General features: G+C 40.4%; 57 protein-coding genes and 1 other annotated feature. Of the genes, 34 read left to right on the forward strand and 23 right to left on the reverse strand.

Features of this window, described 5'->3' with window-relative positions; genetic code table 11:
- Positions 1 to 299: 299 nt before the first annotated feature.
- Positions 300 to 515 (reverse strand) — a binding site (T-box leader).
- A gap of 42 nt (positions 516 to 557) precedes the next feature.
- On the reverse strand, positions 558 to 935 hold the full coding sequence (locus HF078_RS02110; RefSeq protein WP_169289657.1) for a DUF3899 domain-containing protein: 378 nt from the start codon (positions 933 to 935) through the stop codon (positions 558 to 560).
- A gap of 341 nt (positions 936 to 1,276) precedes the next feature.
- Between HF078_RS02110 and HF078_RS02115 the strand changes: the two genes are divergently transcribed.
- The 6 genes from HF078_RS02115 (at position 1,277) to HF078_RS02140 (ending at position 9,042) form a co-directional block, all read left to right on the forward strand.
- Positions 1,277 to 2,965, forward strand: coding sequence for a peptide ABC transporter substrate-binding protein (locus HF078_RS02115; RefSeq protein ID WP_169289658.1), 1,689 nt, complete (start codon positions 1,277 to 1,279; stop codon positions 2,963 to 2,965).
- 148 nt (positions 2,966 to 3,113) lie between these two features.
- A complete protein-coding gene (gene opp3b, locus HF078_RS02120; protein ID WP_169289659.1) occupies positions 3,114 to 4,043 on the forward strand; it encodes an oligopeptide ABC transporter permease in 930 nt (309 codons plus the stop codon).
- A complete protein-coding gene (gene opp3C / locus HF078_RS02125; RefSeq protein ID WP_169289660.1) occupies positions 4,043 to 5,053 on the forward strand; it encodes an oligopeptide ABC transporter permease in 1,011 nt (336 codons plus the stop codon). Before opp3b ends, opp3C begins: the two co-directional genes overlap by 1 nt.
- Before the next feature lie 22 nt (positions 5,054 to 5,075).
- Positions 5,076 to 6,155: an ABC transporter ATP-binding protein gene (locus tag HF078_RS02130; protein ID WP_169289661.1), complete on the forward strand. Its 1,080-nt coding sequence runs from the start codon at positions 5,076 to 5,078 to the stop codon at positions 6,153 to 6,155.
- Entirely contained in the window at positions 6,145 to 7,089 is a 945-nt protein-coding gene (locus HF078_RS02135; protein WP_169289662.1) for an ABC transporter ATP-binding protein, read from the forward strand. Before HF078_RS02130 ends, HF078_RS02135 begins: the two co-directional genes overlap by 11 nt.
- Positions 7,090 to 7,830: 741 nt before the next feature.
- A complete protein-coding gene (locus tag HF078_RS02140; RefSeq protein WP_481747993.1) occupies positions 7,831 to 9,042 on the forward strand; it encodes a putative glycoside hydrolase in 1,212 nt (403 codons plus the stop codon).
- Positions 9,043 to 9,087: 45 nt separating this feature from the next.
- Here the strand turns inward: HF078_RS02140 and HF078_RS02145 are convergent, their stop codons facing one another.
- On the reverse strand, positions 9,088 to 9,282 hold the full coding sequence (locus HF078_RS02145; protein ID WP_481747992.1) for a hypothetical protein: 195 nt from the start codon (positions 9,280 to 9,282) through the stop codon (positions 9,088 to 9,090).
- Positions 9,283 to 9,447: 165 nt separating this feature from the next.
- Here HF078_RS02145 and HF078_RS02150 point away from each other — a divergent pair, with 165 nt between their 5' ends.
- Positions 9,448 to 10,023: a GNAT family N-acetyltransferase gene (locus HF078_RS02150; RefSeq protein WP_168863924.1), complete on the forward strand. Its 576-nt coding sequence runs from the start codon at positions 9,448 to 9,450 to the stop codon at positions 10,021 to 10,023.
- Between the two features lie 61 nt (positions 10,024 to 10,084).
- Here HF078_RS02150 and HF078_RS02155 read toward each other — a convergent pair whose 3' ends face one another.
- From HF078_RS02155 to HF078_RS02165, 3 genes are read right to left on the reverse strand one after another with little or no spacing between them, the layout of a single operon-like run.
- On the reverse strand, positions 10,085 to 10,816 hold the full coding sequence (locus tag HF078_RS02155; protein ID WP_169289665.1) for an SGNH/GDSL hydrolase family protein: 732 nt from the start codon (positions 10,814 to 10,816) through the stop codon (positions 10,085 to 10,087).
- A 25-nt stretch (positions 10,817 to 10,841) separates the two neighbouring features.
- Positions 10,842 to 13,910: an efflux RND transporter permease subunit gene (locus HF078_RS02160; RefSeq protein ID WP_169289666.1), complete on the reverse strand. Its 3,069-nt coding sequence runs from the start codon at positions 13,908 to 13,910 to the stop codon at positions 10,842 to 10,844.
- 9 nt (positions 13,911 to 13,919) lie between these two features.
- Complete coding sequence (locus tag HF078_RS02165; protein ID WP_169289667.1) at positions 13,920 to 15,140, reverse strand: efflux RND transporter periplasmic adaptor subunit; 1,221 nt, start codon at positions 15,138 to 15,140, stop codon at positions 13,920 to 13,922.
- A gap of 557 nt (positions 15,141 to 15,697) precedes the next feature.
- On the opposite strand from HF078_RS02165, the gene spxA reads away from it, so the two are divergent.
- Positions 15,698 to 16,096: a transcriptional regulator SpxA gene (spxA, locus tag HF078_RS02170; RefSeq protein WP_060666637.1), complete on the forward strand. Its 399-nt coding sequence runs from the start codon at positions 15,698 to 15,700 to the stop codon at positions 16,094 to 16,096.
- Between the two features lie 465 nt (positions 16,097 to 16,561).
- Here the strand turns inward: spxA and HF078_RS02175 are convergent, their stop codons facing one another.
- Positions 16,562 to 17,224, reverse strand: a complete 663-nt coding sequence (locus HF078_RS02175) for a TerC family protein (RefSeq protein ID WP_169289668.1) — start codon at positions 17,222 to 17,224, stop codon at positions 16,562 to 16,564.
- 544 nt (positions 17,225 to 17,768) lie between these two features.
- Between HF078_RS02175 and mecA the strand changes: the two genes are divergently transcribed.
- From mecA to pepF, 4 genes are all read left to right on the forward strand, one after another.
- Positions 17,769 to 18,461 (forward strand): adaptor protein MecA, encoded by a 693-nt coding sequence (mecA, locus tag HF078_RS02180; RefSeq protein ID WP_169289669.1) that lies wholly within the window; start codon positions 17,769 to 17,771, stop codon positions 18,459 to 18,461.
- A gap of 107 nt (positions 18,462 to 18,568) precedes the next feature.
- Positions 18,569 to 20,086, forward strand: a complete 1,518-nt coding sequence (cls, locus tag HF078_RS02185; protein WP_169289670.1) for a cardiolipin synthase — start codon at positions 18,569 to 18,571, stop codon at positions 20,084 to 20,086.
- Between the two features lie 417 nt (positions 20,087 to 20,503).
- The gene (locus tag HF078_RS02190) at positions 20,504 to 21,682 is read left to right on the forward strand and encodes a competence protein CoiA (protein WP_169289671.1); all 1,179 of its coding nucleotides are present in this window, start codon (positions 20,504 to 20,506) and stop codon (positions 21,680 to 21,682) included.
- Between the two features lie 84 nt (positions 21,683 to 21,766).
- Positions 21,767 to 23,581: an oligoendopeptidase F gene (gene pepF / locus HF078_RS02195; protein WP_169289703.1), complete on the forward strand. Its 1,815-nt coding sequence runs from the start codon at positions 21,767 to 21,769 to the stop codon at positions 23,579 to 23,581.
- Between the two features lie 57 nt (positions 23,582 to 23,638).
- Here pepF and HF078_RS02200 read toward each other — a convergent pair whose 3' ends face one another.
- The 6 genes from HF078_RS02200 to HF078_RS02225 all read right to left on the reverse strand — a co-directional run bounded on the left by HF078_RS02200 (position 23,639) and on the right by HF078_RS02225 (position 28,930).
- Entirely contained in the window at positions 23,639 to 23,815 is a 177-nt protein-coding gene (locus HF078_RS02200; protein WP_169289672.1) for a hypothetical protein, read from the reverse strand.
- A 604-nt stretch (positions 23,816 to 24,419) separates the two neighbouring features.
- The gene (locus HF078_RS02205; protein WP_169289673.1) at positions 24,420 to 25,631 is read right to left on the reverse strand and encodes an IS4 family transposase; all 1,212 of its coding nucleotides are present in this window, start codon (positions 25,629 to 25,631) and stop codon (positions 24,420 to 24,422) included.
- A 399-nt stretch (positions 25,632 to 26,030) separates the two neighbouring features.
- Positions 26,031 to 26,903, reverse strand: a complete 873-nt coding sequence (locus HF078_RS02210) for a DsbA family protein (RefSeq protein ID WP_169289674.1) — start codon at positions 26,901 to 26,903, stop codon at positions 26,031 to 26,033.
- A complete protein-coding gene (locus tag HF078_RS02215; protein ID WP_169289675.1) occupies positions 26,893 to 27,309 on the reverse strand; it encodes a globin domain-containing protein in 417 nt (138 codons plus the stop codon). Before HF078_RS02215 ends, HF078_RS02210 begins: the two co-directional genes overlap by 11 nt.
- A 341-nt stretch (positions 27,310 to 27,650) precedes the next feature.
- Positions 27,651 to 28,322 (reverse strand): lytic transglycosylase domain-containing protein, encoded by a 672-nt coding sequence (locus tag HF078_RS02220; protein WP_240951660.1) that lies wholly within the window; start codon positions 28,320 to 28,322, stop codon positions 27,651 to 27,653.
- Positions 28,319 to 28,930: a CYTH domain-containing protein gene (locus tag HF078_RS02225; RefSeq protein WP_169289676.1), complete on the reverse strand. Its 612-nt coding sequence runs from the start codon at positions 28,928 to 28,930 to the stop codon at positions 28,319 to 28,321. The genes HF078_RS02220 and HF078_RS02225 overlap by 4 nt, the downstream gene beginning before the upstream one ends.
- A gap of 186 nt (positions 28,931 to 29,116) precedes the next feature.
- Here HF078_RS02225 and HF078_RS02230 point away from each other — a divergent pair, with 186 nt between their 5' ends.
- The 4 genes from HF078_RS02230 to HF078_RS02245 are packed head-to-tail and all read left to right on the forward strand — an operon-like array spanning position 29,117 to position 31,871.
- Positions 29,117 to 29,485 (forward strand): UPF0738 family protein, encoded by a 369-nt coding sequence (locus HF078_RS02230; RefSeq protein ID WP_169289677.1) that lies wholly within the window; start codon positions 29,117 to 29,119, stop codon positions 29,483 to 29,485.
- Between the two features lie 15 nt (positions 29,486 to 29,500).
- Positions 29,501 to 30,133, forward strand: coding sequence for a GTP diphosphokinase (yjbM, locus tag HF078_RS02235; RefSeq protein ID WP_060666648.1), 633 nt, complete (start codon positions 29,501 to 29,503; stop codon positions 30,131 to 30,133).
- Positions 30,134 to 30,149: 16 nt separating this feature from the next.
- A complete protein-coding gene (locus HF078_RS02240) occupies positions 30,150 to 30,947 on the forward strand; it encodes an NAD kinase (protein WP_060666649.1) in 798 nt (265 codons plus the stop codon).
- A 15-nt stretch (positions 30,948 to 30,962) separates the two neighbouring features.
- Positions 30,963 to 31,871 (forward strand): RluA family pseudouridine synthase, encoded by a 909-nt coding sequence (locus tag HF078_RS02245; RefSeq protein WP_169289678.1) that lies wholly within the window; start codon positions 30,963 to 30,965, stop codon positions 31,869 to 31,871.
- A 391-nt stretch (positions 31,872 to 32,262) separates the two neighbouring features.
- On the opposite strand, the gene prpE is transcribed toward HF078_RS02245, so the two are convergent.
- Positions 32,263 to 33,003, reverse strand: a complete 741-nt coding sequence (gene prpE, locus HF078_RS02250; RefSeq protein WP_169289679.1) for a bis(5'-nucleosyl)-tetraphosphatase PrpE — start codon at positions 33,001 to 33,003, stop codon at positions 32,263 to 32,265.
- A 212-nt stretch (positions 33,004 to 33,215) separates the two neighbouring features.
- Between prpE and HF078_RS02255 the strand changes: the two genes are divergently transcribed.
- The 4 genes from HF078_RS02255 (at position 33,216) to HF078_RS02270 (ending at position 38,584) form a co-directional block, all read left to right on the forward strand.
- On the forward strand, positions 33,216 to 35,279 hold the full coding sequence (locus HF078_RS02255; RefSeq protein ID WP_169289680.1) for a cation:proton antiporter domain-containing protein: 2,064 nt from the start codon (positions 33,216 to 33,218) through the stop codon (positions 35,277 to 35,279).
- A 651-nt stretch (positions 35,280 to 35,930) separates the two neighbouring features.
- Positions 35,931 to 36,701: an enoyl-ACP reductase FabI gene (gene fabI, locus HF078_RS02260; RefSeq protein WP_169289681.1), complete on the forward strand. Its 771-nt coding sequence runs from the start codon at positions 35,931 to 35,933 to the stop codon at positions 36,699 to 36,701.
- Positions 36,702 to 36,851: 150 nt separating this feature from the next.
- Positions 36,852 to 38,282: an N-acetylmuramoyl-L-alanine amidase gene (locus HF078_RS02265; protein WP_169289682.1), complete on the forward strand. Its 1,431-nt coding sequence runs from the start codon at positions 36,852 to 36,854 to the stop codon at positions 38,280 to 38,282.
- A gap of 125 nt (positions 38,283 to 38,407) precedes the next feature.
- Complete coding sequence (locus tag HF078_RS02270; RefSeq protein ID WP_156317832.1) at positions 38,408 to 38,584, forward strand: hypothetical protein; 177 nt, start codon at positions 38,408 to 38,410, stop codon at positions 38,582 to 38,584.
- 132 nt (positions 38,585 to 38,716) lie between these two features.
- On the opposite strand, the gene HF078_RS02275 is transcribed toward HF078_RS02270, so the two are convergent.
- From HF078_RS02275 to HF078_RS02300, 6 genes are all read right to left on the reverse strand, one after another.
- Positions 38,717 to 39,721: a polysaccharide pyruvyl transferase family protein gene (locus HF078_RS02275; protein WP_169289683.1), complete on the reverse strand. Its 1,005-nt coding sequence runs from the start codon at positions 39,719 to 39,721 to the stop codon at positions 38,717 to 38,719.
- A complete protein-coding gene (locus HF078_RS02280; protein WP_169289684.1) occupies positions 39,718 to 41,232 on the reverse strand; it encodes a glycosyltransferase in 1,515 nt (504 codons plus the stop codon). Before HF078_RS02280 ends, HF078_RS02275 begins: the two co-directional genes overlap by 4 nt.
- 92 nt (positions 41,233 to 41,324) lie before the next feature.
- A complete protein-coding gene (locus tag HF078_RS21150) occupies positions 41,325 to 42,317 on the reverse strand; it encodes a glycosyltransferase (RefSeq protein WP_169289685.1) in 993 nt (330 codons plus the stop codon).
- On the reverse strand, positions 42,286 to 42,459 hold the full coding sequence (locus HF078_RS02290; protein ID WP_169289686.1) for a hypothetical protein: 174 nt from the start codon (positions 42,457 to 42,459) through the stop codon (positions 42,286 to 42,288). The genes HF078_RS21150 and HF078_RS02290 overlap by 32 nt, the downstream gene beginning before the upstream one ends.
- Positions 42,456 to 43,544 carry a non-hydrolyzing UDP-N-acetylglucosamine 2-epimerase gene (gene wecB, locus HF078_RS02295; protein ID WP_169289687.1) on the reverse strand — a complete coding sequence of 363 codons (1,089 nt, stop codon included), beginning with the start codon at positions 43,542 to 43,544 and terminating at the stop codon, positions 42,456 to 42,458. The genes HF078_RS02290 and wecB overlap by 4 nt, the downstream gene beginning before the upstream one ends.
- 24 nt (positions 43,545 to 43,568) lie before the next feature.
- Positions 43,569 to 44,567, reverse strand: coding sequence for a glycosyltransferase family protein (locus HF078_RS02300; protein WP_169289688.1), 999 nt, complete (start codon positions 44,565 to 44,567; stop codon positions 43,569 to 43,571).
- Between the two features lie 84 nt (positions 44,568 to 44,651).
- On the opposite strand from HF078_RS02300, the gene HF078_RS02305 reads away from it, so the two are divergent.
- Complete coding sequence (locus tag HF078_RS02305) at positions 44,652 to 45,401, forward strand: glycosyltransferase family 2 protein (protein ID WP_169289689.1); 750 nt, start codon at positions 44,652 to 44,654, stop codon at positions 45,399 to 45,401.
- Between the two features lie 61 nt (positions 45,402 to 45,462).
- On the opposite strand, the gene HF078_RS02310 is transcribed toward HF078_RS02305, so the two are convergent.
- Positions 45,463 to 45,672 carry a hypothetical protein gene (locus HF078_RS02310; RefSeq protein ID WP_169289690.1) on the reverse strand — a complete coding sequence of 70 codons (210 nt, stop codon included), beginning with the start codon at positions 45,670 to 45,672 and terminating at the stop codon, positions 45,463 to 45,465.
- A gap of 21 nt (positions 45,673 to 45,693) precedes the next feature.
- Positions 45,694 to 46,221, reverse strand: coding sequence for a hypothetical protein (locus tag HF078_RS02315; RefSeq protein ID WP_169289691.1), 528 nt, complete (start codon positions 46,219 to 46,221; stop codon positions 45,694 to 45,696).
- 551 nt (positions 46,222 to 46,772) lie between these two features.
- Between HF078_RS02315 and HF078_RS02320 the strand changes: the two genes are divergently transcribed.
- On the forward strand, positions 46,773 to 47,312 hold the full coding sequence (locus HF078_RS02320; RefSeq protein WP_169289692.1) for a hypothetical protein: 540 nt from the start codon (positions 46,773 to 46,775) through the stop codon (positions 47,310 to 47,312).
- 152 nt (positions 47,313 to 47,464) lie between these two features.
- On the opposite strand, the gene HF078_RS02325 is transcribed toward HF078_RS02320, so the two are convergent.
- Complete coding sequence (locus HF078_RS02325; RefSeq protein ID WP_169289693.1) at positions 47,465 to 48,214, reverse strand: hypothetical protein; 750 nt, start codon at positions 48,212 to 48,214, stop codon at positions 47,465 to 47,467.
- 146 nt (positions 48,215 to 48,360) lie between these two features.
- Entirely contained in the window at positions 48,361 to 49,101 is a 741-nt protein-coding gene (locus HF078_RS02330) for a BMQ_0737 family morphogenetic spore coat protein (RefSeq protein WP_169289694.1), read from the reverse strand.
- Between the two features lie 177 nt (positions 49,102 to 49,278).
- On the opposite strand from HF078_RS02330, the gene HF078_RS02335 reads away from it, so the two are divergent.
- The 12 genes from HF078_RS02335 to spoVIF all read left to right on the forward strand — a co-directional run bounded on the left by HF078_RS02335 (position 49,279) and on the right by spoVIF (position 55,449).
- Positions 49,279 to 50,100 (forward strand): coiled-coil domain-containing protein, encoded by an 822-nt coding sequence (locus tag HF078_RS02335; RefSeq protein ID WP_169289695.1) that lies wholly within the window; start codon positions 49,279 to 49,281, stop codon positions 50,098 to 50,100.
- A gap of 92 nt (positions 50,101 to 50,192) precedes the next feature.
- Positions 50,193 to 50,345: a hypothetical protein gene (locus HF078_RS02340; RefSeq protein WP_169289696.1), complete on the forward strand. Its 153-nt coding sequence runs from the start codon at positions 50,193 to 50,195 to the stop codon at positions 50,343 to 50,345.
- A gap of 59 nt (positions 50,346 to 50,404) precedes the next feature.
- Positions 50,405 to 50,758, forward strand: a complete 354-nt coding sequence (locus HF078_RS02345) for a DUF1360 domain-containing protein (RefSeq protein ID WP_277350500.1) — start codon at positions 50,405 to 50,407, stop codon at positions 50,756 to 50,758.
- Positions 50,759 to 50,868: 110 nt separating this feature from the next.
- Complete coding sequence (locus HF078_RS02350) at positions 50,869 to 51,321, forward strand: YhcN/YlaJ family sporulation lipoprotein (RefSeq protein ID WP_169289698.1); 453 nt, start codon at positions 50,869 to 50,871, stop codon at positions 51,319 to 51,321.
- 13 nt (positions 51,322 to 51,334) lie between these two features.
- Positions 51,335 to 51,811: a stage V sporulation protein AC gene (gene spoVAC, locus HF078_RS02355; RefSeq protein WP_148989524.1), complete on the forward strand. Its 477-nt coding sequence runs from the start codon at positions 51,335 to 51,337 to the stop codon at positions 51,809 to 51,811.
- The gene (spoVAD, locus tag HF078_RS02360; protein WP_169289699.1) at positions 51,811 to 52,830 is read left to right on the forward strand and encodes a stage V sporulation protein AD; all 1,020 of its coding nucleotides are present in this window, start codon (positions 51,811 to 51,813) and stop codon (positions 52,828 to 52,830) included. The genes spoVAC and spoVAD overlap by 1 nt, the downstream gene beginning before the upstream one ends.
- The gene (gene spoVAE / locus HF078_RS02365) at positions 52,830 to 53,186 is read left to right on the forward strand and encodes a stage V sporulation protein AE (RefSeq protein WP_169289700.1); all 357 of its coding nucleotides are present in this window, start codon (positions 52,830 to 52,832) and stop codon (positions 53,184 to 53,186) included. Before spoVAD ends, spoVAE begins: the two co-directional genes overlap by 1 nt.
- 16 nt (positions 53,187 to 53,202) lie before the next feature.
- Positions 53,203 to 53,379: a hypothetical protein gene (locus tag HF078_RS02370; RefSeq protein WP_169289701.1), complete on the forward strand. Its 177-nt coding sequence runs from the start codon at positions 53,203 to 53,205 to the stop codon at positions 53,377 to 53,379.
- A 34-nt stretch (positions 53,380 to 53,413) separates the two neighbouring features.
- Positions 53,414 to 54,274 carry a YetF domain-containing protein gene (locus HF078_RS02375; protein ID WP_169289702.1) on the forward strand — a complete coding sequence of 287 codons (861 nt, stop codon included), beginning with the start codon at positions 53,414 to 53,416 and terminating at the stop codon, positions 54,272 to 54,274.
- Between the two features lie 47 nt (positions 54,275 to 54,321).
- The gene (locus HF078_RS02380; protein WP_060666676.1) at positions 54,322 to 54,561 is read left to right on the forward strand and encodes a hypothetical protein; all 240 of its coding nucleotides are present in this window, start codon (positions 54,322 to 54,324) and stop codon (positions 54,559 to 54,561) included.
- A 336-nt stretch (positions 54,562 to 54,897) separates the two neighbouring features.
- Positions 54,898 to 55,038 (forward strand): YjcZ family sporulation protein, encoded by a 141-nt coding sequence (locus tag HF078_RS02385; RefSeq protein ID WP_010192910.1) that lies wholly within the window; start codon positions 54,898 to 54,900, stop codon positions 55,036 to 55,038.
- Between the two features lie 150 nt (positions 55,039 to 55,188).
- Positions 55,189 to 55,449 (forward strand): sporulation-specific transcription regulator SpoVIF, encoded by a 261-nt coding sequence (gene spoVIF, locus HF078_RS02390; protein ID WP_010192912.1) that lies wholly within the window; start codon positions 55,189 to 55,191, stop codon positions 55,447 to 55,449.
- The last annotated feature ends 462 nt before the right edge of the window (positions 55,450 to 55,911 follow it).

Genomic DNA, 55,911 nt, shown 5'->3' on the forward strand with positions numbered 1-55,911 from the left:
GGGGTCTCCACCTAGCGCTATCTCCCTCAGGACAAGGAAGGCTTCGGCAGCGAAACATCGCACGAAGAAAATGCGTAGCATTTTCGAGGAGTCTTCGCCTTTTGCTCCAATCACCAGCTAGGAATTAATAAAAACTTTACGTTATCAGTTTTTCAGTGGCCACCTTTGTTGAGGGGTCTCAAGCTACCGCTATCTCCCTCAGGAGTCTTACGCCTTGCACTCCAAACTACCAGGTGGTACCCAAGCTAGAATAAAATTAAGTTTGATGAAAATACAAAAAGGCCCATTCATCCCCTAGAAGAAGGGACGAATGGACCGTGGTACCACCCTTATTATTTCACACAAAAAGTTGCAGAAATCACTTGCCTTGTAACGTAAGGATACGTCATAGCCTACTAATTGGTTCAGCCATGAAGCTCAGAAGTCCATTCCTAAACGTTAGCTGTTTGTTCACACCAACCACAAACTCTCTAAAAACTAAGCTATTTAGTACTACTCTTCCTCATTGCTTATATTAATTAAATGTTCTCTTATTATAACTATTTAGATGGTATATATCAACTGTTGTAATACATAAATAGTGAAATCAACATACATATTAACAACAATAAGGAAGCTAATAATATTTGTTGGGTCGATACAGGTTGTAATAGTTCTGATGGTGGTCTCATTTCATTTCTAATATCTTCTTCCAATTCTTTGTCTGGTTGTGAAGAAGCAAAGATTCTCCTGAAACTATAGGTAATTCCATCAAAAAAACCTTTTTGGACCACTAATGTGAATAATGAAATAAAAATAAAAACACTAGATATGATAAAAGATGTATTGATAAACGAGAGCAGGGTAATCTCTCCATAATAAATCCAGCTTGTGCCGAATGTAGCTAAAAGCAAAATAGAGAAAATGATTAATGAAGTTCGAATGGAAATATTCATGCTTCCTCCTATAAGACGTTTAAAGTTAGTTATCTAAATTGTATTGTAATGAAATGAATAGAATAAGACAAATTTAAAGAAACTATAAAAGGATTTACTTGTAAAGGTTAGAGGAAAGATATGTGTAATATTTGTAAATGAATTGTAATAAATGGAACGTTCTTGTTGGATTGTTTATAGGACTTTAGAACTATTTTTGTAAAGAACATGCTTGAAATATCAGTATTTTGTAAAGTTGACGTTAAATTTATGAATGCACAATGTTTAGAAAACTTGTATAATAGAAATCGTTACCTCGAAACACAACAAATTTCGACATAATTTTCTAGGGGGTTAAGTAAATGAAAAAGTCAAAATATTTACTTCTTTTAGCGCTTACACTTGTACTTAGTGCTTTCTTAGCTGCATGTGGCGGCGGAAATTCAGCGCAAAACAATGGAGGACAAGGGGACACTCCACCATCTGGTGAAGGAGAACCAACAGGTCCACAAGTACTTAACGTCGTTGATTCTGCAGAAATTCCAACTATGGATACAGTACAAGGTACTGACGCAGTAGCATTTAACGTAATGAATAACGTTTTTGAGGGTCTTTACAGACTTGGAGAAAATGATGAAGTAGTAGAAGGTGTTGCGAAAAGTCATGAAGTATCCGAAGACGGTCTTACTTATACTTTCACATTACGTGAAGATTCCGTATGGTCCAATGGCGAACCTGTAACAGCAAACGATTTCGTTTTTGCTTGGCAGCGTGCAGTAGATCCTAATACAGGTTCTGAGTATGGTCCATATATGATGAATGGGAAAATTAAAAATGCTACACAAGTTTCTGCTGGGGAATTACCACTTGAAGAACTTGGTGTAAAGGCACTTGATGAATTTACTCTTGAGGTAACACTTGAGCAACCAGTTGCTTATTTCGAATCTTTAATGACATTCCCTACGTTCTTCCCACAAAACCAAAAGTTCTTGGAAGAACAAGGTGACAAATATGCATTAGAAGCTGACACTCTAATCTACAACGGTCCATTTACATTAGACAGCTGGGAGCATGAAGTTGGCTGGACAATGAAGAAAAATGCTGACTATTGGGATGCTGAAACAGTAAAACTTGATGAAGTCAATGTAAAAGTTGTTAAAGAGGTTTCAACTGGTGTAAACTTATACACTGCACAACAAATCGATATCTCTCCTGGTTTAACTTCTGACTTTGTAACTCAGTACAAAGAAGATCCAGACTTGATTTCTTACCTGGAGCCAACTATTTTCTGGTTTAAATTTAACCAAACAAAGAACGAAGCATTAGCGAATGTTAACATCCGTAAAGCAATTTCTATGGGCTTCAATAAGCAAGACATGGCTGATTATGTATTAAACAACGGTTCTATTCCTGCAAACTATTCTGTACCGGTTGAATTTGTTCAACATCCTGAAACGGGTGAAGACTTCCGTGAGAAAAACGGCGATTTCAATGAATTTGATGCAGAAAAAGCAAAAGAGTATTGGGAAAAAGGTCTTGAAGAGTTAGGAACAGATGCTTTAACAATTGAAATCCTTGGTGGAGACACTGAAACTGCAAAAACTATGCAAGAATACCTTCAAAACCAGATGCAAGAAAATCTTCCTGGTTTAACAATCAAGTTGAAAGAAGTACCATTTGCTCAACGTCTAGACCTAGATGCTGCAATGGACTACGATATGCAACTTGCTGGATGGGGTCCTGACTATCTTGATGCAATCTCCTTCTCTAACCTTTGGATTACAGATGGAGGAAACAATAAGATGGGTTATTCTAACCCAGAGTACGATAAGTTGTTGAACGACGTTATGACTACGTATGCTAATGATCCTGCTAAACGTTTTGAAGCGATGCAAGAAGCAGAAAGAATTCTTCTTGAAGAAGATGCTGCGATTGCACCGATCTACCAACGTGGTACGACAAGACTTTGGAAACCATACGTACAAAACGTTTACCGTCACAATTTCGGTCCTGACTTTAGTTACAAATGGGCTTATATCAGCGGTAAATAATGTTATACTGATATAAAAAATTCTTTTAAAATAGAGAGAAAGAGAGTATATTTGAAACATATACTCTCTTTTTCCCTGTAAGGAAATTGTCGAATTTTAGGGAAAATTATAAACAATTCGACGCATTATTTTTTTAGGAGGTGCAAAGATGACAAAGTATTTGTTGCAACGTATCTTATACATGTTTATCACCTTATTCTTAATTGCCTCATTTACATTCTTCCTGATGAAGATGATGCCAGGTTCCCCATTTACGATGCAAGATAAACTGTCAGAAGCACAGAAGTTAATTTTAAATGAAAAGTATGGACTTAACGATCCGGTTCCAGTTCAATACGGGAAATATATATTAAGCCTTGCGCAAGGTGATCTTGGTATATCTTTCCAGTATGATAACCGTAGTGTTACCAGTTTGATTATGCAACGTATTGGTCCATCTGCACAATTAGGTTTCCAAGCTATGTTCTTCGGAACAATTATTGGAATCTTCTTAGGTGTCATTGCCGCTTTAAGACAAAATACATGGGTGGACTATGGTTCCACAATACTTGCAGTACTTGGTAAGTCCATTCCTTCTTTTGTATTCGCAGGATTATTACAATATTGGATTGGTGTAAAACTTGGATGGTTCCCAGTTGCCTTCTGGTCAGGATGGGAGTTTACAGTATTGCCAACGATTGCACTAGCAATGTTCCCAATCGCTATTGCTGCACGTTTCATGCGTACAGAAATGATTGAGGTATTAGGCTCAGACTATATTACTTTGGCACGTGCCAAAGGTGCCTCAAACTTTGATATTGCAGTAAAACACGCATTAAGAAATGCCCTAATTCCAGTAGTCACGGTTCTTGGTCCGTTGGCTGTAAGTTTGATGACAGGAACACTTGTAATCGAGAAAATCTTCTCGATCCCAGGCCTTGGAGAACAGTTTGTGCGTTCCATTACAACAAACGACTATCCAGTAATCATGGGAACGACATTGTTCTTTGCGGCTTTATTCATTGTCATCGTTCTTGTAGTTGATATTCTTTATGGAATTATCGACCCGCGTATTCGCTTGGCAGGAGGTAAGAAATAATGAATAACAACAATTATGATAAATTGCCAAAGGAATTATTCCAACCGGCAGTACAAGACCCAAGTAAAAGTGAAAAAATTGCAAAGCCAAGTTTGACTTATTGGCAAACAGCTTGGTTGCGTATTAAGAAAAATAAAGCTGCTATAGCAGGTTCCGTTGTGTTAATTGTTATTGCATTCCTTGCAATCTTTGGACCATTTATGAATGACCATGGGTTTAACACACAAAATGTTACTCAAGGAAATCTGCCTCCAAAAGTACCTGGAATTGAAAATCTGGGAATTCTTGATGGAACAAGAAATGGAGTAGACGTATACGAGCAACGTGGTATCACTGATTATTATTGGTTTGGTACAGACAGTCTTGGACGTGACTTATGGACACGTGTTTGGACAGGTACACGTATTTCCTTGTACATTGCTTTATTAGCAGCATTCATTGATATGGTAATTGGTGTTGCTTATGGTGGGATTTCAGGCTTTTACGGTGGACGTACAGATAACATCATGCAACGTATCATCGAAGTTTTAGTTGGTATTCCAAACCTTGTAATCGTTATATTAATGATTCTTGTACTTGAACCGGGGATTATTGCCATTACCATTGCCTTGACCATAACAGGTTGGGTCGGAATGGCCAGGGTTGTCCGGGGGCAGGTTCTGAAGCTTAAGAGTCAAGAATATGTCCTTGCATCCAAGACGCTTGGTTCAACCAATAATCGAATTATTACGAAACACTTACTGCCAAACGTGGTAGGAGTAGTCATCATTAATACAATGTTCACAATTCCAAGTGCTATCTTCTTCGAGGCATTCCTAAGCTTCATCGGGTTAGGTTTGAAGCCTCCTATGGCATCACTTGGTACGCTAATAGACGATGGATTTAAATCCTTGCAAATCTTCCCGCATATCATGGTGTTCCCTGCAATTATCATCAGTTTGTTGATGATCGCATTTAACCTTGTTGCGGATGGATTCCGTGATGCATTAGATCCTAAAATGAAAGATTAGTTATAAAGGCAGGTGAATGACAATGGAAAAAATACTTGAAGTGAAAAACTTACATGTTTCTTTTGATACATTCGGAGGAGAAGTTAAGGCCATCCGCGGTGTGGACTTTGATCTAAAAAAAGGTGAAACATTGGCGATTGTAGGAGAATCAGGATCCGGGAAATCCGTAACTACAAAAACCGTAATGCGTTTATTGCCTAAGAATAATTCCAACATCAAAAATGGGGAAATCTTATTTGACGGAAAAGACTTGGCGAAACTCTCTGAAAAAGAAATGCAAGACATCCGTGGAAAAGACATCGCAATGATTTTCCAGGATCCGATGACTTCCCTTAATCCAACAATGCCTGTTGGAAAACAAATTATGGAAGGAATCATCAAACACCAGAAATTGAGCAAAAGCGCAGCTGCAGAAAAAGCAATGGACTTGCTTCGTCTTGTAGGTATTCCAATGCCGGAAGAACGATTTAAGCAGTACCCTCACCAATTCTCTGGAGGGATGAGACAAAGGGTTGTTATTGCGATTTCTCTTGCATGTAACCCTAAAGTCTTAATTGCAGATGAACCTACTACTGCATTGGACGTTACCATTCAAGCGCAGATTCTAGATTTGATGAAAGACCTTCAGAAAAAAATTGATACTTCCATCATTTTTATTACACATGATCTTGGTGTAGTGGCAAATGTCGCTGATCGTGTAGCAGTTATGTATGGTGGACAGATCATCGAAACAGGTACAGTGGATGAGATTTTCTATGACCCACGTCACCCATATACTTGGGGATTATTAAGCTCCATGCCTGACCTTGATCTTGGTGATGAGGATGAGCTTTATGCAATTCCTGGTTCACCACCGGATTTATCAGATCCTCCAAAGGGAGATGCATTTGCTCCTCGTAATGAATATGCGATGCAAATTGATTTGGAAATGGAGCCGCCAATGTTCCAAATTTCCAAAACGCACTTTGCGAAAACGTGGCTATTACATGAAGATGCTCCAGTAGTGGAACCACCATTGGCTGTTCAGAAGCGTCGTCGTCTCATGCCACAAAACTTCGAAAAGCCTGTTTTGGTAAAGGACGGTGGAAACAATGGCAACTAATGAAAAATTAGTGGAAATTCGAAACTTGAAGCAATATTTTAACGAAGGAAAGCCGAATATGGTTAAAGCAGTAGACGGCTTGAATTTCGACATTTACCGCGGAGAAACGCTCGGGCTAGTTGGAGAATCTGGTTGTGGGAAATCTACTACCGGGCGTACCATCATCCGCCTTTATGATGCAACAGACGGTGAAGTACTCTTCGAGGGCGAAAACGTACACGGTAAAAAGTCTAAGAAAGACTTGCTGAAGTTTAACCGTAAGATGCAAATGATCTTCCAAGATCCTTCCGCATCATTGAACCCTCGTATGACAGTTGCTGATTGTATTGCTGAAGGCATTGATATTCATGGATTGGCTAAGTCAAAGAAAGATCGACTAGCTCGCGTTCATGAACTGCTTGAGACAGTTGGTTTAAATAAAGAGCACGCCAACCGCTATCCTCACGAATTCAGTGGCGGACAGCGTCAACGTATTGGTATCGCCCGTGCACTAGCTGTGGAACCAGATTTCATCATTGCAGATGAGCCAATTTCGGCGTTGGATGTGTCCATACAGGCACAGGTTGTAAACTTAATGAAAAAGCTACAAAAGGAAAAAGGGCTAACGTATCTATTCATCGCCCATGACCTTTCGATGGTAAAATATATCTCCGACCGTATCGGAGTAATGTATTTCGGGAAAATTGTGGAGCTTGCAGATAGTGATGAGCTGTATAACAACCCAATCCATCCATATACGAAATCCTTGCTATCCGCGATCCCTCAACCGGACCCGGATTCCGAGCGCAGCCGTAAACGTTTCGCTTACGACCCAGCTTCCCATGGCTATGCCAAGGATGAGGAGTTAGAGTTGCGTGAAGTAAGACCAGGACACTTTGTCTTATGTTCAGAAGCTGAGTTTAAGAAATATCAAGCTGAGTATGCAGGTAAATAAGAACTGGTAAGTTTGTTAGGACCGATCCTCGATTGTGAGGGTCGGTTTTTTTGTTGGCGAGGACGGAGGACGGGCGGTTCTAAACGACCGAAGGACATTCAGAGGGGGTGGATGTCTAATAGAACGGTTCTATGTGACCGAAGCTCCGGAAGAAGAGGAGGAAATGTCTAATAGAACGGTTCTATATGACCGAAGCTTGGGAAAAAGAGGAGAAAATGTCTAATAGAACGGTTCTATGTGACCGAAGCTCCGGAAGAAGAGGAGGAAATGTCTAATAGAACTGTTCTATATGACCGATGCTTGGGAAGAAGAGGGGAAAATGTCTAATAGAACGGTTCTATGTGACAGAAGCTCCGGCAAAAGAAGTGAAAAGTGAAATAGAATGGTTCTATGTGCCTCAAACTCCTCCACAAAAGCAAAAACGGTAAGAGAGAACTGGTCTCTCCCCCCGAAATCCTTCCGCAAAAGCAAAAACGGTAAGAGAGAACCGGTCTCTCCGCCCTAAATCCTTCCACAAAAGCAAAAACGGTAAGAGAGAAGCCGTCTCTCCCCCCTAAATTCCCTCACAAAACCTAAAATGGTAACAGAGTCCCCTAAATGTAATCTCACAGTAAATTCATCACCCCACCACACTAGTTCTCTAGAATTATTTTGAAGTAAATTGTTGAAAAAGGTAAAAAAACAACGATTTTCCAGTATAATAGAGATAGCATATAAGAGAAGGGATTTTGAAATGAAATGATGAAAAAAATGATTAGTGGTCTGGTGGCTGCAGTCGGAATTTTCGTGTTGGGTGGAACACTTGTTCAAGCAGAAGGAGAAGAGGTACTACAAACTGCGCAACATGCAACAAAAAAGGTAGAAATAGAGACTCGCGAGCTACCTATTTCAATTGCTAGATTTGCATTTGACTCTGGTTATACATTCACCTATCCAGATGCAGTTAGAGGGATCTATGTAACAGGTCACTCTGCAGGTGGAGAAAGATTTCCACGTTTACTCGACCTTCTAAACAAGACAGATCTAAACGCAATGGTTATTGATATTAAAGATGATCATGGGTACCTGACTTACATACCGGAGGAAAAAGATTCACCATTCATGGATATTGCACAACCTTATATTAAGGATCCGAAAAAAATGATGGAAACCTTGGAGGAAAATGAAGTATATCCAATTGGTAGAATCGTAGTTTTCAAGGATACTGTGCTAGCGAAGAAACGTCCTGATTTATCTTTTCAGGAAAACGGCAAAGTATGGGTGAACGGCCGTGAAGAGGCGTTCGTTAGTCCTTTCCTAAAAGAAGTGTGGGATTACAATATTGATATTGCGATTGAAGCGGCAAAAATGGGATTTCAGGAAATACAGTTTGACTATGTCAGGTTCCCGGAAGGTTTTGAAAAGAGAGATACAACTCTTGAATATACTTATGGCGAGTACAAGGACTTGGAATTGGACAATGTGCAAAAGCGGGTTGAAGCGGTGACAGATTTCGTAGCGTATGCACGTGAGAGATTAGAACCTTACAATGTTCAAGTGTCCGTGGATATCTTTGGTTATACGGCGACGTTGCCGGAAGCACCTGGAATCGGTCAGAATTTCAGTCGGATTTCAGAACATGTGGATGTGATCTCATCCATGATTTATCCAAGTCACTGGACAGCGTATTTTGGAATTGCAAAACCAGATACAGAACCTTACAAGCTGATTGATGCGTATTCGAAGCTTGAAAATGACAAGCTGGATAAACTGGAAAACAGACCTGTTTCAAGACCATGGATTCAGGACTTTACCGCAACTTGGCTTGGGGCAGGAAATTATATTCCATATGGCCCAAAAGAAGTAGAAGATCAAATACGGGCTTTAAACGAAAATGGAATTAAAGAGTATTTGATTTGGAATGCAGGTAACAGCTATACAGAAGGTCTTGATTTTACCCCGTTAAATGACTAAGAAAAATGACTAAGAAAAAAGCTGCCAATCATCTGGCAGCTTTTTTTATTTCTTTTTCCCTCCACCAACACTTTTCCAACCAGCCTGCATGCTAGTAGACTTATCAAAGCTTTCAGAGCCCTTTTTACCGCCAAAAAGCTTTTCCCCGATACCATTTGTAAGCACGCCCATAACAGCGGTAATACCGATCACCAATATAGCCACGATGGTAAAATCCATGAAATATTCAATCAATACCATACATCCCCTTTGTCTTATGTAATCGTATACAAAAAACAACCTTACTCTTATTGTATGTTATGTTTAAGAGAAAAGGAAGAGGGTATATTAACACTGAAGTCTGTTCAAGTTTGTTATACTTAAAGTGTACATAGAGAAATAACGAAAGGGGAGTCTTTTTACAGAATGAATTGGTATGAGAAATTAAATCAGTATTTTCCAGTAGAAGAAATGAAATCGAGGGAACATATGGAGCTTCTTTTAAAAGAGAGAGGGGACATATATCATAAAGATGAGGGAGAGCATCATGTACTGATGTATGTGGAGCTTGATAACTTCCTCTTCATTGACTACTTGTTTGTTTCAAAAGATGCCAGAGGAATGGGTCTTGGGCATAAGCTCTTAGATAAAATGAAGGAAAAAGGGAAGCCGATTATTTTAGAAGTCGAGCCTGTTGATTACGAAGATACAGATACAGAGAAAAGACTTCGTTTCTATAAAAGAGAAGGCTTTGAACACGCTTCATCTATCGGCTATAGACGTCGTTCTCTTGCAACAAATGAAGTGAATGCGATGGAAATCCTGTATTGGTCACCTACGGATGCAAGCGAAGAAGTCATCTACGAGGGAATGAAAGCTACATACGAGCAAATTCATACGTATAAAGATAAAGAATTGTACGGTCAATCTTATGATAAAGTTGACAATGTACTTACTTATGATGAAGATGATGATAATGAAGATATTTTGTCAAAATTATAATGAATAAGAAAATCCCCTGGAAATAATAAGCTGCAAGCTTTATTTTCGGGGGATTTTTATATCACTCTATATTTTTCTCATATGCATTCTTCATCAAGCCTACAATCTTGGAATATCCCTTATCATTAGGATGTATATCGTCCTCCGAGATGTGCGTCCATTCCAATGCTTTTCCCTCAAAAGCTTCATAAGGGTCAATCACCAGTGTTTTAGGCTCATCTCCATACTCCTTTATAAAGGCATTAAATAATGGGGCATACTTCGCTCCAAGGTCCGTCCATTCATGACTTTCTGGATAGGGATTATAGAGTCCTAAAAGAATGATAATAGCATCAGGATTCAGTTCACGCAACAACTTATAGGTCTCCTGATATGTTCTCTTCAAAATCTCCAAACGAATATTAAGTGCTGACTCATCTTCGCCCTCTGGTACGGAGCGAATGGTTTGCAAGAAATCGTTGCCTCCGATGGAAACAGAAATAACTCCAGCTGTCTTTAAGCGATTTTGCAAAGCCTCATCTGCAGTCAGCAATGCCAACAAGCCAGAGGAGGAAAGACCTGGTATACCATAATTCTCTACCATAACATTGTTTTCTTGACGTAAATACTTCGTAAATTGAGGTACAAAGCCGTAAATGCGTAAATAGTTTTCTTCAGACGATCCCAGGCCTGCAGTTAATGAATCTCCAATGGCTATATAGGTAATGTCACCTGGAGATTCAGCAGTTGCAGGAGGATAAATAACAAAACTTGAAACAACCAGTATTACAACGAAAACCCATTTTTTCAGCATGTTAATCATCCTCCCGCAAATTTTTTCAAACATCTAGTTTCTCTAATTTTTTCAGCTTTCTTTTTTCCTTAAACTTATCAAACAAATAGTAAACAACCGGTATTAAAATTAGCGTTATGATGGTTGCAAAACTTAGACCGAACACAATTACGATTGCCATCGGCTGCTGGATTTCCATCCCTTCTCCAAAGCCCAAGGTTAATGGAATCAAGCCTAAAATGGTCGTAAGAGCCGTCATGAAAATTGGACGCAAACGAGTTGGACCTGCTATAAGAATAGCTTCCCAGGTTGTTTTGCCTTCGCGTTTCATCATATTTACATAGTCGACAAACACGATGGCGTTATTGACTACTATCCCTGTCAGTATCAGCATTCCTACAAGGGAACCGACGCCTAGTGGTTGCCCGGTGACGAGCAGGCCAGTGATGATTCCAATGATTGTCAGAGGCACGCTGAACATAATGATAAATGGATAAAAATAAGACTCAAACTGTCCGGCCATGACCATGTAGACAAGTACAACAGCAAGTGCCAGAGCTCCACCAAGCTTGAAAAAGGCGTCATTCATCTGTTCATCCTGTCCACCAATTGTTATTTTATATTGATTATTTGGAATGTAGATGTTTTCTTTGAGTGTTTGTTCCACATCATCAATGACGCTTCCAAGATCGCGGTTCACAATGTCAGCATTAACTGTAATTTCACGGTTTCTGTCTGTACGGGTAATCTGGCTTGGGCCTTGCCCTCTCTCAACGCTTGCTACCGCTTGAAGCGGAATATTTTCACCTGTTGGTGTATTAATCAATAATTTCTCCAAGTCTTGAATGGAAGCGGTATACGTATCCTCAATGGTTAAACGTATATCAAGTTCAGCACCGTCACGTGCCATTCTGGATGCGACAAGTCCTTTTGTCGCATTAGAAACGGCAGAAGCAATCTGTGCACTGCCAATCCCAAACTGGCTTGCCTTGACTCTATCGATATCTACCACAATTTCCGGATTTCCTTCTGTATAGTTAGAGGACGGTTCCCTGATTCCATCAATCTCTGAAAGAAGTTCAACTGTCTCATCCGCCATTGCTTTCAGCGTGGTCAAGTCAGGCCCTGTTATACTTAAGGATACAGGATTTTGAGAGAACCCTGAATCTCCTGAAGAAAGGGAGATCTCAGCACCAGGAATATTCTCAAGTTTTTGCCTTATTTCGTCACCAACGAGTTTGTCCGACCGGCTCCGTTCCGTAACTGGTGTCAAAAGGATGCTGTAGTTTGCCCGGTTGGTCTGGGTACCAGCTGAAACTGAGAAGTTGTCTGTGCCTCCGACTGTAACAAACGCCAAGTCAATTTCATTAACATCAGCCAAACGTGCGTCTATATCTTCCATCACGTCATATGTAGCGTCGAGTGAGCTCCCGTCAGGTAAGCGTACCGTCATGGAAATGAAACTTTGGTCTTGCTGAGGCAAAAACTCCTTCCCAATAAAAGGGATTCCAATTAATGAAATTAAAAACAGGATAACGATGGAGGTAACGGTCTTTTTGGGGTTTCTCAACACTTTTTCCAAGATAGAACGGTACCAATTAGTGAATCCAATAAACCTCTCTTCAAAGCGAGATGTGTTTGTATTCACTTTTAAAAGTAGAGACGAGAATAACGGCACAATGATTAACGCTGTAAACAAAGAAGCTAGTAACGAGAAAGATACGACAAGTGCGAGTGGCTTAAATAATTGCGCAGCCAGTCCGTCCACAAATACAATAGGTAAGAAAACAATGACGGTGGTCAAAGTAGAAGCGATGATGGCAGGGCCGACCTCGCTAGTTCCTTCTATGGCCGCATCTTTCATGGAATATCCTTTTTGTCTTAAACGATAAATATTTTCCAAAATAACAATGGCGTTGTCGACCATCATCCCAATTCCAAGCGCAAGTCCCCCTAGTGTCAGTAGGTTCAACGTTTGGCCGCTAAAGTACATAAAAATAAAGGTGGCCACAATGGAAACGGGAATGGAAAATAAAATGATTAAGGTACTGCGTATATTTCGTAAAAAGAAGAACAGTACAAGTGCAGCTAACAAACTACCAGCAATCATGTTGGTTGTCACGGCTCTAATAGATTGTTCAATAAATTGACTTTGGTCGAATATCGGTTTTATTTCTACCCCTTCAGGCAGGTTGCTTCTAATTTCCTCTAGCTTTTCTTCAATATTGTTGGCAACGGTAACCGTATTGCTGCCAGACTGCTTCAATATGGACATTCCTACTGCAGGTTCTCCATTCAAGTAGCTGAGCTGCGTTGTCGGTTGAAGAGTTTCTTTCACTTCACCGAGCTGATCTAACTGAATGACTCCTTTTGGAGTAGGGATGGGGAGCGTCTGTATGTCATAAATGGACGCATATTCTCCAGTAATCCTTATTGGCAGGTTTTGATTTTGATCTGTCAGAGAGCCGCCAGGAAGGTTTAAATTTTCGGCTGCAATAATCTGTTGTAATTGATCAATTGATACATCAAAGGAAGAAAGCGCATTAGGATCCAATGTTATTCTTACTTCGTTTTCAGCTCCGCCCTCCACTGAAATGGACGCGATTCCGTCTACACTACTTAATTGAGGTTCAATATCTTGTTCCGCCAACTGCTTTGCCTTGGTCATTTCTCCAGAAGGATCTGTAATGGCTAGTTGAACGATGGGAAGATCACTTGGGTTAAAGCGGAGAACCCTCGGTAGATTAGCACCAGAAGGGAGAAAGTCTCGTACCGAATCAATACGCTCCCTCATATCCAAGGAGGCAAAATCCATATTCGTTCCCCAGGTGAAAGACACGAGAACCAGCGAGCCTCCTGTTCGTGAAATGGAGGTCACTGACTCCACATTCGGCAATGTGCTCATTGCATCCTCAAGCGGAGAAGATATCAGGTTCTCTATCTCTTCAGGACCTGCGCCCTCATAGGTGGTGGTTACCGCTACGATTGGAAAAGTTAATTCAGGAAACAAGTCCACCGGCATTCCGCGCATACTGACGGCACCTAGTATTAACATAAGTATGATCACCATTGACATCGCAATGGGACGTAAGACAGAAAGCTTAGCAATTTTCATCTAATAGGTTCACTCACTTTGTTCTGTTATTTCTGCACCGTCTTTTAATCTTTCTTTTCCGTTTACGGCTACTTTCTGGCCTTTAGTAACTCCTTTAAGAATCTGGATAAATTCATTGTCACGGAACCCGGTTTCAACATCCTGTCTCACCGCTTTATTCTCTTCAATGACATAAACATAAGGATTTTCTTCTTCATATAATATAGCGTCCATAGGTACAACAGTTTGGGCTTCCAGGTTATCCACAGCGACATATGCAGTTGCTCTCATACCGCCTTTAATGACTAACTCTGAATTGCTTACTGGAATGGTGACAGAAAACATATTTGTCTGCTGGTTAACTGTAGGGGACACGGTTTCTATTTTGGATTCGAATGAATCTGACAATCCTTCAAAGGAAATCGTAGCATCTTGCCCAGCTTTTAGTTTACTTACTTGATAACTGTTCACTTGGAAAGTTGCTGCTATGTTATCTAATTGAATGATCGTTCCGATTGGAACATTGGGTGTCGCGATTCCATCATTTACAACATTCAATTCAGAAACAATACCGTCAATCGGGCTAGTAATCGAAGTGGCATCAGCCATTTGCTGTGCTTGCTTCAGCCCCTGTCTAGCCTGATTTAATTGAGCTTCCATTTCCATGGTATTGAAGGTAGGCATCTGTTGGATTTGGCTGGCAGCTGTAGCAAGCTGGGCCTGTTTAACCATTACATCTACCGTGCTTTGTACCAAATCAAGCGAAGTAACAGCCCCTGTGTCAACGCCATCCAAAAGAGCTTGAGATTTTTCTAAACTTTGGTTTAATTCTTCCTGTAACTTGGGTATATCAGAAAGAGAGGCCTGACTTTCAGCTGCCTCTTGCATTTCTTTCATTTTTGAAAGGGCATTTTCTAGCTCGGTAACTGCACTCTGAGCTTGAACTACCTGCTCGGTTGCAGCTTCAGAATCCAAAGAAACAATTAAATCGCCCTTTTTCACTATATCACCAATTTTTACATGAACAGATTCAACGGTTAGGGGGGAGGTAGTTAGGAGTGGTACTTGTGTTTCAGGTACAGCCAGTCCGACCAATTCAATCGTGTTGCTGATATTTTTCTCTGCAACTGCAGCGACGGTTACTGGGATCTTATTGGACTCTGTATTCTGACTTGTAATCTCTTTTTGACTGCAAGCGGTTGAAATTAATAGTACGAACATGGCAGGAAGCAGCCAATATTTTTTCAACATATATCACCTCATACTTATCTTGTCTAATTATAAAACTAACATGTATTACAAACCCTTACAAATCCTAACTATCGAAGGGCTATGGAATCCATATATTTGTTACTACTTTGTGAACAAATGAAAAATAATGAGAACTAATTTCAATAATATGAAACCTTCTAGGACAACCAAACGTCTGAATAAATGTAAGCCAAAACTAAAGTAAACAATTGGTCCTTCAAATTCCCCCTTTAGATTGGAGTGCAAGGTGTGAGACTCCTGAGGGAGATAGCGGTAGCATGAGACCCCGCAGGCGAAGCCGAGGAGGCTCAAGCACCGCCCCTAGGCAAGCGAACACCTGGAACGGAAATCTAAAGGGAGTAAATGCGAGTAAAATTTGAACATGCTGTGACAACTTGTCCGACTTTAAAAATACTATACCTTTTTAGTCGGAAATCGTGTATAATAATCAATAGAGATTACTTATTTAGAGTAATTTCAAATTGAGAGCGATTCACAATTAGAAACGTTCAGCATGTTCTTTCGAATAATACTAGATAAAAAGGAGAGGAAAGTTCATGGTAACCCTATATACATCTCCAAGTTGTACTTCTTGTCGTAAAGCAAAACATTGGTTAGAAGAACATAACATTCCATATACAGAAAGAAATATTTTCTCTGAGTCTTTATCCATTGATGAGATCAAAGAAATTTTAAGAATGACGGAAGACGGAACAGATGAAATCATCTCAACCAGATCAAAAATCTTCCAAAAACTGAATATAAATGTAGAAGCAATGCCGCTTCAAGAATTATATTCCGTTATTAAAGAACACCCTGGTCTGTTAAGAAGACCTATTATCATAGACGAAAAACGACTACAAGTAGGGTACAACGAAGATGAGATTCGCCGTTTCTTACCAAGAAAAGTAAGAACCTTCCAATTAAGAGAAGCACAAAGATTAGTTAACGGCTAATAATAATAAAAACTTCTACATGCATCATCGCATGTAGAAGTTTTTTTATTCCTATTAGTTCCCTTGGACACCTTATTGATTGTAGTACCAGGTGTGAGACTCTGTAAGCGGAGCGAGGCCAATGATATTGAAATAATACTATGTAATTTCGAGCTGTGGATTGGAGCAAAAGGCGAAGACTCCTCGAAAATGCTACGCATTTTCTTCGTGCGATGTTTCGCTGCCGAAGCCTTCCTTGTCCTGAGGGAGATAGCGCTAGGTGGAGACCCCGCAGGCAAAGCCGAGGAGGCTCTCGTCAGCCCCTAGGAAAGCGCAGCCATTTGCGGAAATCCACAGCGGTGTCTAAATAATATCTTAATTCAAATACTTTATCAGTGGCCTTGGCTAAGCCGAGGAGGCTCAAGCCCTGTCCAATGGATAAGCGAACACCTGAAACGGAAATCAATAAGTGTTAATGGAGCAACTTTAGCGTATTTTAAAAAACTGCTTTTTATACAGCCCTGTAAAAACTAACATACCTAGAATTAGCACATAAGGAAAAAACGTCTGCCACTCACCCTCAGGTAGCATAACAGCAACCCTAGGTTCAAAAATAATCATCTTTCCGGCCGTATAACACAATATGCTTGCTCCAAAATAGATAATTATAGGATATTTCTCCATTGCTACTAATATAATCTTACTCCCCCATATAATTATTGGTATAGAAAAAACCAGACCAATGATCACCAAATAAAAATTACCATGTGCAGCACCTGCAACAGCCATTACATTATCTATTCCCATAACGATATCGGCAATCACTATAGTTTTAATAGCAGCGCCAAGGGAGTGCCTGCCCTCAACAATCGTTTCATTTCCTTGATCAAGAATTAATTGTGCTGCTATATAAACCAGTAACACTCCACCTACAAATTGCAGGAATGGAATGGCTAAGAGGTAGACGGCACATATGGTAAGCAATATTCTACAAACAATAGCTAGAAGTGTACCAATTATGATTGCTTTGTTGCGGTGACGCTCAGGAAGATTGCGGCATGCCAGCGCTATTACTATAGCATTATCTCCGCCAAGCACTATATCAATGCCAATGATGAGTAGTATGGAAGTTATCAATTCCAGCTCCACTTTATCGCCCCTTCTTGTCCCAGTCCTATATAAATATAGTGGTCAAGAAGAGAGATTATGCCATAAAAGTTGGGTGAAATCTTGGCCATGGGGTTTTCCAAAACGTAAGGTAGGCATTTTAACGATTTTTAAAAATGTGAGCATTTTTGTTTCCATTCTTCCTTTTTTTATCATAAAATAAAAGTACAAGTATCACTCTTGATAGTACAATGTTCTTTTTATATGCTGCGGTCATGGTCTAGCTTTAAGGCTAGGTACTTGAGGTCACTACTCATCTCTTAACGGGGATGTACCACAATCTATGTTTTGCTTAAATGGACCGGAACCAACCGCATTTGCTAATCTTTGCATAGATTTTAGGTTTACTCGCTATGCTAAATGGATAAATTGAAACAATAAGGTATAAGAAATTTGTGGAGGGTCCCTTCCAAGGAAAGACGGAGGAAAATGAGAAGCGGACAATAAGAGACTGGCATTTCTCACAGAGAATTGTTTGCAAGAGAGCACGCTTATCATTTACCGAATCAGAAGGGAGTTGTTAAGAATGGAAATCGAACGTATTAATGATCATACGGTAAAGTTTTACATTTCATATGGTGATATAGAGGAACGTGGATTTGACCGCGAAGAAATCTGGTATAACCGCGAGCGTAGTGAAGAATTATTCTGGGAAATGATGGATGAAGCTCATGATGAGGAAGATTTCATGGTGGAAGGACCGCTGTGGATACAAGTTCAGGCCCTTGATAAAGGATTGGAAGTCATCGTTACCCGTGCTCAGTTATCTAAAGATGGAAAGAACTTCGAGGTTCCTGTGTCAGAGGACAAGCGAATTGACATCCCAGTTGATGAACGCATAGAAGCGTTGCTTGACCAGCACTTTAATTCATCAACGAAAACAGATGAAGCAAAAGACGACAAGCTGGAAGAGGAAAAAGACCTTCTGCAATTTATGGTCCGGTTCAGAGATCTTGAGTATATTATTTCAGCCAGTCACCGATTGCAGCACTTAGAAAACTTAAGCAACCATCTGTACTTCTACGAAAAAAGCTACTACTTATATGTTGATTTTTCAAGTGAGCATTATACAGATGAAGAAATCGACAATGTACTAAGTGTGTTACTAGAATACGGGGAAGAATCAGCCATCTCCATTCACCGTCTTCAAGAATATGGTTCGGAAGTTGCCAAGGACGATGCAATGAAGGAAATGACGAAACATTTTCCTCTAAAATAATGGAAGGCCGATTTCACAAGTTGAAATCGGTTTTTTCAGATTTAAATGACGATTAATAACAGATAGATTTGGCGTGTGCGCTCTAGGATAGAGGAGAAGTGAGTCAGTTGAAAAATACCATTCGTGTTATCGTATTTATATTAGTAATCGGTGCCGTTTTATTTGCAACCCAAGGCCTGTGGGAAGGATGGTTATTAGGATCCATTTCCATATTTTTTACTATTTCTGTCGTCTTTATTGCTTTTTTAATCTCCCTAGAAAATAGACATCCGACTAGAACGCTAACTTGGCTGGTTGTCTTAGGGAGTTTTCCGGTACTCGGATTTTTCTTTTATTTGATCTTTGGGCGTAATGTCAGAAAGAGAAGGCTCTTTCAAAGGAAAGCCCTTCTGGACAAGGAGGTACTGGAGGAAGTCGAAGGAACCAGAGAATATACCGAACATGATATGCGACTCCTGGATGAGAGTAAGAAAGGGATTTTTCAACTATCACAAAATATTGGAAGGAGTCCCATCTCCTTCGATACAGAAACAGTAGTTTTGACTAACGGAAATCAGACCTTCACTAGGATTTTAGAAGAAATAAGCAAAGCTAAACACCATATCCATTTTGAATATTACATTGTTAGAGATGATGAAATTGGTACGCAAATTAAAAATCTATTAATTGAAAAGGCAAAGAGCGGGGTACAGGTACGATTTCTGTTTGATGCAGTCGGAAGCTTTCAACTAGGCGGTAAATACATAAAAGAGCTCCGTGCCGCAGGAGTTGAAATTGTATCGTTCTCACCTGTAAGGGTACCTGTATTTAATAATAAAATTAATTTCCGTAACCATCGGAAAATCATTGTCGTGGATGGGGATGTAGGTTTTGTTGGTGGCCTGAATATTGGGGATGAGTATCTCGGTCGTGATGAATATTTTGGTTTCTGGAGGGATACTCATCTTTATGTAAGAGGAGAAGCTGTTAGGACGCTTCAGTTAATATTTCTCCAGGACTGGTATTACGCAACAGACGAATCTCTGCTTACCCCGAGCTATCTGACTCCGGCCTTGGCAAACGGAGAAGGGAAGAAATATGGTGGAGTTCAAATGATTGCAGGAGGTCCCGATCAAGAGTGGGAAGTGATCAAAAGTTTATACTTCTCCATGATCACCTCCGCTCGCAGCTCCATTTGGATTGCCTCTCCATACTTTGTTCCTGATGACGATATTTTCACTGCGCTGAAGGTTGCAGCACTAAGCGGTTTGGATGTCCGGTTATTGGTGCCCAAAAGGCCAGATAAGCGCATAGTTTACTATGCTTCAAGATCCTATTTTCCAGAAATGATGGAAGCAGGGGTGAAGATTTTTCAATATGAAAAAGGCTTTCTGCATAGTAAGGTGGTGGTGGTCGATGAACAGGTTGCATCGATTGGAACAGCGAATATGGACATGCGAAGCTTCCATCTCAATTTTGAAGTAAATGCTTTTTTATATAATACCGATAGTGTGAAGACACTTGTTGAAGATTACGAGCAAGATTTACATGATGCGAAACCGATAGCAAAAGAGGTTTTTGCCACCCGTCCTTTTTATCAAAAGGTGTTTGAATCGTTGGCAAGACTGGCCTCACCACTTCTATAAAGCCGGAAAAATTTTTCCGGCTTTTTTTGTATGAATTACAAAACAGGTTATTTTCCGTTCCAGGGGCTTCGCTTGCCTGCGGGCGTCTGCGCGCCTTCCACTTCAATCAACTTGATAACTTCATTCATTTAAGGTTAATGAAAGGCTGTCTAATCGAGTTATCTGTCTTTACTTAAATTCTAGCTGTGGATTGGAGCAAATGGCGGAGACTCCTGAGGGAGATAGCGCTAGGTGGAGACCCCGCAGGCGTTGCCGAGGAGGCTCCAGCAGCGCCCCTAGGAAAGCGAAGCCATTTGCGGAAAGGAACAGCCGCGATTAAACAATCAAATAAAGTTTTTTGTTATTTTTTGAAGGGAATTGTCTTTATGAGTCGAATGGTATAGTGGTGTAAAAATATCTACCGAAAGGTGTGTTGGAATGTTTGTTGCAAAAAGAAAGGACGGATCTTTCTTTTCTTTATTAGATTGGAAGAACCGAGAAGATGTTGAGCGCCTTACAAAAGGGGAGTTGTTTTTCTGTCCAGCTTGTCATCGAACTCTTCAACTAAAACTTGGTCAGGTAAGAAAAGTACATTTTGCCCACATGAATGACTCCTGCAACGCCTCCTCAGAATCAGAAACTCTTTACCATCTTGAAGGTAAGGCCAAGCTATACGAAAGTCTTCTCCACTCCCATAATACACCAACACTTGAACATTATATCCCGAGCACCAATCAAAGAGCAGATGTTTACTTGGAAACAGAAAATCGAAAGTATGCATTCGAGTTTCAATGCTCTACTATTTCTAAATCAGAGTTCAATCTGAGGACCAAGCTTTATGAAAGCTCTCACATCAAGCCAGTATGGATACTTGGAAAAGAAAAACTAGGAAACATACAACCACAAATGAAGTTTTCACCTTTTCAATGGCAATTTCTTCAGAGGCACAACACGCACAGTCCTCCGTATATCCTAGCATTTTGCCCCAATTCTACACTCTATTATTATCTCTATCCTTCCTTTTCCTTTAATACTTCTACCACCTATATTTCGTCCGTGACAAGCAAGAATTGGAGCGAGTTTCCTATCATGCAGAATATTCAAGGTCCATCATGGAAAGAACATTTTCTCCATTATAAAAAGAAATGGAGGTATGTCTATTCCCTATATAAACCCCATAATCACTTAAGAAAATATTGCTATGCTAAAATGAACATCCCTCTTTCGTTGTTTCCTGCTGAAATCGGTCTCCCTGTTCCTTCTTTTTACAGATTGCATACTCCTGTCATTGAATGGCAGGCATGGCTCTACTTTGATTCTATTTTCCATACTCCATTACATTCTATTTTGCATGTCCCTACAGTATTGCAAAATTTTAAGCGCCGCATTAAAGGTTCTCAAATTACTGTACGAGAATTTCCTCTAGTTAAGGTCGGGTCCTATGAGGATGCGGTAGTGGAATACTTGGACACTCTTGTCACAATTGGGGCTTTAAAGCGGGAAACCCCTGTTATTTATCGGAAAATCAAAAAGGAGCTGTCTTTTACCTCCATGGAAGATGTGTGTAAACAAGATCGTATCGTAATGGAATACTTATTGCATCTTAAACAATCTTAAGATTAATAAAACAAAAAAGGGAATAATAAGGACGTGTCGAATAGTTAAAAGGATGCATTTTTTATTTTTAAAGGGGGTTTAATGATGGCGGAACAAACTGCTGTTAAGAAATTACAAGAACGTAAAGACATCTCTGTGGAGGATACATGGAGATTAGAGGATATTTTCCCAAGTGATGAGGCATGGGAAAAAGAGTTTCAAGAAGTAAAGGGAATGATCGGCAAAATTAAGGATTATGAGGGGAAGCTGTCCCAATCTGCTGATGCATTGTTTGAAGCATTACAGTACCAAGATTCTATCTCCAGTCGTTTAGGCAAGCTTTATACATATGCACATATGCGTTACGATCAAGATACTACCAACTCCTTCTACCAAGGGTTGAATGACCGTGCAACAAATCTTTATACACAAGTGGCGAGCGCGCTTTCCTTTGTGGTCCCAGAAATCTTGACCATGAAAGAAGAAGACATCGCCAAGTTCCTTCAAGAGAATAAAGAACTTGCATTATATGAACACTCTTTAGACGAAATCAATCGCCAACGTCCGCATGTGTTGTCCGCAAAAGAGGAAGCGTTGTTGGCAGAAGCTTCTGAAGTGTTATCCGCATCCTCGAACACATTCGGAATGTTGAACAATGCTGACATTACTTTCCCATCTGTAAAAGATGAAAACGGCGAAGAAATAGAAATCACGCACGGCCGTTACATTCGCTTCCTAGAAAGCGAAGATCAAGAAGTGAGAAAAAATGCATTTAAAGCAGTATATGAAACATACGGTAAATATCGCAACACATTTTCCAGTACATTAGGTGGAGCGGTGAAAAAGGACAACTTCCAAGCGAAGGTCCGCAACTATGATTCTGCCCGTCAATCTGCTTTAAGCAATAACAATATCCCAGAGACAGTGTATGATAATCTGGTCAACACAATCAATAAGAACTTGCACCTATTGCACCGTTATGTAGATCTTCGTAAAAAAGTTCTTGGTGTCGAAGAGTTGCATATGTATGATCTTTATACTCCTCTAATCAAAGAGGCTAACATGGAGGTTTCATACGAGGAAGCGAAGGACTATTTACTTAAAGGGCTTGCACCGTTAGGTCAGGAGTATCTGGATATTGTAAAAGAAGGATTCGACAACAGATGGGTAGATGTTCAAGAGAACAAAGGCAAGCGTTCTGGTGCCTATTCTTCCGGGACATATGGCACTAACCCTTACATCTTAATGAACTGGCAGGACAATGTGAATAACCTGTTCACGCTTGCACATGAGTTCGGTCATTCCGTACACAGTTACTATACGAGAAAAACTCAGCCATATCCGTACGGTAATTACTCCATTTTCGTGGCAGAAGTAGCATCTACATGCAACGAAGCACTTTTAAATGACTATCTCTTAAAAACAGTGGATGATGACAAAAAACGTCTATACTTGTTGAACCACTATTTAGAAGGTTTCCGTGGTACAGTGTTCCGTCAAACAATGTTTGCTGAATTTGAGCACAAGATTCATGAACTTGCACAAAATGGGGAAGCATTGACAGCAGACCTGTTAACAGAAACTTACTATGAATTAAACAAGAAATACTTTGGCGAGAACATCACGATTGATGAAGAAATCGGCTTAGAGTGGGCGAGAATCCCTCACTTCTATTACAACTACTATGTATACCAATATGCAACAGGTTATAGTGCAGCAACAGCACTAAGCAAGCAGATCCTAGAAGAAGGACAGCCTGCTGTGGACCGTTACCTTGAATTTTTGAAAGCTGGAAGCTCGGATTATCCAATCGAAGTGTTGAAAAAGGCTGGGGTGGATATGACTCAATCCAATCCAATTGAAGAAGCTTGCAAGGTATTTGAAGAGAAGTTAAAAGAGATGGAAGAATTACTTTCTTAATAATGCAAATGAGGACCACCTTGTCATGAGGTGGTTTTTCTTTGTGGGGATATGGAGTTATTTGAATCCTTTAAACCGGCGCTGATTGTTTAATAGCGCGATTAATAGGAATAAAGAAAAGAATAATAAAGGAGAGGTCAAATAGATTGGGTAAAGCTTCATAAGTCCAAGAATATTAATGAAAAGGCTAAACAGAATAAATACGATGCAGATGATAAACGGTATTTTTGACATAGATGCTGCTCCTTCCAATTATACTTGTACCTCTATTAGTTATATGTACGTAAAAGAAGGTAATTCCATTACAATAAAAATTCGATTGTGACAAAGTTGTGAAATAGAGGTCTAACCTCTTGTCAAAAGTCTGAGGCATCTGATATATTATAACTGTGAAACGATTCACAAACAAACATATACCCCTTTGTTTGACCGTGAAAAATTTCTCCCATCCCCTTTGTTGTCTTTTATGACAATAGATTAGCCCTGGTCCCGTTGACCAGGGCTTTTCCTATTTTATAAAAAAAAGAGGTGCTAAAGACATTAGAGCGCTCAGCAGTCCCCACGCAGAAGGGAATTTCAACGGCTGCGCAGCAGAAAAATGGAATCGGGCGATTTTTAGAAAATACGGGCGATTTTTTGAATTTACGGGCGAAAATGTACCGCTATCGGGCGATAATTTGAGTTTACGGGCGATTTTCAAAGGTTTACGCACTAGTCTTGCAATCAAAAGGTTAAAAATGGTAATTTGCATAAACTAGCTTTCATTAGCTTGTTTTTTTCAAAAATACAGGCATGCCAAAAAAGACATGACGGTCGCATTTTTTTAAAATTTTCCTTCTTAATTTACGTGGATAATTTGCACAGTCTTCATTTTTTTAGGATATTTCCTTGGTCTGCCTGGCTTTCCTTTTTTCCTTCTTCCTTTTGATGGTCTGGTAGGTTTTCGATTCAGAGCCTGGATAAACTGGTCCCAGCTATCATGCCAATAGAACCGAAGAAGTTTAAGCACCTGCCATGTTGACCGCTTAGTACCTGTCTCGATTTTAATCAGTTCGCTTATGCCATAAGCAATCATTGCTAGCCATAGCTGATTCCAAACAGCTGCGGGCTTATGGTTATAAAGCTTGACGAGTTTAAGATGCTGTTTCACCCACTTGAAAAAGAGCTCGATTTTCCATCGCATCCTATAAATTTCAGCCACTTGTTCAGCGGAAAGATCCCTTCGTGTGGTCAGGATTCGAAACTTATTGTCCTTTTCGTCCAGGAATTCCACCAGCCTGAGAGGAAATTTTCGGTCATTCTTGATATCGTTGATTTCAACTTCCGCATCCCGAACGATTCGGCTGTTGGAAGGAACCGAGTGCTCCGTGAGGAGTTGGGTCCGTGAATTTCCTTTAACACGAACGACAAAATTGATCTTCCTCTCAATCCAATTATGGAAATGGCTGTAGTTGATATACCCGCGATCCATTACGTAAGTGGCATGTCTATCAACTACTAAATCAATGGATACTTCCTTGTCCGCAACACCTGTTGTGGAAAGTATGGCTTCTTCCGGATAATAAGTTTTTTCATCCAGAACAGCCAATTTCAAATGGATTTTAACGCCATTTTTGGTTTTGGAGGAATACGCCCATTCGCCTGCCTTTTCCGGTAGAGAGATTTCAGTCGAGTCAATAACCGAAAGCCTCCCGGCTTCCAGGGTGCTTACCTTTTGTGTGTAATGGCAATCAATCTGGGAGAATAATTTTATGGCTGTATCCTGCAGAAGTGAGGTTGGAAGTTTTTCAAGTTTCCGGTACAGAGTGGAGGAATGGATTCCCTCAAGTTCTGTCAGTTCCTGCAGATTATCCTTAGCCTTAAGGTTTTCCTCCAAATCCCAAAGGGAACCCCTTTGGTGAAGGAAAGCTTCTACGAATAAAAGGATAGCTTTACCTGATAACAATTTCTTGGCTCCATGGTCAAGGTAAGGATCTCGAAAATTTTCAAGTTTTAAAAGGCACAAACACTTTTCAACGACGGTAGAATTGGGTAAATGATTAATGAGCATTTTACCATCTCCTAATTGTTGAAGTGTATTAAGGTGTTGCGACCGCCTTAATTGCCTTACTTCTTCAATTAGGAGATTTTTTATTATTTAAACCTTTAAAGATCAGGAAAAATATACCACACATTTGCAAGGCTAGTGAGGTTTACGGGCGAAAATAAAAAAATACGGGCGATTCTCTAAATCTAACTCATTGCATGAATCGGAACGGAAGACATGATAACTCCAGCGCGGATTCCCGTCCCCTCTTCATGCAAACTAAGATCTCTAAAATCAAAAAACAACTTCTTCGACCTTGGTAGCCAAAGAAGTTGTTCCCAACCTTTATTCTCCGGAAAACCAGAAGGCAAACATCATGATTTGCCTCTCCAGTTTACACGTTCTCGGTCTTGTACATCTAAGTCAATTCGCAATATATCTCCAAAACGTCCCATACTTCACGGGAACCTTCTCCACGCGCTGTGCCAGCTGAAGCTTCTTTAACTCATGCTCCACTTCTACGATCGGCAGGTTATAGACTACCGATATTTCCTTTGTTGCTACAAAGGAAAACTGCGATAAGAAATCCTCTAATGGTGGCAGCATCTTAGGAAAAGGCTGTTCTCCGAGCATGTCTTGCAGAATGTGCACATACACTTCATAGGAATGATAGCCTGAAACCTTAATGCCTTCCTCTTCGATATTTTCGTTAAAGAATACAAGAGTAGGGATCTCAGAAACGTCCATCTCATTGGTGATTTTGAAATCGCAATTCAAGGCCTTTGACGCACAATCCCCGTTCATATCTTTTTTGAACTCTTCCATGTCCAGTCCAACAGACTCCGCACATTCCATTAATACAGAGAGTTCAGAGATATTCTGTTTCTCTAAGAACAATACCTCTTGTAACTTACGCAAGTATTTAATGCCTGCCTTACGTCCTTGAAGCTCGGCAGCCTTAATTGCAATAGATGCAACATAGGGCGATTCAATCGGATTCTCAAGCCACAAGGACCCATCACAGGACATGCCAGAGCGGGTTGCGGTGCGTTCCCAAACTTGGGCCATGGACGCAGCATAATGCTTTTTCGCAAGATTAAGGGATGTCAATTGTCCGGTTACAATATGCTTGATCGTAAAATACTGTCCATACTGCACATATAACTTTTTTAACATAGGTTCCAATGCCCAACACTCCGGGCAGAGCGGATCGATGAAAAAGTAAATCTCTATTGGTTTATTGGTAGTATGCTGTATGTTTTGTAAATAAAATAATTTCTTATCATTACAGGTCACATGAATCTTCCTTTTCTTCAGGTTTGTCTGGGGTATTTATCATATGTTGAGCCGTTAGTACTAAACGCTGAAAAAATTCTTTTCGATATGAACCCTCAAGTTCCACTTCATCCATTGCCTCTTCCATGCATGCAAGCCATGCTTTCGCACGCTTTGGTGTAATTTCAAAAGGCATATGACGTGCACGAAGCATTGGGTGCCCATGCTCACTCGTATAAAGAGGTGGTCCTCCTAAGTACTGGGTAAGAAATTGCTTTTGCTTCCTTGCTGTTTCCGTCAAATCATTCGGGAAAATAGGAGCTAAACTGGGATGGCGACCTACACGATCGTAAAATGCGTCTACAAGTTCTTCAATAACTTGCTCACCGCCAACGGCTTCAAAAGGTGATTGTATGTTATCCATCATTTTAAACTCCTTATATCTAAAGTAACGATTGTATGTATATTTTAGCAATGTGGTTATTATATCTCAAACAATTCGATTCCACCCTTGCAAAAAATAGGGAAAAAAGGGAATGGATTGGTTAAACACCGCTGTTGATTTCCGCAAACGGCTTCGCTTTCCGCGGGACGGTGCTTGAGCCTCCTCACAACGCTTCAGGGGTCTCAATCTACCGTTACTTCCCCGCAGGAGTCTTCGCCTTTTGCTCCAATCAACAGCTATAGACTACAATTCATCTTCATAGGCAAAATAAAAAACACCGCGCATGAAATTTTCTTTTGCATGCGTGGTGTTTCTTATAAGATTTAAGCCTGATAATTCCCAGTAACCTTTCGGACGTAGTTCATGGTTTCTTTGAAAGGAGGGACCCCGTTGTATTTGTCTACGTTGCCTGGACCAGCATTGTAGGCAGCAAGTGCGAGGGTTAGGTTGCCGTCGTACTTATCGAGCATCTGACGGATGTATTTAGTGCCGCCCATTATATTTTGGCGAGGGTCAAGTGCATTAGAAACTCCCAGACCCTTTGCTGTTAAAGGCATGAGCTGCATTAAACCGGTTGCCCCTGCATGGCTTATGGCAGTTGGATTAAAATTTGATTCTTGTTGGATGATTGCTTTAATTAGTTTTGGGTCGACTCCATATTTTACAGAAGCTTCCTCAATAATTTCTTCAAAATCTGTCCGTTCTGCTACACTTTTATACTTTCCTAATGTTCCAGTAGCATGGATTGGCGCATTACTTTTACCAATCTCCGCTTCCAAAAAGCTTGCATTCATAGAAAGCAAAGCTGTATTCAATGGATGGGAAAAAGAAGAGTCCTGTCCTGGCAGTGGGGTATTCCCTGTATTAGTAGCCATCATCCCTGACAACACAGTAGAAAATGGTAGTGAGGAACCAGATCGGGTGGAATGCTTGTTATCTTGTAATCCTTGCAGACCTTGAAGTTGCATTATGGACCTGAATTGTTCTACGTTCATATTTGCTCCTCCTCTCCTGTAAGCGCACAAGCTTTAGCCTCGTAAAATCTTACAATTTTATTTTTCGTTTCCCGGAGAGGGATTCCATACGCATCAAGAAGTTCGTGGAATAATTTTTCGCCTTCTGCGTAATTTTCCACTTCATATTCTAGCTCAAAATCGCTAGTATCCAAATAAGTGCTTTCATCCAATACTAATAATCCTTCTTTGTAAGGAAGCTCGGCGCGGTTTGTTTTCAAAGAGCCAAAATAGATTACTTCAGAAGGAGAGATATTAAGATCCTCTCTTAAAATAGTGGAGATAATTCCGCTGACCAAGCCGTTTTTTTCAGTTTTCATCGTTTGAAATTCATGTTCAGACACAACCTGATGTGTTTCTAAAAGACCTTCTTTAGCGGGTTGTTTTAAGGTAAGCGTGAATGTGTCTCCTTTTTTTCGAATGCGAAGGGCACAGCCTTTTTCCTTTAGAGCAAACGCAGGCGTGTCAAAATAATGATTCTCCTGCGTGAAAAAGTCATCTGATTTCACTTTGAATGCCGAACAGAGAGATGTAAATTCATCAAAGGTCAATAAGTTTTTAAATTCAATTTCGATTTCTTGGTTAGTCATAGTTTTACCTCTCCTAATTGATATACTTCTATTATTACTTGCTTTTTGAGGGAAGGCAATGTTTAAGTGACATTCTTATAGGAATCATGAAACACAATAATTTGGTAAAAAGTTAGGTTTCCATTTCGTTGAAGGAAGGGAATTATGATAATATATGAGTAGGATTTAGGTTGGAAGGAGATTATTATGCAAAAAAGAATTGAAATTAAGAAAACATCATGGAGTGAACAACAACTTTTGCTAGAGGCGGATTCAGTATCTTTTCCGCTAGATCAAGTGTCTGCGAGCAATCAAATGCTGGTGGATTCAGACAATCTCGCATTTATTTATAAGCTGGAAACAGCGACGGAATTTATCTATGTAAGTATCAAGGATGATTTTTGGAATGATGTGAAAAAAGCATTACTAGATAAAAAGGCGATAGTCCTTGTAGTGGACAAGACGGCATTACTGCTGACAAACATAGAAGAAGAACTAGGGTACTTAATAGAAAATATAAAAGACAACGCCAATTATGGGGAAGAGATGGAGAGAAGAGTAAACGAGATTTTTTAAGGGGTTTGGCCAATTATGATACAACACTGGGATATGTTTTTAGCGCCTTATAAACAGGCAATAGATGAAATGAAAGTGAAACTAAAGGGGATGCGCGGGCAATTTAAAATGCAATCAGAGCATTCGCCAATTGAATTTGTCACAGGAAGGGTAAAGCCGATCGCAAGTATCTTGGATAAAGCTACTCGCAAGGGCATATCGCTTGAAAAGCTGGAAGATGAAATGCAAGACATTGCAGGTGTCCGCATGATGTGTCAGTTTGTCGATGATATACATAGAGTAGTGGAAATTCTCCGGATTCGCAATGATTTTGAAATTGTAGAAGAACGAGATTATATTTCCTCTCGAAAAAATAGCGGCTATCGCTCCTATCATGTAGTTGTACGTTATCCCGTACAAACGATTGAAGGGGAAAAGAAAATCCTAGTTGAGATTCAGATCAGGACACTTGCCATGAATTTCTGGGCAACCATTGAGCACTCTCTGAACTACAAATATAGCGGCCAATTTCCTCAAGATATAAAGGAAAGACTGGTACGTGCAGCGGAAGCAGCGTATTTACTTGATGCAGAAATGTCGCAGATCCGAGGAGAAATCCAAGAAGCACAAGCGATCTTTTCTCGTAAAAAAGAGCTAGATTCGAACTAATAAAAGGGGTGGGAGTATGAAATTTGCCATAACCTCCAAAGGGGACTCGGTGTCAAATACTTTGATGCACAAAATGAGGACCTACTTGCAGGATTTTGATTTGATTTACGATGAAGATCAACCTGATTTGGTTGTTTCTGTTGGTGGAGACGGGACACTTCTATACGCGTTTCATCGCTACCGCAGCCGCCTGGATAAGACTGCTTTCATCGGTGTCCATACAGGTCACCTAGGTTTTTATGCCGACTGGGTACCAGAAGAGATTGAAAAACTGGTCATTGCAATAGCCAAGACTCCTTATCAAATTGTGGAATATCCTCTATTAGAAGTGATAATCCGCTACAATGATGGGGGAAGAGAAGCACGTTACCTTGCATTAAATGAATGTACGGTTAAAAGTGTGGAAGGCACATTGGTTATGGATGTAGAGATTAAGGGACAGTTATTCGAGACCTTCCGTGGTGATGGACTGTGCATTTCTACTCCTTCCGGCAGTACCGCCTATAATAAAGCGTTAGGTGGGGCTATCTTGCATCCATCCCTACCTGCCATTCAGCTGGCAGAGATGGCTTCCATTAACAACAGGGTATTCCGTACCATCGGATCGCCACTTGTATTGCCCCAGCACCATACCTGTCTATTAAAACCGGTCAATGATGTCGACTATCAAATCACCATTGACCATTTGACGCTGCTACATAAGGATGTTAAATCTATTCAAAGCCGTGTAGCAAAAGAAAAAATTCGCTTTGCACGCTTCCGTCCTTTCCCTTTCTGGAAACGAGTTAGCGATTCATTCATTACGGATAAATAAGAGGACTGGTTTTGTATGGAACAATTTTGTCTCAGTTTTCAAGTTGGTCAGCAAGATGAAGGCAAGCTTCTAAGGGATTTTTTGAAAGATAAACAGATTTCCAAAGGAGCATTGATCGATATAAAATTCAACGGTGGGGCGCTGCATGTCAATGGCAGCGCCGTTACTGTGCGATACGTTCTGCATGTAGGCGATATGGTTGAGGTGTTTTTTCCAAAAGAAGAGCCGAGTGAAGATCTTGTGGCTGAGGACATTCCTTTGGATATCGTTTATGAGGATGAGTATGTGCTCGTTGTGAACAAGCCTGCTGGGATGGCATCCATACCGTCACGGGAGCATCGTTTTGGTACACTTGCCAATGGTGTGCTTGGTTACTATGAGTCTAAGGGAATATCCGCAACTATACATATTGTTACTAGGCTGGACCTTGATACGTCAGGGTTGATGCTCATTGCCAAGCACCGACATGCGCATCATCTATTTTCCTTGCAACAGCGGGATTTTGGCGTCAAGCGGCGGTATGAGGCATTGATTCATGGGCAGATGAATGCTGAAGAGGTTAGCTTAAGTAGGACGGTAGATGCGCCAATTGGTCGGAAGGATTCCAGCATCATTGAGCGAGAGGTCCGTGATGACGGACAGCGGGCGGTAACTCATTATGAGGTGCTTCGTATTGGAGCGGGGTGGAGTCATGTGACGTTGCGCTTGGAGACAGGGCGAACTCATCAGATCCGTGTGCATATGGCACATATAGGACATCCGTTACTTGGCGACAGTTTATACGGAGGTTCTGTGTTAGCTGGAATGTCACGCCAGGCGTTGCACAGCTGTGAGTTGAGCTTCTTTCATCCGGTGGAAGAGCGGGAAATGACGTTTCAATGCGAGTTGCCAGACGATATAAAAAGAGTGTTAGGGGAAAGCTGACGATCCGAGGAGATGTCGGCTTTCTTTTTTTATGGGACAGGCTTGCTGACTGCGATTTACTCGCTAAGAGGGAAGGGCGACTGGGCTACTGGTGGAAAATGAGAATCGCCCGTAAACGTTTAATTTTCGCCCATAAACTCGGAAAAATCGCCCGTAAATCTCAAATATCACCCGTTTTTCCAGAAAATCGCCCGTATTTTCTGATTTTCGCCAGTAAACTAACATTATCGCTCGATTGAATGAAACGCTGATTTTTGACGCGAGGCCGCCGAAGCTGACCTAGTGCCTCGCTCGCCCGTCGCCTGAGACCCGCAGCCGCTGTGGAATTTCCCGCTTCTCCCGCCACCGTAGTTTGAACCAAGTCCACACCACTCGCCCATCCACGGTCTTCTCAGTCCCACAACTCCCGGAATTTCTCCTTCACAAACGGCATCCCCGAATCCACAGAAACCGTCTCCAGCTCAGGGTAGCGCAAGGCGGAGAGCATCCCACCAAAAACCGCGCCTGTATCAATATTGGCAGTATTATTGACAATTCTCACTTCACGAACCGGCGTGTGACCGTAGACTATCCATGCATCTCCGTCATATTCTTGTGCCCAATCCCGGCGGACTGGCATGCCGTTCTCATGAAATTCGCCGGTAATATCACCGTAAAGAACAAAGGTTTTCACTTTTTTACCTTGCTTGCCTATGTAGTCCTTTTTAATGCCCGCATGAGCGACGATTAGTTTGCCATCATCCAACACCTGATAGAGAGGCGAATCCTCATAAAGTTTAATAAACATCTGTCGAAAGCGTTCCTGTTCGGCTCCAGAAAGCGCCTCAAATTCCGCCACGGTCGTTTCCAATCCATGTGTATGCTGAACTTTGTTTCCTAAAAGAAAACGGTACAGTTTATTGCAGTGATTTCCGGGAACATAATATCCAAGTCCCGCTTCGACCAAAGCATAAACGATCTTCGCCACGCCAATGGAGTCAGAACCTCGGTCTGTAAGATCCCCCACAAAGGCAAGTTTTCTTTCATCAGGATGTTTATATAAACCATCAATCTTTGCATAGCCCAATTTCTTAAGCAAGGCCTTAAATTCCTCAATACACCCATGTATATCACCGATTACATCAATTTTCATAAAGCCAGAACACTCCTTTTATGGACATATCTTTTCCTTGTTCTCCATACAAATGAGTGAGAAAAAAGGAAAAAGTTCATACTACTGTTAATATCTTCATTCTACCATTAATGTAAATTTTTCATGAAATATTTATCAGATTACTGTTTTAGCGTAATAAAAACATGATATAATTTTTGCTTATTACATATAAAATGATCGGGGAAGATAGCATGTTTGAATTACCAATAAAGGAACCGGTATTAGTTTTTACAATTGCCATGATCATCTTTTTCATTTTTCCCTATTTCATGAAATTGTTGCGGATTCCGGGGTTAATTGGACCAATTTTGGCGGGAGTCATCATTGGACCAAACGGATTGGCAGTGTTAGAGAGAAGCTCGACCATAGAGTTGCTAGGTACGGTCGGTTTGCTTTTCATCATGTTCATTGCAGGACTTGAGATGGACCTGGATGGTTTTAAAAAGTACCGAAACCGAAGCATAGTATATGGTATGCTTTCTTTTTGGATCCCATTAGCTGTTGGTACCGTGATAAGTTTGCTGCTCGGTTATAGTATGGCAGCAGCTATATTGATTGGTTCGATACTTGGTTCCCATACTCTCTTAGGATACCCGATTGCCAGCCGTCTAGGGATTGGGAAAAGTAAAGCAATAACCACAGCTGTTGGTGGAAGTATTTTGACCGATACATTTGCCCTATTGGTGCTTGCTGTCATTACAGGGGCAGCGTCGGGAGAACTTGATATTTATTTTGGTATAAAATTGACCTTCTCGTTGATCGTCTTTGTCGCGATTATCTTTTTGGGAACACCCTATCTTTCTAGGTGGTTCTTCAGAAATATTGCGACGGAAGGAACAGGAGAGTTCATCTATGTCATGGTTATGTTATTCACAGCAGGATCCCTGGCACTTATTGCAGGTCTGCAGCCGATTATCGGGGCATTTTTAGTGGGGCTTGCCCTAAACCGTTTTATTTTCGACCAAGGACCGTTGATGAACAGAATTCGTTTTACAGCCAACAGCATTTTCATTCCGTTCTTCCTGTTATCTGTCGGGATGCTGATGGATTTGAGTGTACTTGTCGGCAATGCGAAGGCATGGGTTTTAACAATTGCCATTGTGCTTGGGCTTTTGGTGAGTAAGTATATTGCCGCAGTGCTAACCAGTAAATTTTACAACTACTCCAAAGATGAAAAGATGGTGATATTCGGACTTACCACGCCACAGGCTGCCGCTACGCTTGCTGCTACTCTTGTTGGATTTAATGTCGGGTTGTTGGATCAGGCGACGGTTAACGGAGTTATCATCATGATTTTAATTACGTGTATTGTCGGACCGTATTTAGTTGAAAAATATGGCCGAAAACTAGCACTTGAAGAAGAAATGATGCCGGTTCAAAAAGGGGACGCATTAGAGCGAATCCTTATTCCAATTGCCAATCCAAATACGATGGAATCCTTGATGGACCTTGCTTTTGTCATCAGACAATCCAATTCTGTCGAGCATCCATTGTATGCACTAAGTGTGGTGCAGAGAGACATGTGGGGAGCAGATGGTGATGTGGCAAAAGCAGAGAAAATGCTTGGCCAAGCGGTTTCCTATTCCAGTGGAGCGGATGTTCCAATCCGTGTGACAACAAGGGTAGACCGTAATATCGCGATTGGTATTAACAGAGCCATCGCGGAAGAACGTATTACCACACTAGTTGCAGGCTGGAACGGAGAACGTACAGCACCTCAGAAAATTTTCGGCGGTGTCATCGATCAGGTGCTGGACCAGACAAACGTATCGGTGTTGATTTCTAAGCTAGGCCATCCACTGAATACCACTAAACGGATAGTGCTGATTCTTCCAAAAGGTATTGACCATAAACCGGGGTATTGGGATGCACTAGCCACCATAAAATTAATTGCCAGCAATCTTGGGGCAACCATTCAATGCTATGTGATTAAAGGGTTTCCAGATGTTTATAAAGCGCATATGCGTGAAATTAAACCAAATCCACCGACGATTGTCGAATGGGTGGAAGGTTGGACGGCACTCTATGATAACAAGCTGCCGACTCTGCAACCAGATGACCTGGTGGTTGTAATAAGCGCAAGAAGAGGGACGACCGGCTGGCATCCACAGCTTGAGAAGATCCCGGGAAAACTTGCAAAAATAAACCCGGAAAGCTTTATAATTTTCTATCCACGTGAGGAAAAAGAAGATCTGCGTGGAACACGCGGAACGGAAATTCCGAAAGAAGTACTGCTTGGCAGGGATTATGATTAAATTGTTTTATTTGATAGGAAGCAGTGCAGGGAGGAAGATACCTGCACTTTTTTTTTGATTGTCTTTACTCCTGAATCTCAGTTGGAATCGGTAAACGGTAAGAGAGAGGGGGTCTTTCTGTCCAAAACGCAGCTACAAAAACAAAAACGGTAAGAGAGAGCCTCTCTCTCCGCCCGAAACCCAGCTCCAAAAGCGAAAACGGTAAGAGAGAGCCTCTCTCTCCGCCCAAAACGCAGTTCCAAAAGCGAAAACGGTAAGAGAGAGCCTGTCTCTCCGCCCGAAACCCAGCTCCAAAAGCGAAAATGGTAAGAGAGAGCCTGTCTCTCCGCCCGAAACCCAGCTCCAAAAACAAAAGCGGTAAGAGAGAGCCTCTCTCTCCGCCCAAAACGCAGTTCCAAAAGCGAAAACGGTAAGAGAGAGCCTCTCTCTCCGCCCGAAACGCAGCTCCAAAAGCGAAAACGGTAAGAGAGATCACCTCTCTCTACCCCAAACGCAGCTCCAAAAACAAAAACGGTAATAAAACCCCCATATTTCCCCAGTTACTACCAGCTACTCCAACTTCCCAAAAGAATAAGTTCGCATTTACACAACTATATGCTATAATTGTGACTAGGTACTAATAACTTATATAAATAGGAGGATATATATCCAATGAACTTATCCTTAGATGGTCGTACATATGTAGTAATGGGAGTAGCTAATAAAAGAAGTATCGCATGGGGTATTGCACGTTCCTTGCATGACGCTGGTGCACGCCTTGTATTTACTTATGCTGGTGAGCGTTTAGAAAAGAGCGTAAGAGAGCTTGCGGATTCCCTAGAGAGAAATGACTCCATCATTCTTCCGTGCGATGTAACAAAAGACGAAGAAGTGCACACTTGCTTCCAGCAGATTAAAGAAGAAGTTGGCACGATACACGGTGTAGCTCATTGTATCGCATTTGCCAACAAAGAAGAGCTGCAAGGTGATTACATGAACACAACAAGAGACGGATTCTTGCTTGCACACAATATCAGTTCATACTCTTTAACGGCGGTTGCCAAAGAAGCAAAAGAAATCATGACGGAAGGCGGTAGCATCGTAACACTAACGTACCTTGGCGGTGAAAAAGTAGTTCCAAACTATAACGTTATGGGTGTCGCAAAAGCTAGTCTAGATGCAAGTGTAAAATACTTAGCTAACGACCTTGGTAAAGTCGGTATCCGCGTGAACTCTATTTCTGCAGGTCCGATCCGTACGCTTTCAGCTAAAGGTGTAAGTGACTTTAACTCTATTTTAAAAGAAATTGAAGAAACTGCTCCACTGCGCAGAGTGACAACTCAAGAAGAAGTTGGGGACACGGCATTGTTCTTGTTCAGTAACCTATCCCGCGGTATCACTGGGGAAAATATCCACGTGGATTCCGGGTATCACATTTTATAATAAAAACTATCAAAAACCACTCTGGACTATTAAAAGTCCGGAGTGGTTTTTTCTATTTTTTCTATTAAAATTGGCTCTCGCCCCCCCTCATTCACCCATACCACCCTCACAAATCTAGCATATTCTATAGCAAAAGGAGGGAATCACCAGATGAAATTGATAGTATTAGACCCTGGTCATGGTGGACAGGACCCTGGGGCCGTGTATCAGAAGCTCCAAGAAAAAGTAGTGAATTTAGATATTGCCAAGCGTGTTAGAGCTTATTTGGAAAATGAATATGAAGTGAAGGTGATGATGACAAGAGAGGGGGACACTACGGTCAGTCTTGAGGCTAGATCTAATCTTGCCAACTCTGTTAAAGCGGATTATTTCTGTTCTATTCACCATAATGCAGGTGGGGGGACAGGCTTTGAAAGCTATCGATTTAATGGTAGTAACTCTTTAGCTAGTAGAGCAAAGACTTTTCAGGAAATTGTTCATAGAGAAGTCATTAATGTGGTCACAGGTAAATACAATAGGAGAGATAGAGGAATCAAAGCGGCGAACTTTCATGTGTTAAAAGAATCGGCGATGCCATCTGTTCTGTTGGAAATCCTGTTTCTTGATAGCACCGAAGACAGGGCGCTCATCCAGCATGAAACCTTTAAAGAGGATGTGTCGGCTGCAATCGGGGAAGGTCTTGCCAAAGCTTTGGCCCTGCCAAGGAAGGTGACTACGAATTTGTATAAAGTATTTGCCGGTTCATTTAAGGATAAAAAAAATGCAGAAGCCAGACTAAAATTTCTTCAGGAAAAGGGCATTACCGCATTCATTGCAACTACGACATTAAACGGTGCACCGTATTTCCGTGTGCAAGCGGGTGCATTTAAAGATAGGGAGAATGCCGAAAAACTGGTGGACCAAATTAAGAAGTTAGGAGTCGAAGCATTTATCTTAGTTGAAAGGACTATGCCGCCAGCACCTACACCGACACCTCCAACGGACCCAACACCACCAACTCCTCCAGCTCCACCAAACATTCCTATGCCGAAGGGACTATCAATTGAAGGCACATCCGTTTTAAAAGCTGAAGAGCTGGATACCTTCGTCAAAGCAATTAATCCGAAAGCACCTTTGCTTGGTGAATATTATATAGAGCTTGGTGAAGCTTATAACATCAGGGGTGATGTCGCCTTTGCACAGGCCATCCACGAAACAAACTATTTCCGTTTTACTGGAGGGGTCAAGCCAAGCCAAAATAACTATGCAGGCATCGGTGCGACAGGTGGAGAGGTGAGAGGCGCCACTTTTGCTACACCAGAAGAAGGGGTTCTTGCTCATATTCAGCACCTTTACGCGTATGCAAATCGTAAGCCGCTGCCAACAACCTACCCAAAAGTAGATCCCCGATTTGACTTTGTTATAAGAGGGATTGCACCTGGATGGATCGATTTAAATGGTCGCTGGGCGGTACCGGGAACACAGTATGGACAGCTAATTTTGAAAATATATGAAAAAATGCTGGAAGAAACGATTACGGTAAAACAGGTAGAGTTAGAGAAGATGAGGGATGTTTTGGTGGAAGTAAGGAAAGAAAGGTAAAAGTAATATTTGGGATATAAGTTAATTCGAAACAAAAACTTAGGGAATATTTTCCATAATGTCATCAAACAACCTATAAGCAGCATAATATAGTGAAAATCCTAATCTGTTAGGGAGGGGTTTAGATGACATTAGAGGTTTGTAAAGCAGAATTGAATGTGAATTTCAAACAAGGATTTACCATTTCGCCTGAATTAAGTATTGAGGAAGCATTAAAGGCAGTTTTGCAAGGTTTGAAAAATGGAGACGCACAAGAGGTAAATATAGCTGTTGAATACAGGCAGAAAGAGACAATTGAATAAATGTTTATGGATATCTCGTTAGCAGTTCAATTAGGTTAGCTTAACCACTGGACTGCTTTTTATATGGCGAACAACAAAAAAAGTCTGTTGTCCTCAAAAGACAACAGACTATTTAATTTTACATAACTACTCTTAGGAATGATGAAGATTTTCTATTTCTTTTTTCAAAGAAGTAAGCGATATATCACTTAATTGTTCCATTTCTTTTATTTTGTGAGCAATTTGTAGCATTCTCTTATCACCATTTTTTAGTACATATTCAAGTTTGGTTTGTAAAACGGCTTCTTCCTCTAGGTAATCACAAAAGAAATCCTCTAAATCAAAGGCCTGGAGGAGGCTTTTTACTTTGCTTAATCTACTTAGACAAAATGTAGGGACATTATTTCTAATACCTACTAAAGAAGGATGAAGTTTAAAGGAAACTAAATAATCCAAGTTCTGTATATGACTATATGTTACGTCCAAGTATTGATAATTCTTGATGACAATATCAGCGTTAGGATTAAGTTGTAAAATTGCTTCCTTTAACTTTAAACAAGTATTGAGATCGGAGAATCTGTTTCGAACGTCCACTACAGCTATTAGAGAAAGGGTATATTCGTTAGGGGATAATGTAGAAAGAATTTTAGCTATTTTTTCTAAAGGGAATTCATCATAGGAGAAGCTGCAGACACCGATAGTTTTTTTATTTGGATTTTTAATAATCGGATAATTTGGTTGCTTATAACTAAAAGCAATATCTGGAACTTTTTTGATATTGGCATTCAGTTTTATATGTTCAGCAAGCCTTACAGAGTTTGAATCTCTTACATATAATCCTTTTGCATGTGTAATAACTTCACGATACTTTTCAACTTCCTCTTTTGGCCATGTTTCAGGAGGATAGAAGTCAACAATTCCAACGCCGTAAACCCAGGTTGGAAGTTTTATTAAACCTTTTGGAAAGTAACTGTCGTTATAAGAGTAAGGAATGATTAGGTCTCCTCCTCCTACGATGACAGAGTCAGAAGAGAAATAATCTATATGCTTAACAATTGGATATACAGTATGTTCATGAAAGACTTGTTTGAATGTTTCAAGAAATAGTTCATCCCCAAAATTTCCTTGACCATAATAACCAGCAATACCTATTTTCATTTCCTCACCTCATCTGTTCTATTAAATATGGAAAGCCGAGGGTTATTTAGTCTTATATGAGCATTATTTTTACTTTTTAATTGAAAGCTAGGAATAGCTCCTAATTTCTTAACTAACTCCGTAATGTCTACCGAGTATGTGTAGTTAATGGATTCTTGAAAGTCGTAGTTTTTAAAGGAATGAAGGTCAAGTTTAGTGGAATATGTTAGCTTGTCGATATTTATATCATTAAGGGTATAATTAATTTCTACATGTATGGTGGTAAAAGATTGAGTTGATTCGATATCAAAGTCCAAATAAATATGGTCACTTCTTAAATCTATATTTTCTTTTGGAGATTTCAAGAAACATTGGTACTCACCCTGTGGTTTTTTCCCGATGAATGGAGGGTCGTGTTTAAGATTAGTGTTGGGGTAATAGGAATTGGTAGTGCAGTGTGCTAATGTAAACGTATCATGATGATAGGAAATAGAAGTTAATAGTTGATGGGTTTCACCGCGCTTTCTAATGGCTGGAAAATAATTTACCAATGATTGTTGAATGGTTTTATACCGTTCTTCCCAACTAAATTGTTTAGCATATTGTGATAAGTAAGAGGGGTTTCTCTTATACACAAGTGCTTTGGCAATATCCGAAAGAAATTGATGATGTGTATCTGCAACATCTACAAAAGGTACCATTTTCTTCACTTCTGGGAGATTAGTAGATACAACAGGTTTTCCTGCAGCTAAATATTCATAAACCTTAATGGGGTTTGTACTTTCCGTAATTCTATTTAGTTTAAATGGGATAATACAAATATCAAAGTAAGCAAGTATAGCTGGAAGATTACTATAATCTCTATATCCAAGATAATAAACATTAGTTTTATTTACTATGTCAGAAGTTAACATAGGACCTATGATAATAATTTGACCATTTGAATAGGTGTCGGCTAATTTAGAAATGATTTCTTTATCTACCCATTCGGCCCACGCACCGATATAGCCAATTTTCGGTCCTTTTGAAGAAGGGACACCTTCCAACATGTCGGCATGAATAGATTGAAATTTATTGAAAAATTCCCAATCACATCCATTAGGAACGAGCGTAACAGGCGTTTCTGGTGCAATCTTCTTCATTTTCTCCTTCAAGTTCATGGCGGTACAAACAATGGTATCTACTTCATGGATCCATCTTTTTTCATCATCATCCCAATCTGGGAAGTCATCTACACAATCGTAAACAAGAAAGTCTGCATGACATGCTTTAGCAAATGGTATTTTTTTGCTCCACGATGTCCAATATAGTTTCTCTTCCTCTAACTTAGGTACTATTTTATCTATAAAGAATTGGGCATGGTTAATGGTAAATAAGTTATTTTCTACTTCACTCCAAACTTTACCAGGTTGATTTTCCTTATTAAGATAAAGGACAGTGTGATGGTCTTTAGCAAACTGACTCATTATATGTTGAGGACGTTGCCTCATATAAGACCAGTCGATTGTAGGTGGATAAATAATAATAGTCATAGTTCACCTCTGATAGTTAATTTAAACAATCTCTAAAACTCTTTTACTAATTCCATTTTTTCCTTACGGGTGTGTCCAGTCTACTTTTATGATTAATGGAGGTTGTTAATTAGAGTGATTGCTTGATTTACACGATGGCTCCAAGTATTGGAGAGTGCATATTTTTTTCGTATGGAGCTGTCACCTGGATCTTTTAATCGAGAATGTACTTTTGAAATAAATTCTGAGTAACTTCTTCCGACATCAACCAAATCTTTAACCAATAAACATTCAGGTAACGCTGTGGATACGACTGGTTTGCCTGTAGCCAAATATTCATACATCTTTACTGGATTTGTGGCTAACGTAACAGAAGTTAGCTTAAAAGGGATAATACAAATCGCCATCTGTTTCAAATGGGATGCTAGTTCATGGTGGGGAAGGTGGCCTAAGAACGTTACATTTGGCAAATGATCTAAAGAGAACTTTTTACCAAATTCCACTCCTATAATCTTGATTTCACAATCTTTAAATTCATGTGCAAGCCTTATGATTAAATGATCATCTACCCAGGGAGCCCATGCCCCTATATAGCCTATTATTTTTTTAGGCGGCAAACTATGCCGTGATGGAATATGGAGACCCATAGACTCGTCATAGGCATTACGAATCAAGTCGATTTTTTTATGAGGGTATTCTTTTTTTAGACGAAAGTATAGTCTTTCTGCAGTACACGATACTGCATCGGCAATCTCGATCATTTCTTTCTCGTATTTAATCCAATCAGCAAATTCATCCACACAATCATAGATGATCCAATCAGCTTTATATACTTTTAATTCCTTTGCTAACATTGCCCATGAGCACCAAACACCCACTTTGCAACCTTTCTCTTTTCTGACGTTCGGTAATGTATCATTTAACCAGTTGTCATGATGATGAACTAAATATAGGTTTGGTGCAATTTCTTCTATTTCCCGATCTTGTTGAGTCTTATTACAGTAGAATACCGTGTATCCTTGTTTCGCAAAATTCTGCATTAACTGTTGAGGTCTTTGCTTCATAAAACCCCAATCAATGGTTGGAGGATAAATAAGGATGTTCACTGAAATTCCCCTCCTTACGATATGGAACAGTTTTCGAACATATATTGATCAGGACTATATTCGAACGAACACTTACCGCTTCAAGGATGGCGTCATCTCCAGCATTTCCTGCTCCATAAAATCCATAGGTGAATAATTTCATGTTGATCCCCCTAGCATGATGTCGATAATTTTTGCACTGATACCAGCCGTTCCATAAGGGTGACTCCAATTAGGGGAAGTTGTTGATACCCTTTCCACAGAATGGATTATCTTGAAAGTATCATAACCAGCTAGTGTATTGGCTCCACATTCCACTGTCTCAGGGCGTTCGGTGTTTTCCCGTAAGGTAATACATGGTGTCCCTAGAATACAGGATTCTTCTTGCAAACCTCCGCTATCTGTTAACACCATTTTGGCATGTTGTTGTAGGTGTATGGTTTCATGGAAATTTGGTGGGGGATCTAGTACGAGAATGTTTGGATGATGGATTAAAGGGTCTAGCATGTTATTGTTTATGAGTATTTTCTTTGTTCGAGGGTGAAGCGCCCACACGACTTTATCGGATGTGTGATTGGCAAGCTGCTTTATGGCTTCGATTATTCCGTTTAAGCGCTTCTTGTTATCCGTGTTCTCCTGACGGTGGCATGTGACAAACAGATAGCCTTTTGATTGTAAGGAATGTTTATCGAGAATACTTGGTGGTACTCCCTCTGATATATAGGTAACGGCGTCGACAATGGACTGGCCAACAAGATGGATTCCTTTGTTTATGCCTTCCTTTTTTAAATTTTGAACGGCTCCTTCGGTAGGGCAGAAAAGGTAATCAGAGAGGTGATCAACAAGAACTCGATTCGTTTCTTCTGGCATGGTTCTGTCATAGCTTCTTAACCCAGCTTCCACATGAGCAATCTTGGCATCCGTTTTACAGGCAGCAAGGCTTGCAGCTAGTGTCGTATTGGTATCCCCATGCACGACAACGAGATCAATTTTATCTTTAATAATGATTTCCTCCATCTTTACCATAATCTTGGCCGTTGTTTCACCATGTGTGCCAGAACCTACATTAAGATGATAATCTGGCTTAGGGAGCGAAAATAGATCTAGGACCATCCCATCCATAAAGTAATCGTAGTGTTGGCCGGAATGTATAAATAGATGAGCGGAATTTCGCTTTTTTAGTTCCTTGATCAAGACGGCCATTTTTATCAATTCAGGCCTGGTGCCGACAATGATAGCTATTCTCATAACGCTTTAGTCCTCTCCATTGGATTAGTTAGAGATGTTATCTATTAATGAAAGGATGCTATTGCATCGATGTTCCCACGTGTTGGAAAGTGCAATATGTCTACGAAGGGTTTCATCGCCTGGTGTTTCTAGGTAGTTTTTTACTTTCGCAATGAAATCTAAGTGACTTGAAGCGATGGAGATAACTTCTTCATACTTTCTACACTCAGGAAGGTTGGTAGAAACAACGGGCTTTCCGGTGGCAAGATATTCATACATTTTGACGGGATTGGTTGCAAGAGTAATAGAATTTACCTTAAATGGAATAAGGCATACCGAAAAAGTAGAAAGATGCAAAGCCAACTGGTCGTGAGGGAGATGCCCCAAATAAGTAATGTTAGGAATATCGTGCAAACGGAATTTTTTATCAAATTCAATACCAATTAGGACTATTTGGATTGTAGGGAGGGCATATGCAAGCTTACGTATCAACGCATCATCCACCCATGGTGCCCAGGCTCCTATATAACCGATAATGTTATTTTCTTTTGTCCCTTTGGAACTTTTTAGATGCAGTCCCATACTGTCGTCATAGGCATTGGGAATAAGAGTAATTGTTTTATAGGGATACATTTTAACTAAGCGATCTTTTATCCGATCCGCCGTGCAGGTGATAGCATCAGCCTTATCAATCATCGCTTTTTCGTACTGCAACGCTATCGCAAAGTCATCTACACAGTCGTAGATCACCCAATCTGCCTGATAAACATCCAATGTATCAGCTAGCATAGGCCAGGAACACCATACTCCAACACGGCTTTTCCCTGTTTGTCTAAAGAGGGGAAGGATTTCTGTTATCCATTGTTGGTGATGATGAACGAGATAAAGGTTAGGAGAGAGAAATTCCATGTCTTGCTCTTTTTGTGTCTTGTTACAATAAAAAACACAATAACCTTTTTGGGCGAATTTGGTCATCAATTGTTGTGGGCGCTGCTTCATGAATGTCCAGTCAATGGTAGGTGGGAAAATTATGATGTCCATCATGATTCCTCTTTTCCAGCTTCTACAAGTTCATTAGTGAACATAGTCTATATAATGTATGTACTAGGGAGAAGGGGGTGTAGGCATTTGCACAGAGAAAACATACATTTTAAGTATTTTAAGGAAAAAAATAACAGTACAACTTTTAGCATCGTAATCTGCACGTATAATAATGCGGAATACATACGCAAAGCAATAGAAAGTGTGATGAACCAAGAAGTGTCTAATTGGGAATTGATCATCATCAATGATGGATCCACTGACGATACGTTAGAAATACTCGCCCCATATAAAAACTCTCCCGCTGTTCACATCATTTCCCTAGAGCAAAATAGGGGTAAGGCATATTGTTTGAATATTGCGTTGCATGCAGCAAAAGGTACATGGCTAGTCGAGCTTGATTCTGATGATTGGTTAGAGAAAAATGCCCTACTCGTTCTAGATGAAGTCGTAGAGACTGGGGTAGCGGCGTACTATGGAAACTACGCGGAATGGAGGGAACATCTCCGCGATAAGAAGCTCTCCTTTTCTAAGGTAATCAAAGGGCTGCCTAACTTCACCGCGTCCGTTTATTTAGAAAGTGCCTACCCGCTCGCTCCACGAATTTATCAGATAGATCTCTTACGAAAAATCGGTGGTTGGCACACGAAGGATATTTACCAAAGTAGATTGTTTGAAGATGTATATATTTTGTGTGCAATAAGTAAACAAGGAAAGGTAGCGCATATTGATAAACTTTTATATCATAGAAGATTAAGAAGAGGAAGTGTGTCTGCACAACAAAGAGAGGTATTTGAAAAGTGGAGAGACTGGGTAAGAGTGGAATTATCAATCTAAATGAAGTTATTATTACACTTAGGAGACGATATACGTTTTATCGTCTCCATTGAACTGTTTGTTAATTAACTTCGTTTACGACGCGGACGCCTTCTACATTGTCAAGGAAAATGGTGACAAATTCAGATGGTGTTACATAGGAGCCGTTTCGCACTTCAACTACGATGGAATTTCCGTTTACGGAGTCTAGCCGGCCAACTGGAGTTTGGTTGGGAAGATAGACTTCCACTGTTTCGTTAACATACTTAGATAATGATTCTGGAAAATTCATGTTCGTTCCTCCATTCTACCTTTATACTGTTTCGACACTTCTATATGGAGTAATGACAACGTCACCCTCAGCAGTAAGAATTTCTGCTACATCGGTACCTGCTACAGTAACCCTTCCCGTCACTGTTCCGAAAGTAGTGCCAACTGTCACAACCCTGCCCTCGTTTGCTTCAAAAAACGCTCTCACTTCAGCTGGTGTGAGGTTACCATTTTCAATAGCTTCAATTCGTCGAGTGTTGAGTTCTACTGATGCCTCTAACTCTGTAAACCTCGCTTCTGATGAACGGTTGTTCTCCGCAATTTGTTCAGTGTTACGTGCAACAGCCGCCTCTAAAGTTGCAAATCTCGCTCCTGTTGAACTGTTGATCTGGGCAATTTGTTGTGTGTTTTGTGCAACAGCCGCCTCTAACCGTTCAATTCTCTCTTCCAGAGAACGGATAGTTGGATTTGAATTACAATTGTCATTTCTCCTTGAAGAGCAAGGTTTTCTGGTGGAACATCTAAAACAGCCGCAACCCTCATATGAACCTTCAACATATACTACTCCCATGATAAAGCCTCCCTTTTTGTTAAAAAATGGTACTTAAACTCATTTACTAATCTATTCAGCATTTGAGTAATGTGTCCGTGTGCAGATGCCCTTTTTTCAATAAAGATAAACAAGTACAAACGTTTCAGCCACAAGCTGAATAATTTGAAAATAGACAAGAAGAAAGGAGTGAGAAGGGATGAAAGCTGTGCGTGTAATGGGTGAGAAGAAACTAATAGCAGAAGAATTGATTGAAAAAAGAAAGAAAAAGCAGGAGAAGAAAAAGAAAACGTGGCAATGTTACTTTTAATTGATAGACGTTTTCCTAGTAATTACTAGGTTAGAGAGTTCTAGTTTAAGTGGGTAAATGGTAGGGAGGAAAGAACCTAGAATCCTTGATAGGTCAACGTTTATGACATCTACCTAATCTATGAACCCATATTCACATTCCCTACTAAAATGTATCATCGCCCATGGACAAACGCTGATACAACCCCTGTTCACCACAATATACTATAAGCGAGAGGTATGAAAATACCACCAAAATTTAAAATTCCAAGGAGGAAGTAAATATGAGTTTCTATTACCAAAAGAAACACAGATGCGAAGATGATGATTTTTGCAAGAAGGACTTTAAGAAGGATGACCGTAAGAAAGATGATTGTTTCAAGAAAACTGTGGTAGATTTTGAATGTGATGTTGAACTTCCGGCTCTCGCAGATCTCACAACTCCTGCTAATACTGAGCAAACTATTGCTGTTGGACAGGAAACTGCAATTGCATCGATCACTTTTGAACACTTGAAAAAAGATGCAGAAGTATTATTAAACGGTATTTTACACTTGAGAGAAGATGCCACTGCTCAGGCAGTAGTAAGAATTAAAAGACGAGATGGTCTACCATTAAATACAAGTGGAACAACAATTTACCAAACTCCGTTGCTTACTCTAAATGGTGACTACCTTGCGATCCCGGTTTTACATTGTGACGACCTGTGTAACGTTTTCTGCAATAAAAAAGAAACTGTAAGTTATGTGTTAACTGTTGAGGCATATACTGCGAGTGTTATTCTATCAAGACCTATCACTTTCGCAGGTACAGTAATCAAATAATTTTGTTTGTGAATGCCCAACCGAATATGGTTGGGTTTTTTTAAATATTTCGATAATGTATATAATAATAAAGGATAGTAGATTTAAAGTGTGATAGATATACCCCAAAAATAACTTTCCTCCACATTCTCCTCTAGATAGGATAATTTGTTTTATAAACTAATATTTATTTTGTTTAGTGTTTTCTTTGAAAAACTTTGGCTGTTGTAGATTGTCCCTGTTATTGAAATCCTATCATTGTTTAGTTCCATAATAGATCCAGTAGATTCTAAGTTCAGTACATAATAGTTATTAAGTTCATTTTGTGGTTTAAACCAGTATTCCCCATCCTTAATAATCCGTTCCCGCCAATCCTCCGCGGCCCACACCCATTCTATATCATCCCTGTCTCTACCAGATCCATTTAACAGCTTCGGATCCATTATTTTAGCTGACAAGGAAACGGCCCCGACAGGTTTAACTTCAAAGCACACAACCATGTCTTCTAATGGGACATCCCCATTATTTACAACCGTGAAGTTTCCATAAATACTGATGGTATCTTCTCCTTTTGGTGGCATGATTACCGAGTAATTGAAGTAGCTATAAAAGTCTTCTTTTTCTTCTTTAATGCTCTCTACTGCAGGAACTGCTTTCCCACTAAAATCCTGTATATTTCTTTCTTCCTCCAACTGCACCTCCAACTCTAATACTTTTTTATGTAGCCTTTTTATTTCCTCTTGGAAGACAGCTATCTTTTCGCTATTCAATTTTCTAATTTTTTCTTGGAGATATTTATTCCTAACAATTTCTTTCTCAACTATCCTATCCAACTCATTTATCCTATTTTTATACTTTGCAATTTCCGCTTTATAATAAATCACCTGTTGTTTAGCCCTAAACAACTCACTATTTGGATCCACCCTTCAACACTCCTCATAAATACGTTTACAACATCCTATGTACTGGACAATCGTCGTTATGAACAAAAGCAAAACAGCCAAAATTCATCGGATGGTACTCCGATCCTTTTGGCTGTTCTAAAAAGTGTTTATCTAGTATGTGAAAGTTATCTTGGGCGTCTATGTGCTGGGAAGATTTCTGGACATTGTTCTGGAAATTGTTTTGGAGGGCAGATTAAGCCTTCGATAATTTCCTCACGTGGGCGGCAGATTTTAGCTTCTACTTCTAGTTTTACGTCTGCTTCCATTTGGATGTCTAAGCAAAGTGCTAGGGTAACATCAAGTTGAGAGTATTCGTCTGTTGCGATTAGGTTAGAGTCGCACTCAAAATATGTTACATGGCAATCTAGCTCTGTGCCTTCAGGAGCACATAGTAGGAATGTTTGAACACTTGCAAAAGGTAGTGCTTTGGAACAGCATCTTACGCGTCCGTTACCGTCTACCAGTTGAACAGTAACAAAGCCTTTGATTAGTACTTTCACGCGTTGTAATTCGATTTCTGTGCCGTCTGGTAATTCTACATCTACAGTCGGGCGTCCACCTGGTTGCTCAATTTCTTTACAGATAAAGCCTTTGTGATGGCGGTGGTGGTGTGCTGCCATGACATCAATTTTACGACCGTGATCGTCGGATAGGTAACATTCGACTGCTAGAGGACCAATCTTAGGATCTATTTCACATAAAAGGTCAGCAATGTTTGCATCATCATCATGATCCCAATCGCATGCAAAAATTCCTTCTAAATCAGAGTTACATATACTTTTAGGGGAAACCTGTATTTGACGAGTTACCCAGTCGTAAACTTTACGAGCCTTAATGCAGACTCTTTCAGTTTCTTTATGACTCACTAAAAACTCCTCCTATTCATTTAATACCCATTTGGGTTACGGGACTACTGTATAGTATGAATTTGGAGGGTAAGTGTGCCGAGACAATGACCCAAATTTTATTTTTGCATCAGATTGTCATATTTTCCTAGCTAATGGAATTACTTTTAAAAGGGAGAGTTTTTGGGAGGGATAAGCATGAAAAGCTTTAAGAACGACGATAAAATTATCTTACAGCAGAAAATCATTCATTTAGGTGCAGAAGTAAAGCGCCTTACTGCATATGTAGAAAGGCTTAATAGTAAGTCTCTCTTGAAAAATATAGAAAAACAAAAAAATGAATATGAAGAGAAAATCATTCAGCTTACAGAGCAACTTGCACTATTGGAGCAAAAAGGGAACGAAAAGCTCACCAAGCTTCAAAAGGAAATCGCACAATATAAAGGAGAGCTTGCAAAGCAAAAAGAAGATCATCAGGGAAAACTGATGACCATTAGCAATGAAATGCATCAACTTAAGTACCAATGTGAGTCAGAACGAACTGCGCATCTAAAAGCAATAGAGATAAATGAGGAGCTTACGGAAGAGCTGGAGGATTTGAAAAGAGAGCTAGAGAAACAAAGTACCATAAATTTGGATCTTGAGAAAGAATACGAAATGGTGAAGGAAACGGTAAAAGGGTTGCTGGTGAAGATTGAAAGTTCTAGTCAGGCGCATGAAGGATATCAAAGAATTGCAGATATCAATGACCAGCTCGAAGCGGAGAATCAATCCTATCGCAAGCTGGTTGCCGAATTAGAGGAGGAAGTCAAATCACTGCACGATGAGAACTCCCTTTTAACAGATGACTTGAAAAAATTGAACGAGTGTGTGGTAGAACTGGAGAAGAAGGGGGATCAAGTCATTCATGAATCAACGAAGGTTTCCAGTCTAGAAAAGAAGAAATCTGCTCAACATGCTCAAGCGACTGATCCGCGAATTCAATCTTGGTTCTATAATAATGTGAAAAAAAACACATAAGCCTATACGAGTGATGATAGATGCGGAAAACCTTTTTGTCGAAAGCGCATAAGATAAAGTATCTTATACTACGAACAAATTGGAGGTTGCATATGAACTACTATCATTATTCAGGCCAACCAAAACCTACAGCTGGTCAGATGAAAGTGATTTCTTCAAGTAATAATTCCTCTTCATCAAACAAGAAAAAGAAATCCTCCGGTTGTGGCTGCGGTAAAAAAGCAAAAGTTATTCGAGAAGATTAACTTCATTACTACTAATTCCCTTTTTCATACATATCATCAATATGAAAGGGGGAATTTTTTTGCTTGAAAGCTGGTTTTGGTTTTTTCTGCTTGGACTTGCCAGTTTCCGATTAACTAGGCTCCTTGTACTGGATAAGATTGCGGGTTTTATCCGGAAACCTTTTATGGAAGAAATTGAGGAGAAGAACGAAAAAGGAGAAATAGAGGAATATATCGTTATTAAAGGAAAAGGGCTAAGACGCTGGATGGGAGAGCTGCTCAGCTGTTACTGGTGTACCGGTGTTTGGGTAACCACGGGCTTATTTCTTTTGATAACGTTTTATCCTCTCCTTGGCAAGCCGGTATTGATTATATTTGCTGCAGCTAGTGTGGCAGGGATTCTAGAGAGTATCGTGACAAGAATCATTGATTAAATGTGGCTCTCCTTAGGGAGGGCCTTTTTAAGTGGAGTTTTGTATACATAATTTCGAAGACAGATATAAATATTAAGAGATAGAGTTTCAAAGCAAAATGAGGTGAAAAAATGAAAACGTTGGCGTTTGTGATTTTATTGAGTGTGTCAGTTGGCCTGTTGGGTGCCTGCGGGCAAGGTGAGGTCAAAGAAAGAGTAGAGGACACTGTTATGAGGACTTCTAACGAACAAAAGGAGAAATCAGACAAAGAACAACGGGCAGAAGAGATTGCCAAGGATTTTAAAGAGGTCAAAGGTGCTGTGGCTTACGACACGGAAGATGAGTTGGTGGTTGCTTTTCATGTGACACAATATCAGAAATTTTTCACGGAAAAAATTGAGAAGAAAGTGAAAAAGGCATTGGAAAAAGAATTTCCTGACGAAAATGTAGTCGTGTCTCATGATTTAAAAATTCGCCTTGAGATTGAAAGGCTTAGAAGAGATGTCGAGCAGAAGCAGATCTCAGAAAAAGAACTGGAAAAGCGTATCGAAAAAATGAAGACTTTACGTGAAGAAAAAGCATAGGAGGTGTCATTAGATGAGTAATAAAGATAAGCAACTCACACCGGAACAAAAGACCTATCAGAAATTTGAACAAACCCTGGAGTTAAAGCGTCCGGTATGGAAGAATTGCATCATCGCTTTTTTGGTTGGTGGTCTCTTTTGCATTGTTGGTCAGGCCATTCAATTGATGTACATATACTTTTTTAATTTTACGGAAGTAACCGCAGGAAATCCTACCGTTGCTACCATGATATTTATAGCGATGTTGCTCACAGGATTTGGTGTGTATGACCGGATTGCGCAGTTTGCTGGGGCGGGAAGCGCGGTTCCTGTAACAGGATTCGGGAATGCCGTTATTTCCGCATGCATTGAACATAAGACTGAAGGTTACGTGCTTGGAGTAGGATCGAATATGTTTAAATTGGCAGGGTCCGTTATTTTATTCGGCGTATTCTCGGCCTTTGTGGTCGCATTGGTGAAGACAATTGTGGTTTCGTTAGGAGGGTTTTAATGCTACAGGGAAAACAATCATGGATTTTTGCCAATAAGCCTGTCATCACCTCGAGTGCTGCTATTGGCGGCCCCTTTGAAGCGAATGGTTTGCTTGCTAATGATTTTGATTTGCTGCATAAAGACTTATGGCTAGAACAGGATAGCTATGAAAAGGCACACCGGGTTTTGCTGGAGGAAGCGTGCGAAACTGCACTTAAGAAGGCAAGTTTGGAACTTTCTGATGTTCAATTTTTGCTTGCAGGAGATTTAATTAATCAAATGACCCCTTCCAATTTTGCGGCTGAGGCTTTGGAAGTGCCGTATCTTGGAGTGTTCGGGGCGTGCTCTACATCAATGGAAGGGTTGGCGCTAGCTAGTTTCCTGGTGAACTATGGTGGGGCAAAGTACTGTTTAACGGGTGCTTCCAGCCATAATGCGGCTGTGGAGAAGCAATTTCGTTATCCAACAGAATATGGTGGTCAAAAACCGCCAACAGCACAGTGGACCGTAACAGGTGCTGGAGTAGGACTTGTGAGCAATGTTGGAACAGGACCTCAGGTTACTTCCGCTACGATTGGCAAAGTAATTAATATGGGGCTAAAGGATCCATTTAACATGGGAGGCGCAATGGCTCCTGCTGCGGTAGATACGATTGAGGCGCATTTTAAAGATACTGGCCGGGATCCATCCTATTATGATCTGATTGCAACAGGTGACCTGGGACAAATTGGTCGTGAGGTTTCGCTGGAGCTATTGAGGGAAAAAGGGCTGCAGATAAGTGACGAGCAGTATCAGGATTGTGGTTTGATGATTTATAAGGAGGGACAACCAGTACTGGCCGGGGGAAGTGGAGCAGGTTGTTCGGCTGTGGTTTTATATGGACATTTATTGAATGAAATGAAAAAAGGAACATACAAGCGAATTTTGCTAGTAGCTACAGGCGCATTACTATCTCCGGTTTCTTTTCAACAAAAGGAATCGATTCCATGTATTGCTCATGCAGTGTCCATTGAGATGGGGACGGGGGGTGTCAGCTGATGTTATTATCGTTCTTCTGGGCGTTTGTTGTAGGAGGGCTTATCTGTACGATTGGTCAAATTATGTTTGATGTGTTTAAACTAACTCCTGCCCATACTTTGAGTGCATTGGTAGTTGCAGGTGCTGTATTGGATGGCGTGGGTCTGTATGAACCTTTGATAGCATTTGCCGGAGCGGGGGCGACGGTTCCCATAACCAGCTTTGGTAATGCGTTGGTACATGGTGCATTGGAAGAGGCGCAAAAGCACGGGCTTGTCGGTGTGTTGACAGGGATGTTTGAAGTGACAAGCTCTGGTATTTCTGCCGCAATTGTGTTCGGATTTATCGGTGCACTTTTATTTAAACCGAAAGGGTAAGGAGGGGGAGTTTGCGGTGGATGAAAAAATGATGCTTTCTTATAACCGGGCAAGTTTGAAGATGATACGAAACAATCTTCACGTCTATGCGATGGAAGCGAGTGACCCCGTCGCTCAAAACACCTATCATGAATCGATGATGAAAATCGACGACCTCCTTGCTAACATTGACTTAAAACTTAAGGAGATATAATGAATTCAGAGCTGTGAGTAAGGAGGTGTGTTTCGTGCCGCAGTGGATAGAGATTGTTGTAAGGTCTTTTGCGATTATTATTGGGCTGTTTTTGATAACAAAGCTTTTGGGGAAGAAGCAGCTGTCAAAGCTGTCTTTTTTTGAGTATATTGTTGGCATTACGGTGGGAGACATTGCCGGGACATTGTCGATGGATAGGGATCTGAATTTAACGAACGGTGTGACAAGCATATTGGTTTGGTCCCTTTTCCCATTTGTAATCTCACAGATCTCTCTTCGGAATAAAAAGTTCCGAGATATTGTGGAAGGAAATGCTACGGTCTTTGTTCGGGATGGTAAGATCCTTGAACATAATTTGAAGAAAGAAATGTACACGATTGATGAATTTCTCGAGCAGCTACGTAAGAAGGATATTTTTTCCGTGGATGACATCGAGTTTGCGACGCTTGAGTCAAATGGTGATTTAAGTGTGCTTTTGAAAAAAGAAAAGCAACCTGCTACATACGGAGATCTCCATGCTGACGCTCCAAAGCAGATAGAGCCTCAAACGGTGATTATGGACGGAGAAATCTTAGATGAACCTCTTGCTCAAATTGGATTAAACCGGGCTTGGCTGGATGCGGAGCTCGAGAAACGGAATGTTCTGTTAGATAATGTGTTTCTCGCTCAAGTGAATGCCTGGGGAGAAATGAGCGTGGATTTATATAATGATCATATAAAAGCCGCTCAGGTGAAAGAAAAGATGCTGACAATTGTGACGCTTGAAAAATGTATTTCTGATCTTTCGTTTCTAAGTGTCACTGCCAGTTCAGCTGGAAACCGCGCATTTTATCAGAGTGCCATGACAAGTCTGGAAGAAGTAAGCCGGGAGCTGCGCCCATTATTAAAGGGTTAAGCTACCGGCTCTTTTTTTGTTCATATAATAGCTTGAGGTGAAGAGTCATGAGTGAATTTGATTTTGGAGATGAACATTTAAAGTTTCTTTTTGAACGGTGGAAAGTTGATGAAGGGATCACTGAGGCTGGCAAACAGGCGAAAATAAATATTAGTACTGCAGATGAAGGGTTTATGTATGTGCAGCAGCTAGAAGCCAGGATGAATAAATATATTGGAAATTTGGAGCGGTGGATGGAAGGGAAAGCGAGTACTGTCGACGTTGATTTTGAGGATGAAGAAGAGTGAGTTTCGTAGTTGCGGAGGGAGATCCCTTCGTTTTTTTGTTTTTTTTTGAAAGTGGTAGAAGGTTTTCTTTAAACGGATGAAGGTGACGTAAGAAACGCAGAAGCTACAGGGTAAACGGTAGAACTGAAACCGGGAAATGTAGAAAGTCATTTGGGAAATGTAGAAAGTCAAAAACATTATGTCAAAACTAAACTCAATACACTCCTCCAGACCCTCCAATTTCCCATTCACTTAAAAAAATTCCGTAAAACTGCATATTGCCTGTAAAAGCGCCCATACCGTTTTTTGAAAAGTACATATAGTAATAGGGAATCTTCATTAAGGAGGTGCGAGATTATGGGTTACTATGGAGGCTATCCTTATGGTGTAGGTGGCGCTGGCTACGGTTACGGTTGTGGCAACCAAGGCGGCACATTCGTGCTAATCGTTGTTCTATTCATTCTTTTGATCATCGTTGGTGCATCTAAATTCTATTAATAATTAATTAGTGGGAATATGGAAAGTACGGGACATGTCCCCGTGCTTTTCTGTTTCGTCCACCTCCACAGTAGTGAGTGATGAATTATTAGTGGCACACCGATAGGCTCTCTCACATACAATGTGATATATCCGAGAGGAGGATGTTTGGTGGATAATAATATTTTTAAAGGCATTGAGAAGAAAACGGGCGTAAGTATGAAGGACGTATTTGAGCTTGCTAATTCGATGCAAAATGCAAATTTCAAAGACGAGCAAACGGTACGTAATTTGGTGTCTCGTGTAGCGACGTTGGCGAATAAGAAGGTACCTAAGGAATTGGAAGATAAGATTGTTAATACATTGATTAATGGAAATAAGCCGGTTGATATGGGGACTATTTCGAAGATGTTGAATGAGAAGAAGAAGTAAAAAAACATCTGCCTTCCACGTTTGTGGATGGGGCAGATGTTTTTTTGTTGCGTAAACCGCCGCTGTGAATTTCCGCAAAAGGCTTCGCTTTCCTAGGGGCGGTGCTTGAGCCTCCTCGGCTTCGCCTGTGGGGTCTCAAGCTACCGCTATCTCCCTCAGGAGTCTTCGCCTTTTGCTCCAATCAATAGCTAAAAAACTCTTTCATATAAACATTTTCATAGCTTGATAAAAATTCCGATAAAAATCTGTTAGACACGGCTGTTGAGTTCCGCAAATTGCTTCGCTTTCCTAGGGGCGGTGCTTGCGCCCCCTCGGCTTCGCCTGTGGGGTCTCAAGCTACCGCTTACCGCTATATCCCTCAGGAGTCTTCGCCTGTTGCTACAATCAACAGATAAAAAACTCTTTCATATAAACATTCTCATAACTTAATAAAAAAACACCTCATCTAAAGATGAGGTGTTT

This window comes from Bacillus sp. RO2 (genome assembly GCF_012911845.1).
In the GTDB taxonomy this organism is placed as follows: Bacteria; Bacillota; Bacilli; order Bacillales; family Bacillaceae_I; genus Sutcliffiella_A.

Bases quoted from the DNA above. Each gene is read 5' to 3' on its own strand.
- HF078_RS02110 (WP_169289657.1), bottom strand. From the start codon at position 935: ATGAATATTTCCATTCGAACTTCATTAATCATTTTCTCTATTTTGCTT.
- HF078_RS02115 (WP_169289658.1), top strand. From the start codon at position 1,277: ATGAAAAAGTCAAAATATTTACTTCTTTTAGCGCTTACACTTGTACTT.
- opp3b (WP_169289659.1), top strand. From the start codon at position 3,114: ATGACAAAGTATTTGTTGCAACGTATCTTATACATGTTTATCACCTTA.
- opp3C (WP_169289660.1), top strand. From the start codon at position 4,043: ATGAATAACAACAATTATGATAAATTGCCAAAGGAATTATTCCAACCG.
- HF078_RS02130 (WP_169289661.1), top strand. From the start codon at position 5,076: ATGGAAAAAATACTTGAAGTGAAAAACTTACATGTTTCTTTTGATACA.
- HF078_RS02135 (WP_169289662.1), top strand. From the start codon at position 6,145: ATGGCAACTAATGAAAAATTAGTGGAAATTCGAAACTTGAAGCAATAT.
- HF078_RS02140 (WP_481747993.1), top strand. From the start codon at position 7,831: ATGAAAAAAATGATTAGTGGTCTGGTGGCTGCAGTCGGAATTTTCGTG.
- HF078_RS02145 (WP_481747992.1), bottom strand. From the start codon at position 9,282: ATGGTATTGATTGAATATTTCATGGATTTTACCATCGTGGCTATATTG.
- HF078_RS02150 (WP_168863924.1), top strand. From the start codon at position 9,448: ATGAATTGGTATGAGAAATTAAATCAGTATTTTCCAGTAGAAGAAATG.
- HF078_RS02155 (WP_169289665.1), bottom strand. From the start codon at position 10,816: ATGCTGAAAAAATGGGTTTTCGTTGTAATACTGGTTGTTTCAAGTTTT.
- HF078_RS02160 (WP_169289666.1), bottom strand. From the start codon at position 13,910: ATGAAAATTGCTAAGCTTTCTGTCTTACGTCCCATTGCGATGTCAATG.
- HF078_RS02165 (WP_169289667.1), bottom strand. From the start codon at position 15,140: ATGTTGAAAAAATATTGGCTGCTTCCTGCCATGTTCGTACTATTAATT.
- spxA (WP_060666637.1), top strand. From the start codon at position 15,698: ATGGTAACCCTATATACATCTCCAAGTTGTACTTCTTGTCGTAAAGCA.
- mecA (WP_169289669.1), top strand. From the start codon at position 17,769: ATGGAAATCGAACGTATTAATGATCATACGGTAAAGTTTTACATTTCA.
- HF078_RS02190 (WP_169289671.1), top strand. From the start codon at position 20,504: ATGTTTGTTGCAAAAAGAAAGGACGGATCTTTCTTTTCTTTATTAGAT.
- pepF (WP_169289703.1), top strand. From the start codon at position 21,767: ATGGCGGAACAAACTGCTGTTAAGAAATTACAAGAACGTAAAGACATC.
- HF078_RS02200 (WP_169289672.1), bottom strand. From the start codon at position 23,815: ATGTCAAAAATACCGTTTATCATCTGCATCGTATTTATTCTGTTTAGC.
- HF078_RS02205 (WP_169289673.1), bottom strand. From the start codon at position 25,631: ATGCTCATTAATCATTTACCCAATTCTACCGTCGTTGAAAAGTGTTTG.
- HF078_RS02215 (WP_169289675.1), bottom strand. From the start codon at position 27,309: ATGATGGATAACATACAATCACCTTTTGAAGCCGTTGGCGGTGAGCAA.
- HF078_RS02220 (WP_240951660.1), bottom strand. From the start codon at position 28,322: ATGAACGTAGAACAATTCAGGTCCATAATGCAACTTCAAGGTCTGCAA.
- HF078_RS02225 (WP_169289676.1), bottom strand. From the start codon at position 28,930: ATGACTAACCAAGAAATCGAAATTGAATTTAAAAACTTATTGACCTTT.
- HF078_RS02230 (WP_169289677.1), top strand. From the start codon at position 29,117: ATGCAAAAAAGAATTGAAATTAAGAAAACATCATGGAGTGAACAACAA.
- yjbM (WP_060666648.1), top strand. From the start codon at position 29,501: ATGATACAACACTGGGATATGTTTTTAGCGCCTTATAAACAGGCAATA.
- HF078_RS02240 (WP_060666649.1), top strand. From the start codon at position 30,150: ATGAAATTTGCCATAACCTCCAAAGGGGACTCGGTGTCAAATACTTTG.
- HF078_RS02245 (WP_169289678.1), top strand. From the start codon at position 30,963: ATGGAACAATTTTGTCTCAGTTTTCAAGTTGGTCAGCAAGATGAAGGC.
- prpE (WP_169289679.1), bottom strand. From the start codon at position 33,003: ATGAAAATTGATGTAATCGGTGATATACATGGGTGTATTGAGGAATTT.
- HF078_RS02255 (WP_169289680.1), top strand. From the start codon at position 33,216: ATGTTTGAATTACCAATAAAGGAACCGGTATTAGTTTTTACAATTGCC.
- fabI (WP_169289681.1), top strand. From the start codon at position 35,931: ATGAACTTATCCTTAGATGGTCGTACATATGTAGTAATGGGAGTAGCT.
- HF078_RS02265 (WP_169289682.1), top strand. From the start codon at position 36,852: ATGAAATTGATAGTATTAGACCCTGGTCATGGTGGACAGGACCCTGGG.
- HF078_RS02270 (WP_156317832.1), top strand. From the start codon at position 38,408: ATGACATTAGAGGTTTGTAAAGCAGAATTGAATGTGAATTTCAAACAA.
- HF078_RS02275 (WP_169289683.1), bottom strand. From the start codon at position 39,721: ATGAAAATAGGTATTGCTGGTTATTATGGTCAAGGAAATTTTGGGGAT.
- HF078_RS02280 (WP_169289684.1), bottom strand. From the start codon at position 41,232: ATGACTATTATTATTTATCCACCTACAATCGACTGGTCTTATATGAGG.
- HF078_RS02290 (WP_169289686.1), bottom strand. From the start codon at position 42,459: ATGAAATTATTCACCTATGGATTTTATGGAGCAGGAAATGCTGGAGAT.
- wecB (WP_169289687.1), bottom strand. From the start codon at position 43,544: ATGAGAATAGCTATCATTGTCGGCACCAGGCCTGAATTGATAAAAATG.
- HF078_RS02300 (WP_169289688.1), bottom strand. From the start codon at position 44,567: ATGATGGACATCATAATTTTCCCACCTACCATTGACTGGACATTCATG.
- HF078_RS02310 (WP_169289690.1), bottom strand. From the start codon at position 45,672: ATGAATTTTCCAGAATCATTATCTAAGTATGTTAACGAAACAGTGGAA.
- HF078_RS02315 (WP_169289691.1), bottom strand. From the start codon at position 46,221: ATGGGAGTAGTATATGTTGAAGGTTCATATGAGGGTTGCGGCTGTTTT.
- HF078_RS02320 (WP_169289692.1), top strand. From the start codon at position 46,773: ATGAGTTTCTATTACCAAAAGAAACACAGATGCGAAGATGATGATTTT.
- HF078_RS02335 (WP_169289695.1), top strand. From the start codon at position 49,279: ATGAAAAGCTTTAAGAACGACGATAAAATTATCTTACAGCAGAAAATC.
- HF078_RS02340 (WP_169289696.1), top strand. From the start codon at position 50,193: ATGAACTACTATCATTATTCAGGCCAACCAAAACCTACAGCTGGTCAG.
- HF078_RS02350 (WP_169289698.1), top strand. From the start codon at position 50,869: ATGAAAACGTTGGCGTTTGTGATTTTATTGAGTGTGTCAGTTGGCCTG.
- spoVAC (WP_148989524.1), top strand. From the start codon at position 51,335: ATGAGTAATAAAGATAAGCAACTCACACCGGAACAAAAGACCTATCAG.
- spoVAD (WP_169289699.1), top strand. From the start codon at position 51,811: ATGCTACAGGGAAAACAATCATGGATTTTTGCCAATAAGCCTGTCATC.
- spoVAE (WP_169289700.1), top strand. From the start codon at position 52,830: ATGTTATTATCGTTCTTCTGGGCGTTTGTTGTAGGAGGGCTTATCTGT.
- HF078_RS02380 (WP_060666676.1), top strand. From the start codon at position 54,322: ATGAGTGAATTTGATTTTGGAGATGAACATTTAAAGTTTCTTTTTGAA.
- HF078_RS02385 (WP_010192910.1), top strand. From the start codon at position 54,898: ATGGGTTACTATGGAGGCTATCCTTATGGTGTAGGTGGCGCTGGCTAC.